The following is a 57,671-nucleotide window of genomic DNA, read 5'->3' on the forward strand; positions in this document are numbered from 1 at the left end:
CCGGCACGTCGTGCCATTGAGCCCGGAGAGCCTGGACGTCCTCGAGGCCGCCTTCGCTCTGGATCCACGCAGCCCGTACGTCTTCCCCTCCGATCGCGTGGAGGGTCAACACCTCGATCCTCACGCCATCACGCGCGCGTTCGCCCGCACCTGCGCGCGCCGGAAGATCGAGTCGGGATCCCCTCACGATGTTCGGCGCTCCGGCGCCACGACACTGACGGGGCGGTATGGCGTGACGCGATTCATCGTCGGGCTGGTGCTTGGTCATACCCCCAACGAAGGGGCGGCCGTGACCGGGGTTTACGACCGGCACACCTACATTCCGGAGAAGCGCGCCGCGCTGGAAACCTGGGCTCGCCACCTCACCGGAGCGTCGGCGGTCGCGGGATCGAAATCACCGGCGCGGGCAACGGCGGCAGTAGATGCCGACCTCGTCCAGACCAAGGCGCGCGCGCGGACGAACGCCGAACAGGGCGAACTCCAGAACGCGGTCCTGGTGATGTGCATGGGAGCGGCGCGGGCCTCGGAAGAGGGGAACGTCCATCTCGACATCCTGGCCCAAGCCGGAATGGAATTCGCCAGCCGGGGCGCCAAGGATCATGTCCTGCGATGGATCGACGGCTTCTGACTGAGGCCGTGTAAAAACTCGAAGGAGTCAGTTTTCGAAGCAACGTTTTTGCCCCTGCACGCAGATAACGAAGCCACGGCGGAAGCCCCGTCCGGTGAATGCCTCCTGATCGGTAGAATTATGCCGTCAATTTTCGCAGAGACGAGTTTTTACACGGCCTCGACTCAAAGTGGCGGTTCGGAAGGTCCTCTATCGGGCAGGCCGCTCAGCCGAGCCGGCCGACACTAGTCATATGCCGCCTCGACACCTGCCGGCACAACGCTAGCGGTGTGCAGGGCGTCCGTCGGGAGCCGGATCGCCCAACTGAAGGTCGAGGGTGAGCCGGATTCATACTGATGGACAATGGCACGTGCGTAGAGGCGCTGGTCGTAGTGAGTGCCTAGTCTCAGCGACAGGCTGGCGGGCGCCGCCAAGAAGAGATGGACCAGCTTGGCCCGCTTGCCTTTGATGGCGATCATGACGTCGATGAACTGCTGCGCAAGCGCCATCTGCTTACCCCCCGACCAGTGTGTGGTGGTGGAATGCGTTGGCATGGTCAAGGCGACGACCGGAAGGTTGCCGACCCGAGCGTGTGCGGCGGGGAGATCAACCGGGAAGGAATAGCCGATCGCAAGAATGACCGCGTCGGCCTCGTCCACCAAGGCGTCTAAGCCTGACACCACGAACCGTTCGCCGTCGTCCGGTCCGTTCAGCTCCCGCCAGATGCGGGCTGATCGATCCCAATCCATGAAGGTGACCGGGGCCTCGTCGTCGACGAGGAGGCCCGCGAGGAACAACAGGGGGACCGGCGCGATCCCGCCGACGACATATTGGATGTCCCGGCGATCCCGCCCGGATTCCCGCGAGGCCAGTTGATCTCGCATCGACAGGAGCTTGCCGACGGCGATGTCGGGGGCGACGATGACGCCATTGATCAGGCCTTGGCGGACGTCGATGACCACGCCATCGCGGCGGGCGTCGAAGCGATCCGGCACGGCGTCCTCCAGCGGAGCGCCTCCGCCGTCGTGAAGCCCTCGAAACTCCACGGCGATCACGCGTTGGCGGGCCAGACGTTTGCGATCGGCGACGATCAGACAAATGCCGGTGCCCGCTAGGACCAGCACAAGAGCCAGCAGGACCGATGTGATGATCGACGCCGGGCCCGTGTCGGTGCTGTAGCTCAGGCTCATGGGACCGGCGTCGAACGGCAAGGTGATGCTGAAGGCGAGGCCGCCGAGCAAGGGGATGGCCAGAAGCACCGCGAACCGGATCAAGGCGAGGCCGGGGTGACGCCGTCGGAAGATCCAATCGGTCGCTGAGCGGATAAAGTGGTGGACGTGATGCATCATCGTGGGGCTTCCGAGATCGCGACTGGCTGACGGTCGCGGACGAAGAGGGTGAAGGACCGCTTTAGCGCGACCCAATAATCGAGCCGGGCGATCATCAGGACAGCGAAGTCGATGCCTCGCTCCCCATTGACGAGATCGAGCATCGAGGTCGTGTCTGTGGGACTGGGCCTCACAGGAAAACTCGGATGGGAATGCCATTCGCCTAGGTAGTTGAACCGGCCGTAGTCAGCGTCTGTCCGGGCGAAGAAGGCATCCAGGGCGGCGCGGTGCTGATCGGTGCCGCGGGTGAAATGAGCCATCCCGCCCTTTTGATCGTCGACCGTGAAGTCGACGATCCGGAAATGGCCGGGCTCGAGCTGTTCGCCCATGAGGACGCCGCCGATCTCCAGCCGTCCCGCTTCGCGCAGGTTTCCCCGCAGGCGTTTCTGGATCCAGACGGGGAGTTCGACTCTCACGCCGGTTCATCCTTCGGCTTCAGTTCGGCGACGAGGCGATTGAGGTCCTCGACCAAGGCCTCTGAGAAGTTTGGTCCCCATCGACCTTCTGGCGTGAAGTCGATCGGCCAGACGTCGAATGGAGCGTCGAAGATCCAAGACTTTTTGAAGCCGATGACATAGGCCGAGTGGGAGAGGTCCGACGGCGCGCCGAGCAGGGTGTCGATCACCAGTCGCGTCATATGTGCCGCGATGACCCCGACGTCGGCGTCGTCGGCGACCAGCGGCGAGCCTGCCTCTCGGGCCCCATAGCTGCCATCGTCCTCGGCCGCCCATGGCGTGCCTCGGGCCTGATACCAAAGCGCCATTTGGGCGCGTGCGAGAAGGGGCGGAGGCTCAACATCCGGGCGTGCGCGCGCGATCACGCCACCGATCCCGCCAGCATAGACCACGCCCCAGACCAGAGGCTTGCGCGCATTAGAGCAGACGCTCGAACAGAGATTGAAGGCCTCCGGCTCGGCCGTCGCATCGACGATCAAAACGCAGGTTTCCAACAGGGTGAGCGCCTGGGCCGTCGTGCCGCTGCTTTCTTGGCCGCCGAGGCGAATGTTGCGGGTCGTGACCTTGGCCTCGGGGCGGACATCTCGGACGGCGGCGGACAGGGCGAGGGTCTTGTTGAGACCTATCGCGCGGCCGTCCAGCGCATTGCGTACCAAGTTGCCGGGATACAAAAGATCGTCGTCCAGCAGCACGAAATGGTCGACGCCGCATCGAGCCAGGGCGACGGCAACCTTGGAGCCGACAGACCCGCAGCCGACGAGGCCGACCGTCTTGCCAGCCAGCGCGGCGTAAGCGTCGGGTAGCCGGGGGCTCGCCTCGGGAAGCGGCACGGTTCGGTAAGCGAAAAGGGCCGTCTTCTCCGAAGTCTGGTAACCCCAGACCAAGGTAGCGTCCCGGCCCTTGGCGAGGACGAAGAGTCTCAAACCCTCCTTGGGAGTATCCAAATGATGACCTGCGCCGGCGGCGGTCAGGGCCTCGCGCGCCTGATCGGTGTCGGGCTTGGCGATGAACCGAGTTTCGGGCGCGAGGAGGACCAGCCGCGCCTCGTAGGTTCGCCCCTCCGATCCTAACAACGGCTCCGACCAGAGAATGGCATCGCCCTCGCCGATAGTCGTTGGTCGCGCGAGTTCGACGCCGCCGACCTTGTATTCGCCGATGACGACCGGAAGGTCCGCGCCCGGTGGTAGGGCCGCCACAAGATCCGCAAGCGCATGGGGCCAGAGGAAGCGATAGTCCTCCCCACGTATGGTCTGGCCGAGCGAGAGGGCGTGCGCCGACGGCACAGGACCGGCGGCGGGATCGCCCTCTTCGCTGAGCAGGCGGTGGGCGCTTCGGACCATGTCGGCACCGGTGATCTCGGCGCGCCAGTTGTCGGCCCTGTGTTCGAGGCACAGCTCGCCGCCACGCCCCCACTGGTGTCCGGACAAGAGCACGTCCGCTGCGGCGGGTTTGACGGAGGGCGGGGCGTCCGGAAAATAGTCCGGATAGGTCATCACCAAGGGTACACGCCGCTCTCCCAGCGCGATCGTGAACCCCACGGTAAGGGATAGGCCCTCAAGCTTCCAGGCCACCTCCGAGAGCCAATCCACCTCGCCTTCCAGATCGGCGAGGCCGGCTTTTTCCTTCAGCGCGCGACCTGGCTGGGTGAGAAGCCAGTTCAAGCGAACCCTCGAGGCGACGACGGGACGCGCGGCGTGTCGGGGAAGGCCAAGCCTGCAGCAGGTGCGGTTCCAGCTGCGCGGACGCCGCGTCCGCCGCCCCTGAACGCCTCATCGACGCGACGCACGGCCGTTTCGCCGGCTGCGGCCTTTGCGATCTCGACGATCCGTCGACGATCAGTCTCGCGCGCCAGGGCTGCGAAATCTCGACGAGCCGTGGCCAACCAAGCATGGAAAGCGGCTTCACGCTCTGGGAACTCGGCCCATTTGTCGGCGAAATTCTCGAAGGGGTCGCTTGGGTTCGAAACCCAGGCCTGTTGGCCTCGCTGCTCGATGTAGTCATCCATGGTGTCCAGGATGGTCGCCAAGGCCTTGCCGATGGTCTCCTCGGACCTGTACGCACGCGCCGCCAAGGTGGTCAGAATAATGGAGATCGGCCAGTCGCACGCATCTCCCTCGCAACGCATGTCCCGGTGGTTCTTGAGGAGGATGATTGCGCCTTGGAGCGGGGTTCTCACCCTGTATTCGGGTATCTCATCGACGCTCGCTTTGGCCTGTTCTGCTAGAACTATCATCCTTTGGCGAAGCTGGGGCTCAATGCGCTCCTTGAACCATTCCACGTAACCGAGCGGATTAGATCGAGGCCACTGATCTGTGATAATACGATAGTCCGCTCGTTCGTTATCGGTGATGACAATCCCGGTACCCGCCAAGTCCGTCTTCATCGACGCACGCTCGAGTAAGGTGCGAAGCTGGGCACCGTTCGGCAACGCGGGGACCACATCCATGTGGAACTTTGCTTCGTCGGCGTAGTGAAGGGTCCAGCATCGGCGGCTCTCGTGGAGCGGCTTTTCCATGTTGCGGCTCTTGCGATAGGCCTCCACCTCCGTCCCAAGGCGTGTTTTGAGCGTTTCTTGTGCGAGCTGGTCCATGGACAGGGCGTGGAACTCACATACCGAATCCAAATCATATTCTCCGTCTTCGCTGATCGGCCTCAAAGTCGTCCCCAAGGCAAACGATCCTTGGACATAGACCTTGGGATCAAAGACTTTGACCGAGGACTGATCGCGACAAAGCCAGTTTCCAAGCGAAGTGTAGCTGCGTTCAGCAGCCTCACGGGCGGCGTCCGTGACACTAAGACTCTCCGCCAATTCTTCGAGGTACGAATCTGCTTGATCGGTAAGCGGATAGATCGAGGTCATGGAGCTCTCGCGTTTTCTGGTTTTGTTCTTCTATCTCATGCAGCAAAGCTTCCTCAACTCCTGATTTTAGATGCCTGTGGAGTTTCGCTTTTTGAGCCTAATGATCGGCCCTAATCGCTCTCTGTCCGAGCCGCTGCGGTGGGCGGAAAAGGCCCTTGAGTTACATCAGACAGGATGTCGGCTCGTGGACCGCGCAAGCATGGCTGCTTTTGGTGGTCCGCAGATATCGCAGCAGGCGATTCGTTATCTAGGTGCGGCGCCGAGAGTCCTTCCGTAGCGGTTTGTGCGCGGCCTTTTGCAGGCTGAGCCCGGATCGCATGCGTTCCCGCATCGCGTTCTCCCGTACGCCATAACGGGTCTCAACATATCGGAACGCGGCGCCCAAGCTTTCGAAATTCTGGCCGTCGAGCACTACCGGCTTTGCCGCTGCGGCGTTCTTGTTTGGCGCCAGAACGGCTTCTTCAGGCGTCATGCCTTGCCTCACCCGAAGGCAGACCGTACTCGCCGGCAAGCGGTAAGCTTCCGCTAGAGCATAGAGGCCACGATAGACGACGCCTTCCACCACGACTTGCCTGGCCTTCCGCTTCTCCTCGCCCGCAATAGCTTTGTCTGCTTTCGCCAGGGCCACGGCCGCGCTGCGTTCGCGACGATCGACCCAAGTGAAGTTTCCCGGTCCATAGGCGAGAGTGGCGTCGCGGCGCTTCAAGTCGCACTCGGCGCGGTCTGGACCGACATCTTTCGCAAACTGTTCGAAGCTATCCCACCCGGGATCACAAGCGGCGCCCGACAGCGCCACGCGGGCCCGGAGTGAGGCCCAGCGACGGTGGAGCGGCGTGTTGCTGGCGCCATGAGTGAAGCGGCCCAGAGATTTCCTGTATTCAGACCGCGTCGCGAGACGAAAGTTCGCCGGTCCCCAAGGCTGACGGCGATCCGGCCGGAGCAGGACAAGTCCCTGTTCTACACCGTCGATGACCGCGTCGCGGAAGGTGGGATAATCGTGCCAAGGTGCCGCTACGCCGCAGCCGCTGCGACGAGCGTCATTGTGCATAGAGAGCCAGCGCTTGTAAGCAGGCGTTGCACACTCCCCGTGCCGGGTGGCCTTGCGTCCGAAGCGGCCGATAAGTGCGCTGAGCTCGGCTTGGGAGCCCCAGCGAAAGTTGGTTGGACCCCAAGGCCGAAACCAGTCCAGTGGTACGAGAACCTTGCCCCTTACAAAGCCGGAGGAGACGTCGCGCTCGAAGGCGTCGAAATCGCGCCAGTCCTCGACTATGCCACGACCGGCCTCCCGATCTGCCGACTTGAGGAGATTGCGCCACCGCTGCCAATGCACCGTTCCGACCTTGGGGTGATCAATCAAGGATCCTGGGTGGATATTGAAGTTGTCCGGCCCCCACGGCTGACGATTATCGATGCGGACAAGGCGATCGCTGGGGGCGAGGGCCGCCAGGTCGGCCGCGAACTGCTCCCAGTTCTGCCAGTGGTCGGAAAGCTCGGAGTTCACATTGTTCCGCATCGCCCGCCAGCGCGACCAGAGAAAGCTGCCGGCGACGCCCTTTCCCCGGGTCTGGAATACCTTCAGCGGCGTCTCGAGTGACATCCCTTTTCGCAAGCGTTGGTGAGCCGCTCCCGGGGTCAGCCCATGCCGCTTCGCCATGGCTTCGGACGCTTCGAGGACAGAGCGGAACCTCTCGCCATCGACTTCGAGCGTGCGCTGTCCGCCTCCACCCAGGGCGCCGCCTCGGTGATAGTTGAGACCGAGGGGAATCCGCGTTCCCAATTTCTCGATCCACGCCCTCTCGCGGTCGGCCAGCTCCTCCGTGGAAACGCCTTCCTCCAGGGTCTCGACTGTAAAGCCTTCGGCTCCGTCGTCGAGGATAGCGCGGCCCAATGGCGATGCACGTTTCGGTGCGGAACGAACGTGCTGGCTCCATCGTGAGCGGACAGACACGCACGTAAGCCCGACATAGCGCTCTCCAGTAGAAAGGCGGGTCACGAGGTAGATTGCACCGAGCCTGCCGGAGGTTTCGAGCCTGGGAAGATCAAGCGCCCTGAGAAGCGGCCAGCCCTGGTGCATACGGCCATAGACGAAACCGCTGTCGATGCCCGCTTCTCGACAGAAGGCGGCGACAGATGGAAACCATCGCCCAGCCAACCCCGGGTAGCTGCGGCCCGTGTAGGTGAAAGGTGCCCGAACAGGTGGAGCGCGCTTGGACATGGATCGATCAGGAACACGCTGGTTCAATGGGACGAAGAGGCTTCAGTGCCCGGGTCAGCACGCAGATCAAGGCTTTCTCTCTCCACGGAGCCGGTTGAGGTCATCCGGCGACATTGGTCGTTGGTGTGGCAGGCCAACGAGGTGATGCGCGAGTTCGTCTGCGATTTCGGCGACGATGCGCTGGGTCAACTCGGGATCGTCGATCGGGGACTGATCGTCCGTGATGCCGTGGCGCTCGAAGATGCGGTTCACAATATGGGCCGTAAGCTCGGACCGGCCTCGCTCCTGCCAGAGCGATAGGGCTTTGGTGAACCGGGCGGTCGTCGCCTCAAAAACGTTTGATCGGTCCGGAGCGTCGAGCCAGGCGAAGGGCACCTCGGCCCCAGGCAGGATCCGGTCGGACCATTGGCCGGGCTCTAGCGGGTTTGAGGCGAGCGCCAAATGGAGGTCGGTCGGCCCCCCCGCTTCGGCCAGAACGGCCCGCCAGGCGATCAGGTTGTAGAGAGTGAAATGCGCCACCACCCGCCCGGCGGGATCGCTTCGGACATAGATCAGGTTGAACAGGGGGCCGAACCGCTCCTCCAGCAGGTCCGAAACGGGGAGGGTGCGGGGATCAAGGCTGCCCCTCTCCCGATTGAACTCGTCGCCTCCGGAGACGACGAAGTCGCGCGCCGAAGCAAAGGCCGGCGTCCGGAGACTGTCCGTTCCGACGTCGGCGGCGATCAGGCAGAACGCAGCCTTGCAGATCGAGCGCAGGGAATCTTCGCCGCCGAGCGCAAGCTCGTGATGCACGGTGCCCGCGCGGCGGCTCCTCCAGCTTCCCGTGCCGTTCTGCGCGAGCTGATCCCATACGCTGCTTTCCGAGGCGCCCAGAGCGGCGGCGACGTTGGGTATGATGCGGGTCAGCTCCGCCTCGTCCCTCGCGTTGATCTCGATGTCGAAACCGCCCTCGGGCCGCGGCGTGAAGACAAACGGCTTCTGGACGAGGTCCGGCTTGCCGTCGGGGTGCAGGATGAGGCGTTCTCCCCGGGTGTTCTCGATTCGCATGAGCGGCGGCGGCTTTCCCGTGCCTGAGTCGAGCTTCAGGAGATTGCGGAAGGCGGCGACCTGGTCGGTGATCGCCTTGTCGATAGTCGCCCCAAATTTGTTGTTGTGGCTTGAGCAGATGGCGCGCCGCGTCGTTTTTCGACCGCCGAGCGCGTTCAGCAGGATGTGCTCGGGCTTAGTCTCAGGCGTGAGCTCGGTGTCGCAGAAGATGCATAGGTTCATGGTCTGCTACATCCAGTCGAGCCGCTCGGCGTCCTCGTCGTGACGGCGGGCGTCCCAAGCGTAGGAATCCGCGATCGCGTTGAGCGCCTTGGCGGTGTGGGGGTGGTCATAGGCGATCGCTTTCGCCCAGTCCCTGAAACGCGCTTCCTCGTTTCGTTCAAGTTCCCCGCCGTCCCCGGGCAGTCGCGTCGTGACGCCCCGCCGGTTGAGCTTTCCGACCTGGAAGCCATTGAGCATCGGCTTGCTGCGGAACAGGTCGAGGGCGTCACGGACGGCCTCGGCGGGCCAGACTCCGTCCGCTCCCGGGGGAGACGCCGACAGCATGTTCCCGATCTTGCTGTCCGCGATGTCGGCACGTTGGGCGGCCCTGGCCAGGGCGCGGGCTTCCTTGATCCAGGCCTCCAGACGCGCGGCGTCGATCACGCCGTCGGGGCCAGCGCCCGGAATGTGGTCCCAGAGATCCAGCAGGCGATAGGCCTGAAGCGCGATCACCCGGAGCTGTTCGGGATCCTTGGGCTCGGGCTCGGACTCGTCCGTGGCGTCGCCGCCTTCGGTGCCTTCGGCGGCCTTGAATGCGAAACTGAGCATCTCGACGAACAGGGACGGCTGTTCCGACATCGCTCGGAGGATGACCTTGGCCGGCCGTCGCGAGTGCTCCAGCACGCGAAGATAGTTCCATTCCAGCCGGGCGAGGGTCGCATCCTCCAGGTCGGTCCGGTCGTCGAGGATCTGGAGGATCTCGGCGACGTAGTGCTGGAACATGACGGCCGAGTTGGAATCGCCGCCTTCGTCAGAAGGCTGGGCGGCGGCCGCCTCCAGCGCCTCGACCAGCAGGGCGGACGGCAACTGGGCCTTGCCCGGACGACAGGCCAGCGGCAGGGCGTGCCGGGCTCGGCCTACAGCGATCAGCTTGCGCACGGCGAAGGCGATGTCGGCTTCGTCCTCGCTCATCCAGAACACCGGCATGCGTCGCCAGTAGACAGCATCGATGGCCTCGCCGAGACGGGCCGCCTCGTCCCAGGTCGCGCGCCCCACGGGCAGGGCGCGGAGCAGGACGATCAGGGCGGTCTCCCCCCAGGCCTGGCTTTCGGCGAGTCCGATCAGCGTCGTCCCCCAGGCCGGGTCGCGATCCCGGCTCGCGGCGGCGACGAGGCCGTGCGCGAGGTTATGGACCCGCGTGTCATCGCTGCGCGCGGCCGACTCGATCAGCGCGTCGAGATCCGTTTCCGGAAGGCCGCCGTCGTAGAGGGCCTTGCCGAGGTAGCCGGCGGTCTCGGTCAGCCGGGCGAGCGCGAGCACCGCCGCGAGGCCGCCCTCTGCGAGGACCTCGCGGGCGGCGACCTTGCGCGCCTCATCGACATCGCGCTCCTGGGCCTCCCATCCCGCCGTGGGCGGATCCGGCAGCGGGGCGGACGGTTCGAACAGCCAGGCCGTCCGCGCCAGGCGGTCGACGGGCGCGAACCGGTCATAGACCTCCGCCAGCCGTTCGAGCACTTCGGCCGGCAGGGCCCAGTCCGCATCCTCGAACTGGCGATGATGGTGCAGGACGCGCCGAAGCTTGTCCCACATCGCGTCCCGCGCGGCGAGATCGTCCATCCCGGCCTCCGCGCCGTCCAGCGCGGCCAGCGCCGGTCCGGCGTCAGGCGTCAGGTCGCCGAGGCGATCGAGAAGGGCGCCCCAGCGCTCCGGGTCTATACCGACGTCCTCGACCAGCCGGCGGCTGATCTCTGCGGCGCCCCGGCCGACCACCGCCCAGGTGACGGTCTCGACCTTGTCCGTCGTGAAGTCCCGCCACTGCGGCTGGGCGGTGGGGCTGGCGAAATCGTGCCCCTTGGGAAGGACGCTGAGCATCACCTTCCAGGCGGCGGCCGGCTCGCGCTTGCGGATCAGGTCGAGCGCGCGAAGCCGGTCGGCGAGAGGGGCGTGGGTCTGCGGATTCCACAGAAGGTAGATTTCCCGCAGGCTGTTGGCGGGGCCGTTGGTGAAACGACGCGGCCGGACGTCGATCGCGTCGAGCCGCGCGAGCAGATGGGTGACGCGCGGCAGCAGGTCGGGCGACCAGGCCAGCGATTCCAGGGCCCACATCAGGTCGGACAGGTGTTCGGCCCCGAACAGGCCGCCCTCGTCATGGCCGAACAGGGCGATGATCGGCGGTTCGTCCGCATCGAGGCTGTCGTCGACCGCGTCCAGGAAAGCCTTCGGCGAGGCCTCGGCAAGAAGGCGGAAATCATCCGACAGCGACCACCAGCGCCGCGCGTCCGCCTCGCGAAGCACGCCGGCGACGATGAGTTCGGCGCGGCGGCCGGCATCAGGAACCGTGCGCACGCGATCGCCCCAGAGGGCGAGCAGGATCAGGACCTGGCCGATCCCGTGGCGCAGCAGGCCGGAGTATCGCGGCTGGACGCCGCGCAGGCCGGCGAGCCAGCGCTCGTCGGGCTCCAGATCGAAGCGGGGGTCGGCGGCGCCGAGCACGGCGCGGGCGGCCGCCTCGAAACGATCGAGATGGATTGGCGCCAGGGCATGCGCCAGCAGAAGCCAGGCGTCCGGCGGAGAGGCGATGCGCCAGGACGGCCCGATCTTGCGCAGCGGGCTGTCGAAGGCGCCGACATAGGGGGCCAGGGCGGCGATGACGTCGTCATAGGGCTGGTCGGCCATGGCGGCGAGGCGTTCGCGGTCGCCCTCGACCGTCTCATTCCAGCCGCCGATCAGCATCGCCGCCTTCAGGGCGGGGTGGGGATTCTCCGCCCAGGACGGAACGCGGTCCGGAGCGCTCGGGATCAGACGGCGCAGGACGGCGAGGTTCCGGCCGCTGTCGCGCGCCAGGGCCCGGGCGCGGGGCTCGGCGATGCCCGAGGCCAGCAGGGCTTCGGCCAGACCCTCGCGGGACGGCCGGGCGAGAGGACGGACCTCGCCGTGAGTCACGGGCCGGTCGTCATAGGCGAGCAGGACGTAGTGGCCGCGCAGGGTGAGCGACTGGGCCAGTCCCGGGTCCGGATCGGTCAGGATCAGGATGAGCGGGGCGGGTGCGTCCGCGAGCGCCCGGGCGGCGTCCGGGGTCGTCGCCACCAGGCAGCGGTTCCGGTAGGCCTCGGCCAGGTCGCCCGGGAGCTCCGCCAGGGCGGCGTGGAAGAAGGCGACGACCTCTTCCGGCGTGGAGCCCTGCAGGGCCAGGACCGAGGGCTCGGCGCGGAGCCAGCGCAGGACCTCGGCGGCGTCTTCATCGCGATCCGCCAGGACGAGGTCCGCGGTCAGCGGCCATTGCGTCGCCAGGGACCATTCGTTCCAGATGTCCTCAAGCTCGCGGATTCCGGGCGGGCGTTTGCCGAGCCGGGCGGCGAGCCACAGGCCGACAGCTGGCGTCTGTTCGATCCAGTGAACCAGATCGTCGGCGTCATAGACGCGCACCTCGCGCCAGACGCCTTCGGCCTGACAGGCCCTGGCCCAGGCGTCCTTGTCCGGCCATCGGCGTGGGGTGACGAAGATGTAGGCGCTCTCGGCCGGGACAAGCGGGGCCGGCTTTGCGGTGCGCTTGCGGAAGTCGTCCTCGGCCTTGCGCGCGATCGCGCTGCGCTGGGCGCCGATCTCCCAGCCCGTCTCGCCGCCGGGGACCCAGACGCCGCCTGTCTCCAGCAGGGTGCGGCCGTCCCACCCGGGATGGCGCACGCTTTCGTCCGAGGGAAACCGCAGCCGGGCCGCCGGGCCATGGGTGGCGAAGATCAGCCGTGACACCAGCGTCGGCAGGCTGACCGCCCCGTCCATGCGATCGGCCCATTCGGCCAGGTCCTCGGCGGATACCCAGCGCACCGGCGCCCCCGGTCGACCCGCGACGCCCGGCATCTCGGGCAGGGCCGGCCCGATCACCGCTCCGGTCAGCAGGAAGCGGACGCCGGCGCCCTCGAGAGCGTCCCGGATGGCCTGGGCGTTGTTCGCCACCGGCTTGCGATGACCGCGCTCGAAGTCGGCGACGGTCGAGGTCGCCACGCCCGCCCGCTTGGCGAGGTCCTGCTGGGACCACGCGAGCAGGGCCCGGGCGGCGCGAACGTGTCTGGCGGTCAGAGCGTCTGGTGACGAGGTTTGATTCATGGTCATATGAAATATATGACATCAGTGAAGAAGCAGCAAATGTTATCTTTTGCACAAGAAGGAATTTAAGAGTATGCGGAAGAGAACATTTCGAGGATTTGTCCTATGAATTATCGCGAACGCGCGCTGGAGCTGACCCGGGTCCGGGGCATCGCGCGCGCGCGCGACTTCACGGCCGCTGGCATCCCTCTCGTCTATCTGAAGCGGCTGACCGACGCCGGGGACCTGGTCCGCGTGGCGCGCGGTCTCTACCAGGAACCCGCCCGGGTCGGGGAGCACGTCGCCCATGAGCTGGCGGAAGCGGCCAGACGGGTCCCGCAAGGGGTGGTGAGCCTGATCAGCGCCCTGCGCCACCACGGCCTGACCACCCAGCTGCCCACTGCGGTGTGGCTGACGATCCCGCAGACGGCGCGCACGCCCAAGGTCGACGACCTGCCGCTTGAGATCGTCCGGGCGGCCGACGAGGTGCTCACCGCCGGGGTCGAGACCGTGCTGATCGAAGGGGTGACGGTGCCCGTCTACAACGTCCCCAAGACGGTGGCCGACTGCTTCAAGCATCGCCGCCGCATCGGGGAGGATGTGGCCATCGAAGCCCTGCGCGACGCGCTGCGCCAGCGCAAGACGACGCCGGGCGATCTCCTGCGCTATGCCGCCATAGACCGGGTCGCGGCCCGCATGACGCCCTACATCCAGGCCCTGCAATGACCGCCAGACCGCCCCGGAACATCCCGGCCTCCATCCGCGCGCGACTGCTCGCCTACGCCAAGGGGCGGGGCGAGCCCTTCCAGCGGACCCTGACCCGCTACGCCATCGAACGGCTGCTGTTCCGGCTGGCGAGCACGGAAGCCGTCGAGCGCTATGTCCTCAAGGGCGCCATGCTGTTCGTCACCTGGCCGGAACAGGCCGACCGGCCGACGGGCGATCTCGATCTGCTTGGCCACGGCGATCCGGATCCAGAAGCGGTCCGGGCGCTCTTTGCGCGGATCTGCGCGGTGGACGCGCCGGAGGACGGCCTGGTCTTCGATCCGGCCACCCTGAGGGTGGAAGCCGTCCGGGAGGTCGACCGTTACCAGGGCGTCCAGCTCAGCTTGCGGGCGGAACTGGCGGGAGCGGTCATCCCGGTCCAGGTCGACATCGGCTTCGGCGATCACGTCCATCCCGCGCCCCGGCGCCAAGTCTTTCCCAGCTTGTTGCCCGATCTGCCGGCGGCGACGCTGCTGATGTACCCGCCAGAGACGGTGATCGCGGAGAAGTTCGAGGCCATGATCCGCTTCGGGGAGGCCAACGGCCGCATCAAGGACTTCTACGACATCTGGGTCACGATCCGGACCTTCGACATGGATCTGTCCCATGTGGTCGAGGCCGTCGGCGGCACCCTGCGCCGGCGCGAGACCGCGGTCCCCGACGCCTCGCCGGTCGGCCTGACCGCCGCCTTTGCCGCCATCGCCGATGCGCGCGGTCTCTGGGCGGGCTTCCTGCGCCGCAGCCCGCCGGCGCTCGAGCCGCCGTCCTTCCCGGAGGTCCAGGCCGAACTGAGGCGGTTCTTCGATCCGGTGCTGGCCGCCCTCGCCACGCCGGAAGGGGTGCGCGGACGGTGGAGCCCGACCGCCGGCTGGCGCTAGCGTTCCGCTCCTAAGCGAGGTTCGAATAGCTGACACGGCGCGGTTTCGCTTCAGCCGCGGTCCCCATTGGTGATCGTGTCCACCCGGCTTGTCATGGGCTCTGGCGCCGGAGACCGTGTTGTCGTCAGGCAGGGGGTGCCGACGAACACCCCAGCTCCTCATCTAGGCCGGAGAAGGCGCGCTCCGCCAGACGTGGGAACAGCGTCAGAATGCAGTACTTCTGGCTCCTGACCGCCGCCCCGAATGTCGCCTTTCCGGACCGGAGCCAGAGTCCGCTCCTGGCGCTTCTAGGACCTTTAGGGTCAACAGCTGTTCAGGACTCAACGCGGCGGTAGGGAGCGTCCGCTTGCGGGCGGGGTGCAGATCGCCCGCCGAACGCGCAGGTCTGACGCCGTGCAGACTTTGAAGAAGTCCGCTTCGTAGGTCGACAAGCGGGTGCCTTCTTCTCCGAGCGAGTGGCACTGTTCCCGTGATGACCGCGAACCAGTCGAATTTCACAGGGCGGCGATCACCTCTTTCAGTATCTCGGCCGCCGGGCGCTCGCGCGGCGAGGGCGGGGCGTGGGCGTCCTGGACCAGCGACAGCACCAGCGGCAGCCAGCCGTCCCGGAGATCCGCGCTCAGTAGGGCCAGCGACGGCCGGGCCTCAAGGGCCACCCTTTCGATGCCTGGCGCCAGGGCGGCGCACAGGTCTGGCGGTGAGGTGACCAGATATTCGCGGCACGACAGCGGTCGGTTGGCATGGATCGAACACGCCTCATCCTCCAGGAACGGACAGGCGACGCCGGCGGCGAAATACTCCCGTGCGATTCCCTGGCGGTCGTCGCGGTTTTGATCGAGGCGCTCCATGAGGCCCAGCGGCGCGAGGGTGTCGAGGGCCGCCTCGAAGCGGCGGCGCACATGCCTGCGCCGGGGCTCGGGCATGGCCTCGACCAGTCGGGCCAGGGCGCGGGCTTCGGCGGGCGCGACGGGCACCAGCTGGCGACAGCAGGCGCCGCAGCCGGCGCGGCAGGAAACCTCCTGCCCCTCGGCCGCGACGCGGGCGGTCGCCCGGGTCGCGAACAAACTGCTCAGGCCGTGAACGATGGGCAGCACGTCCTCGACCGTGACGAGGCCGGCGGGCACGGTCATCTCAACCGATATCCGCTCTCCCCCGACCTCCAGCACCACCCGGCCGGTCGCGGTCGCCTCGCCTTCGGATGAGGCCGCTGACAGACGCACGACCCCGTCATCGTCGGGATCGACCCGTTGCGGGCGTGTCCCGCATCGAGCGCCGGCGCGCAAGGAATGGGCCGCGCCGGTCACTAACGCCTGTTGGGTCGGACCCGGTTGTCACCCGGGTTGGCCGGCAGGGCGCACTGCTGAACGCCTTCACGCGTGACGACCTCGCCCTGCTGGGCGACGCAGGCCCGGGCGGTGTAGTGGATGTCGATCTTGGTGTAGTTCAGCGCGAGGCCCTGTTTGTGGATGTCGGCGTCTCCCGTCGCCGGCAGGCGGCACTGCTGAACGCCCTCATGTCTGACGACCTCACCGCGGCGGGCCGTGCACGCCTGGACGCTGTTCACCCGGTCGATCTTGAGGAACATGTCAACGGCTCTGGTCTGGCCGGCGGGGCTCGATGAGTCCGCCGTGGTATCCCGACACGCACTGAGCTGGGCCTCAGGAAGGTGTTTGCCGTTGGCGCAACCCCTGAGCTGGGCGTCCTGGTCGATGTGATCCCGGTTCGAAGTCGTTCCGGGCGCCGTGACGACGGTCCCTGGCGTCGGACGCAAGCTTTCCTGCGCCTGGACCGATACGACGACGACGCCGAGGTCGAATATGGCCGCGCCGGCCAGGATGATCGCTGTCTTCCGCATGGTGTCCATTTCCTTGTTTGGGTCTTTGGGACGGGCGTCCATCGGCGGTGACCGGTCCCGCCTGTTGCGTGGTCGATACCTGCATCAGGGCCGGACGGCCCCCTCTGGGCGAGACGTCGCTGGCAGGCGGCATTGCTGGACGCCCTCGTGCATCAGAACGACGCCGCGCCGCGCCGTGCAGGCCTCAGCCGTATTCAACCGGTCGATCCGCCCCCATGACCATGACTCGATGTCGATGGGTCCGCCCGATGAGTTGATGGCCGCCTCTGGCACGGCGCCTGGCGCCGGGCGCCGTGCGCCGGGCGAAGGACGGTCGGTGTTCGTTCGGGCAATGAAGTCAGCGCCTTGAGATGAACTAACTTCAGTCAGCGCACTTCCACGGCTGGTGGAGCCCGCCGCCTGACCTTGGGACGACCGTCCCGGGGTGTCGGACTGGGCGTCCTGATCGATGTGGTCCCGGTTCGGCAGCCGTCCTCCGCCGGACCCGCCGATGCCGTTGACCGGTCCGTCGCGGGATTGCGCCTGGGCGGTCTCCGGCTGTCCCTGGGCGTTGGTGACCCGGCCCGTGACGACCGCCGCCTCCTGCGAGTACCGTCCGCCACCCAATCCGCCGATGCCGTTGACGGGCGCTTCGCCGGAAACGGCCCGGTACGACCCTTCGACCTGCACAGTGTCGGTCTCGCTATTGTTGATGAGCCGAAGCCGCTCACCGCCCGTTCGCGGTTCACCGCTCGTCGAGCCCGGCGCGACCGACGGGCCGCCGCGGGGGGCCGCCCTTGTCTCGACCGCGATCGTCGCGCCCGACGAGTTGAGGGTTGCGCTTTGAGCGAGAGCCGGCCCGGCCAGCAGGACGGCGCCGAGCATGACGAGGGTTCCTGTAGAGGTCTTCATGACGCGTCTCCCTTGAGGGGCGATTACGATGATAGGTTCAGTCCGTCCTCAGCACGTCGCCGCGCATCGGCGGCTCGCCGTCGATGATGCTGGCGATCGAGAGCCTGTCGCGGACCGTCTCGACCTGCACCCGGCCGATGCGGGACATTTCCACGTCGAGAATCTCACCTGTCCGCGGATCGGTTAGTGTGCGGCCCGGCCGCCAGACGCTGAGGCTCAGACCGGGCTGGACGTTGCGATCAGCCCCGGCGTTCAGATAGACGCCGTTGGCGGCCACATCGACGACGAGGGCTGACCAGGGCACGTTGCGCATGCCCGCGGCGATCTGGTCAACCGCCCGGACGATGGCGTCCTGACCGGCCTGGCCGATGGGTGTGGCGCGGAAGATCTCGCCGCCCAGCCGGGCGCCGCCCCAGTTGTCGACCAGCCCGGCCTCCGAGGTGCGCGACGAGGCCCGCCCCTCGGCGCTGGAGGTCGAGATGACCTGGCCGGTGGTGGTGTCGACGAGGCGCAGGGCGATCTCGATCACGGCGGTCTGGTTGCGTGTGCTGGCCCGGCCGCCCAGCAGTCCGCCCAGGGGGCCGCCGCTAATGCTCATCCCGCCGCCCCCGGCGGCGGCCTCGTATTTGGTCACGGCCCCGCGCACGATGGCGCTGGCCTCCATCGCTCCACCCCCCTCGACCACCAGGAAGCGACCGTCCTCGACCAGGGCCTGGGTCAGCATGGCGGTCATGCCGTCTGCGGTGACCGAGCCCCCGACCGCCTCGGTGGCCCGGAAGATGTCGACCGCGATGGTCTTCCTCAGACCGCCATAGGCGGCGCGGCTCTGGGGGGCGGCGAGGACGGGCGTGGCGGCGGCGGCCACGGTCAGGGCGCCGCCGGTCAGGACCAGGCGTCGGTTCAGGCGCAAGTCGACCATGTTCATCTCACCAGACTGACGGTACCCGTGACCGCCACGGTTTGGGGCGCGGCGGGCCGCGCGGGCGCCGCCCGGGCAGCGGGCGGCGGGACGCGCGGATCGACCTGTTGGTCCGCGCGTCCGTCGCCGTCATAGTCACCGGGGACCGGTCCGGCGCTGGTGGTATAGGGGAAGCAAAGGTCGCGGTCGGCTGGCGAGGGGCCGCGCGCCCTGTCCTGCGCAGGCCCCCGGGTGGCGGCGGGAAGGGCCAGTTGCAGCTCGGCGGGTGGGGCCTGGACCGCCGGCAACAGCAGCCCGATCAGGACGCCAATGATATGGTCTTCACCCTCGGCGCCTCCGGAGCGGTCGATCGCCGACCTGAGGCCGGGTCCGTTCAGACAGATGTTGTTGGCGCCAGCGGGCAGGTTGAGACGGAAGCTCCCCCGGGCGTCCGTTCGGGTCGTCGCGACAGGGCGACCGTTCTGGTACGAGGAGATCAGCAGGTCTGTAAGCACATAGCCGCGGGCGCCTGGCGTCGTTTCGGCGCTGGTCGTGGACATGGACAGGAGCAGGCCAGCCAGGCTCGCCAGCGCCATCAGTCCCACTCGCGATGTCATGATGAGAGTTCCAGTATCCGCTTAAAATATCTGCGGTTTTTCAAGCTGGTCACGGTTAGGCTTGGCTGTCAATCGGGCCCGAATGATCAAGGCCCGGGGCACAGGTTCATCGGCAGTGGTCGTCTGGGGGGCGGGGCAAGACGCCAATTCAAACGGGTCGAATATCTCGTCGGAATTGATCTGAATGCACATCTGCGCGGGGGCCCGGCAGTCGGACTATCGGATGTATTGACAGCGGCGCCTCTCGGTGACCAGCGTTGTCCGACCGCAAATGGCGGCCGGCATGGCCTTGCGGGGAAACCCAAATGACATCGAGATTCAAAATTGCCCTGATCAGCCTCGCGTTGGCGGTCCCGGGAGGAGTGGTCAACGCAGGCGAACCGATCCCCGGGGTCGATGTCAACCTGGGCAAGGATCCCGGGGGCACGGCGATCGTGGTCGCGACTACGGATCGGGAAGGCCGCTTCTCGGTGCAGGTGAGGGTCGAGCGGGGTGAATACGCGGTCTCGACGGCGTGCTCTCCCCGACAGGCCTGCCCATCAAACAGGCGGTTGACGCTCAGCGTCGATGGGCGGCCGGTCAGGCCTGACGCCCGAGGCCGGTACCTGTTTCCGGTTGGCGGAAGCCTGGGCACGGTGGTGCTCAGCGGCCGGGTCGATATATTCGACCGGTGGGGACGTCAGGCCGAGCCCGCCCGCTAGCGCCACGCTCGGGGGCGTCAGCAACCGGTCGCGCCCGGTCTCTCGCACAGGGCGGCGAAGCGGACGTTCCAACGCGCCTCGAACTCGGACTGTCGTGTTTCCGGAGATGGACCAGTATCTGTTCTTGGCGCGAAGCAGAACTCGCGTTTTGAAGGAGCCATGGCGAATCGCGTCAGGGTCAAGGAACGGTCAGAAGCCGAAGGCTCGGGTCGATCGGCCGGCGCCAATGCTCATCGACGCCGGCGGCCTGCGCGAACCGGGGCCATTCGGCGACGGCGGTGCTGACCTCCTTCAGGATGGTTCGGACGCGGTTGCGATTGAGCGACGCTGTCCGGGCGCAGGCCTCGAAGTCCTCGAGCGTGAAGTCGTCGCGCTTGCCGTTCATCGACATCTGGTGGCGGGCGGTCCAGTCGCCGTCAGGATTGAAGCTCCAGGTGATGTCGAAGGCCGGCGACAGCCGCCAAGCGCCGGCCCGGTCCATCAGGAAGGCGATGTTCTTGACATGGTCGTCCTGGTTGCGGGCGATGATGTTGAAGGCCATGCGCCGGAACTGTTCTTCCAACGCCTCCATCGGGAGGCCGAGGCGGCGCATGACGAACAGGGCCTGTTCGTAGGACCAGGCGTTCTGGTCGTTGAAATCGTAGTGGGCGAGCGCGGCCAGGGACTGCATGTGCAGCTTGCCGCCGCCGGGCAGGCGGTCGAACCGCCTGGTCATGAAATGGCGCCGGCCACCTTCTTCGAGAAGACGGCATTCGGCGACGGCGACGCCCGCGGCCATCGCCATCAGGGCATAGGCGTACTCGACGGCGCCGTAGCCCTGCGGATCGGTCAGCTCCTTGTCCTTGTTGCCCTTCACGCCGTCGAACTTCAGCAGCCAATAGTCGAAGCCGTCTCCGGCCTCGACCTGGCCCGACCGGACCTCATTGGTCTGGGCGTTCCAGGCGATCACCGCCTTGGCGCGGGCGCCGCCGGCGGAGGTGCCGACCCGCAGGATGTCGCGCAGCGCCTCGGCCTTTTTCTCGTCGGCGAACGACGAGAGGAGATCATTGCGATGGGTCAGGACTTCCGACGCCAGCTCGACCAGAGCGTCGAGCTTGATCCGGGTCGCGGCCTTGCGGCGCGGGCCCTTGGCCGGGGCGAACTCAAGGGCGCCCATGCCGCGCGCGCCAGTGTAGCAAAGCCGTTCGACGGCGTTGAAGCTCTCCGGCGTCCGGCCCTGGGTCGCGAGCCAGGCGTCGATCAGAGTGTTGCCGTACTTGTCGGGCAAGGCGTCGGCCAGCATGCCCGGCAGGCCGTGGAAGCTGCGCGGGTTGAGGTCGGGGAAGGTGTAGATCTCGGAAGCCAACGGCATCATCAGCGGCGCCGGCTGAATCCCACTGGTGAGGAAGGCGGGATCATAGGCGAAGGCGGCGACATCGGCGCCGTCTTCCAGGGACACGGCGCCGATGCGTCTTCCCCACAGACGGACCTCGGCGACGGTGGTCATGGTTCGTCACCCCAGGTCCACGGGGTCGCGGGTTCCGGAGTGTCGGCCGGGCGGGCGCGCTGACGCGTCTTGCCGTGGCGTTCGAGCAGGGCGATGGGGTTGGCCGGGGTCTCGGGCAGCAACCGGTCGAGGCCCTCCAGTTTGTGCAGGGCCCGGAGGCACCGGACCAGGTTGGCGGACTGGGTCGAGGCCCCGTCCTCGAGTCGCTCGATGGTTCGCTTGGACACGCCTGCGGCTTCGGCGAACTGGGCCTGGGTCATTTGTCGCGCGAGCCGTGTTTCCGCGACCCTGCGGCCAAACTCCACGAGGGCGGCGTGGTCGGCGGTAAGGTTGGTTATCTTCATAATTCGCCACTTTCGACGAGTTATATAGAGAATAAGAGTTAAGTCGTCAATAACGGCGATTTATAACTGGGAGCGGGGCGGATCATAAGTCGCCATTTATGGCGAGATAACGCCTATTTAATCCTATAACCCGCCAGAAATGGCGACATGTGGTGATCATGCCGCTTCAAGGCACGCCTGTGTGCCTGAGAAGCAGGCGGCGCTGGCGCTATGGGCAAACCATCGCGTGCGGCCCGTTCATGCTGCCGCGCCATCCAGCCAGGCGTCGTCGGACGAGGCCAGCACGCTTGTCGACGACGCCAGGGCGAAGGCGCTGGCCCGGCGCCAGAAGGGTCAGCTCCACGAGGCGGTGCTGTCGATTTGCATGGATCTGTCGCGCCATCAAGGCAGGGCCAACTCGCATCTGGCCATCCTGGGCAAGGCCCGGCTTGAGCGCGCGGCGGCGGGCTCGCGCGATCAGGTCGCGGACTGGATCGACGGGTTTCGCTAAGCGTTCAGAGAGGTCCCGATCAGGCCCGACGTACCGTTAATGACATCGGTCATGGACACAAGCCCGACTGTCGCCAGCAGGGCGAACATGGCACCGACGATGAACGTCGCCTCTGGTCCGATCCGGGACCAAAGCAGGCCGGCGACGACGCTGGCCGCCAGCAAGGATCTGTTTCGCCGGCAAGCCATAACCCATGCAGCAGGGCGCCTAACCGGCAATGTGATCCTGGCTTCTTCAGTGTCCCTGAGGCTTCTGACGTTTCTTCTGGTGGCGATTGTGCTCGCCGTGACGGTGTTCGCGGCAACAGCTTCTTACGCGCGCAAGGAAACGGTGTCAGGCTGGCTTACGCCCCCCGCCGGACTGATCCGCCTCACGGCCCGAGATGGTGGGGTCGTAGAGCGCGTTCTAGTCTCCGAGGGCGAGTTGGTGAAGGCTGGACAGCCGATCGCGACCCTGCGCCTTTCCCGGGCGCTGGAGCAAGGCGATGCGTTTTCGGCGCTCTCCGCGAGCCTATCCGGGCAGCAAGGCGCAGCCCGGGACCGGGCCTCGGCGACACGGGAGACCCTCGGGGCCGAGCGCAGCCAGTTGATCCGGCGGCGCGGCGGCCTCAGTGGTGAACGTGCGGAGGCCCGGCGGCGCGTGCAGTTGCAGCGTCAGAGGCTTGCCCTCGCCAACGACCAGGTTCCGCGCGCTGAAGCCATCGCCGCCCAAGGCTTCATGCCGGGACGAGAACTGGAGGCCCGACGCTCGGCAGCCCTTCAGGCCGACCTGGCGTTGTCGGAGATTACCGCCCAGGTGTTGGAATACGAACGCCAGATCAGCGAGGTCGACAGCCGCCTTGCCGCCATTCCGATAGATTTGCGCGCGGCCGAGGCAGAGGTGGCGGCGGTGCGGGCGAAGCTGGTCGGGCAGGAGACGCGGACCGAAGCCGAGGCAATCTACAACGTGGTGGCCACGGTGGCCGGCCGGATCGCCGCCTTGCCGACGGCACCCGGCCAGAGTGTCGCGGCCGGCGCAACCTTGGCGATCGTGACGCCCGGCGACGGTCCGCTGGAGGCGGAACTTTACGCTCCCTCCCGGGCCGCGGGGTTCGTTCGCGAGGGCCAGGAGGTGCGTCTGATGTACCAGCCTTTCCCGCATCAGAAGTTCGGCTCGGGAGCGGGACGGATTACCTCGGTCTCGCGGACCGTTCTGGCGCCGGACGAGGTCGCTGTCCGTGGCCTGAAGATCGATGGACCGGTCTTCCGGGTTCGGGTCCGGTTGGACCGTGAGAGCGTGTCAGCCTACGGCCGGGAAATACCGATGCGGCCCGGCATGCTGTTGACGGCGGACGTGATCATCGACCGGCGCAATCTTCTGGAATGGCTTTTGGACCCCCTGTACGCGGCCGGGCGACGCGGATGAACACGACGTCTGCGCTGCTCGACTTCTCAGGTCGCCGGAGGCTGCCGGTCATTCAGGGGGCGGAGGCCGCCGAATGCGGCCTGGCCTGCATGACCATGATCGCCCGCTATTATGGCCATGATGTTGATCTCAATGGATTGCGGCAGCGCTTTTCGCTGTCCATGTCAGGGGCCACGCTGCGCAGCCTGATGCAGTTCGCGGACAAGCTGGGCCTCTCGGCCAGGGCCATCCGCACAGAGCCAGAGCCGGCGCCCGCACGATGTCGATGGACGAGCTGTCCCGGCATTTCACCGATCGGCCGTTCGCGCATAGTCTTGGGCGTCCAAAGATCCTTCTCTGACTGCCTGCCGCAGCGCGGGGAGGGAGGCCACCATGAATTGCGTGTCGTAGGTCCCGGTCTCCGTCTGGCTGTGCTGGACGGCCAACCAGAGGCCACGCGCCGCCGGCCCTGTCCAGCCTGGCCAACGCCCGGAGGCGAGCACCGCGCGCGCGCGCGGTGTTGTCCTGATCGATGTGAAGAGCGGTCCGCAGAGCGCACCCCTCGTCAAAGACCGTTCCAGCACTCGCGGATGGCGGGCAGAGCCGCGCGAGATTGGCGTCCGTCCGCACTGCTTGGTCAGCATCCCATCGCGCTGCGAATTCTCGTTGCATGCAGTCGGAATCCTCGATCCGGCAATGCAGGGCGTGAGCCGCGGACAAACTGTTAAGCGGGTCGGTCGCGACCGGCACGTCCTGCGACGGTGAAGCGGACAAGACCAACACACCGGTCAGAAAAAGAAGCATTTTCGGTCTCACACTATGGTCATCTGACCGAGCGTATTGAACTAGCCTCAGCCTACGGGAGCGACCACCTTGACCGGCCGGTACGGCGTCACCCGGTTCGTCGTCGGTCTGGTCTTGGGACGTACACCCAGCGAGGGGGCCGCCGTCACCGGCGTTTACGACCGTCACACCTATCTGCCGGAAAAGCGATCGGCCTTGGCGGCGTGGGCCGGACATCTGACTGGATCACGGGCGCCCTTCGCCGAAAACGCGGGCGGATCCCTCGACCCGCGAGCGGTTGGACCTGCATCGGAGATAGAGGCGGCCAAGGCCCGGGCTCTTCAACTGGTTGCAGCCGGCGACCTGGACCAGGCTGTCTTCTTGATCTGCATGACCATGGCCCGCCGGTCCGAGATCGCGGCGTTACACTTGGACATTCTGGCGAAAGCGGGTCTCGATCTGGCGCGGAGCGGGCAGAAGGTCGCGATCGAGCGCTGGATTAGAGGGTTCCGCTGACAATGCTTTGGCGTCTGGTTGATCGTGAATAGCCGCTCCTGACTCATTGGACATCAAGGACATCTGCTCCGCAGAACCAAAGTTTATTCAGAGCGCATGGGAAGAGGCCTGTGACACTCGGCTCGCTTGTTCGGACATGACCATCTATCCGTACGACCCGAACCGGTATCGAAGTGTCCTAGGTGTTTAGTCCCGAGGTGAGGTGGGTCGGATCGTATCTGAAGCGATCTGGCTCGTCAGCCCAGGCCTTGCAGATGGCTTCGTAGGGCGTGAGGCCCTGTAAAGTCTTGAGCCGCTTGGCGAAGTTGTAGGCGTCGAGGAAGGCGGCGAGGTGCTGCCTGAGCTGTTGGTGGCTGTTGTAGTGATAGCGGCGGACGGTGGCTTCCTTCAGCGTCCGGTTCATCCGCTCGACTTGGCCGGTGGTCCACGGATGGTTTGGCTTGGTGAAGCGGTGCTCGACGCCGTGTTCGAAGCAGACGCGATCGAACTTGTGGACGCGGTAGCGGGCGGTGGGGCCGGAGCGATGCTGTGGCATGTCGCCGAACTGGACGCCGTTGTCGGTCAGAAGCGTGTGGATCTTGTAGGGCACGGCGTCGATCACGGCTCTGAGGAAGTCGGCGGCGATCTCGGGCAGGCGGCTGATGCCGTGGCGCTTCAGACAGAGGTGCAGCGACGACCGGGTCAGGCGCGGAAGCGTCGCCTGGAGCGCGTAAAGGCAGTCGTCCAGCGGCAGCAGGGTATGCTTGCGGAAAGCGACGACGATCGCCTCTTCCTCAGGCGAGAGGACGGTCGAGCGCACCGTCTTCGGCCCCATCGGCGCGTCCTGAACGAAGGCCCGCTTGCGCCACTTCGCGACGGTCTTGTGGTTGAGCCCATGCCGCGCCGCTAGTTCTTTGAGCGGAGCCTTCGATCGCTGTATCGCAGCTCGGACGGCGTGCGTGGTCGTGGCGCTGCCGTGGAGTATCTGGCCCATAATGCCTCCCGGAATGAAGAGTCAGCTTGACTGATTCCCCCACACTCCGGGACTGAACAGGTAGGCTCCCCGTACACGTTCCTTAAATTCCGGCGCATTTCTTCTGGGGGCTGCACTTCTCGATCCGGCGTTCGACGGCCATCATGTTGGGGATCAGACAGTCGCCAGGGAGGCTGCGATCTGGCTGAGTTCCGGGAAATCCGACAGACAGACGCGTGCGCTCGCAGCCAGTCTGTCCTCGGGCGTGCCGTGGGGGGCCAGGAACAGATATCGATTTCCGCCGCGCGTGCGGGCGAAGATGAGGTGCTCACCGGTAGCCGTCGTAGACGGCCAGCATCTGGACGCCCCGGTCGATGGCGCCGCCGCACGACCAAACCGTCGCTAGGGGCCGACATCGTTCGCATCGGCGCGCCGGTCGTCTGGTCGCGGCAGGCGCAGGGCGATGCCCAGAGCCCCGGCCAGACGGGTGTCGCGCCGATAAATGTCCTCACGAAAGGCGACACGGCCCTGTCCGTCGAGGAAGGCGGTCCAGTACAGCAAGCGCACGTCGATCGGTCGCCCGGTCGCCACACGGACGGTTCGGCCGCTGTCCAGCGCCTCATCGAAGCGGGCGAGCCGATCGGGGTCGGGCGCCAGCAGCAGGCGGGCGAAGCCCACGGCGTCCTGCACCCGCACGCATCCGTGGCTGAGATGGCGGAAGCTCTGGTCGAACGCCCCGCGCGAGGGGGTATCGTGCAGGAAAATGGCGTAGCTGTCCTGGAGTTCGAACTTGACCTGACCCAGGGCGGCGTTGGGGCCGGCGCGCTGGACTACCATGCCGTTCTGGATCGTCATGTTGTGCGCCCGCAGATAGGCTGGGCCGCGCGGCAGGATTTCCCGCCGGGCGATGGAGGTGGGCACCGTCCAGGGCGGATTGGCGACGACCGAGGCGAACGGCCGCTCAAGGCTGGGCGTCGGATTATCGGCGTCGCCCGTTACGACCCGCATGGAATGCACCGGCCGCCCGTCCTTCCAGTAGACCATGATGGAGGCGGCGGTGTTGACCTCGATCCGCTCCGGCGCCACGTCCCGCTTGAGCCAGCGGCGGCGTTCCAGGTTCAACGCGATCTGGCGGGCCCGGTCCTCGGCGGAGATCGACAGGGCCCGCTGTGTCGCCGGGCCGATGCGGGCATCCGCCTCCAGGCCATGGCGGACCTGAAAGGCCCGAACAGCCTCCTGCAGCAACGACCCGTATTCGACGGCTGAAGGGTACAGCATCGAGGCCGCCGCATCGCTCAGGTCGCCCTCCACCCGCAGGCGCGGCAGGATGGCGGGGATGCGCGGGTCGGAAGCGAAGGGTTCGATCGTCGCGCCCAGGGCGAAGGCGGGCCAGCCGCCGCGATCGGCGATGCCTCGGTAGCGGAGGAAGCCGTCGCACAGGCCCTGATAGCCCCGATCCTGGGGCGCGAGGCCGGCCATGGTCTCAATCAGCGTCCCGTCTTCGACGGCCTTCGCCAGAAGCGGCGGCGTATCGATGTGGTTTCGATCCATTTCCCACAAGGTCTCGACCGTCGTCGGATCGACCCGCCCGTGCGCCAGCGCGTCGGCCAGGGTGAGGATGGCCCGGGTGAGTTCGGCTTCGTCCAGAGCCAGACCGTCCGGCGCCGGGAGGCCGTGCCGGTCGGCCAGGGCCAGAGCCCGGATCGCCTCCTGGCGCGCCGGGCCGGACCAGGCGGAGCGGCGGCCGCCGCGTGCGGCGTAGAAATCTGTCGCCAGTCCTTGGACTGATGAGCCGGCCGGCATCCCGGTCTTGGCCCATGACGGGGCGGGTGCCAGCAGCGAGGCCAGCAGGATTCTGCGGTTCAGGAGGGGGGAGCGCTGTGCGGCCATGCGACCGACACCGCGTCGCCAACCTTATGGCAGCCTTAAGGTCGGCGGGTCCGTCAGCCCCAGCGCGCAAAGATGGCTGCGCCGTCTTCGGACTTCAGGAAGTCAAGGAAGGGCTGGGCGTCCGGATCCTGGTGGCCGCCTGCGGTCACGACCGCGCCCGCGTCGCGATAGATCCGACAAGGCTCCGCAACCTCGACGCGTCGACCAGGTCTCGGCGCGGATGCGACCGTCCAAGGCGGTGACGAGATCCGTCATCATCATCATCATCATCATCTCCGAGCCGAAGAAGATCAGGTCGCCGTCTGTCTTGGCCTGGTCCAGCCATTGCGGGCCCCGCGGGCCCGTCGCCCGTCCGCGCGGCTGCCAATCGTGACGCGCGTTCACGTCCGGGCGCTGACGAGCCAGACCTTGGCCGGCATCATGACTCCGTTCGGGGTCTGGCGATCATCGTATAGGTCCATGAGGTCGCGAGAAAGCCGCGTGACCGAGTCTGGTCCGATCGTTGCTATCCGGTCCCGGAATGCCATGCCGTCAAGGGCGAAGGCGACGGCCTGATCCGGCGTGGCGCCTGGGCCGCCAAACGGCAGATCGCCACTCCAGGTCTCGAATTCGATCCCTGAGAACCCATTCGTCGCGAGGACGTCGCCCAGATATTCGGTGTCCTCGAAGGCGAAGGGGCCGGGGGTCCGCGGTTCCGGGCGTGGCAGATCGATATAGCGGCGCATGATCGCGACCATGGCGGCCATCCAGAGATTATCGCGGGGCGCGGCCCAGACGGCCAGATCCAGCCGGCCACCGGGCCGGATCATGCCGCGTAGATTGGCGAAGGCCGGATAGGGCTCCGGGAAGAACATGCTGCCAAAACGCGAGATCATCCGGTCGAAGGGGGCCGCGTCCAGCTGGACCGCCGCGGCATCGGCACATACGAAGTCTACATCGATCTCGCTGGCTCCTGCCGCCCGCTCGCGGGCCCGACGTAGCAGAACCGGCGAGATGTCCAGCCCCAGAGCGATTCCGTCCGGCGCGACCGCGCGGGCGGCCGCGAGTGTCGTGGCGCCGCCTCCGCATCCGATGTCGACGACCCGTTCGCCGGGCGCGAGGGCGGCTCGGGCGAGTAGGGCCTCGCCGATCGGGGCGATCATCCCCTCGAATGTGTCGAGATGGGTGAGCCAGCGCGCGCCCATTTCGCCCGCCCAGTCCTCACCAGGCTCGGGGGCGTGAGCGGAGCGGGTCAGGCCCGGGGCCGTATCCGACATGTTGGTCTTCCTGTGAAGAGGCCGAGGGGCGCGGTCAGACCCGGTGACGCGCCGAATGGCGGCCGCTGACCGGTCCGCCCCGCGGCGGACGGGTCAGGCGCGAACACTCCGGCCGACAGGGGCGTCAGGCCAAGGATCATCACGGGCGAGCTCCATGACCGTTCCCCTTCCCAAAACCCCAATCGCCCAAGGTCGGGCCGGAACGATGATACCGAACAGGCGGTCAGGCTGCTGGCGATGACCGACGCGAGACCCGATTGAGCGAACGACATGGCCGTGATCCTCCCCGATGGCCTGCCCTGACTCTGCCTGCGGCCGTCTGGCGTTATACCGGCTCCTTCAGCTCCCGGCGAGTTCGAGCACGCCCCAAACGCATAGGCCGCCACAGGTGTCCAGATCTCCGGCCAGTTGCTTTCATAATTCCGGACGCCGATCCTTCCGATATCCGACGCCATCGGATCATCAGACCCACCCGTCAGCGCCTTGCGGGCCCGATCAGGGCGTCTCCATCGCCACGGGGGCCGAGAAACCGGTCTGTGGACCGGAATATCCACCACCCAAGGCCCGGACAAGGACGACGGCGGCCTGCATCCGCGACGTCACGACCGAGAGGGCCGCACGCTCGCTCTCGAGCGCCGTCGTTTGCGCCGTCACGACCTCGAGAAAGTCGCTCGCGCCTTCCTCATAGAGGATGAGGGCCAGCGCCTCCGTCCGTTTCGCGGCGTCCGCGGCCCGACGTTGCTGCGTGGCTTGCTCCGCCAGATCCCGGGCCGCCGCCAAGGCGTCCTCCACCTCGCGAAACGCCTCAAGGACGGTTCCTCGATAGGCGGCCGACAGCTCCGCGTGACGGGCCCGGCTCGCCGCGACCTCCGCCTTTCGCGCGCCGCCGTCCCACAGCGGGATCGTCGCCGAAAGGGGACCCAGGCTCCAGAAACTGGCGGGCGCCGCGAGCAGCGCGCCCTGGGCCGCCTGATATCCTCCTCCCAGACCGATGTTGAGGACCGGGAAATAGGCGGCCCGCGCGACGCCGATCCGGGCATTGGCCGCCGCCATGCGACGCTCGGCGGCGGCGATGTCGGGCCGCCGTCGCAATAGCTCCGAAGGAACGCCCCCTGGAATATGGGGCGGCAAAGGCCGGCTGCTGGACGGGGGGACGGTGAACTCCGAAGCGGCGTCTCCTGTGAGCGCCGCGATCTGGTTCTCGACCTGGACGCGACGGCGGTGGACGTCGACGCGGCGCGCTCGCGCGCCGGCGAGTTGCGCTTCGGCCCGGCCCACATCCACCCCCGACGCGACCCCGACCTCGTGACGGGTCGCGGTGAGCGCATGGGCGTGGCTGTAGGCCGTCACGGTCTGGTCCAGGAGCGCTAATTCCGAGTCCAGCCCACGAAGTCGGAAATAGGCGTCGGCCAGGGTGGCCTGCAGGCTCAGCCGGACATTGACCAGATCCGCCCCGCTGGCGTCCGCCTCGGCGCGGCTGGCCTCCACGGCGTCGCGGACCCGGCCCCAGAGGTCGAGCTCATAGCCGAACGCCGCGCCGAGGAAGGATTGATCATAGGCGTCTGTCGGCGTCTGGCCGCCCGCGCGGGTCCGCGACTGCTGTTGGCGTTCGACCCTGCCGCTGACGGTCAGTCGGGGATGAAGACCGGCGGAGTCGAGACCTGCGGTCGCGCGGGCCTGATCATATCGGGCGAGCGCCGCCGCGAGTGTCGGGCTCGCGCGATCCAGCTTGAGAATGAGCGCGTCGAGCACGGGGTCCTGAAACAGGCTCCACCAGCCACCTTGAGGGACAGCGTCGCCGGGCGTCGCCGAGGCCCAGGCCGCGCCGGCGCCTTGCCCCTCCGGCCCCGTCGCCAAGGCCTTGTAGACGGAAGGGGTCGGGGTGACCGGAAGTTCAAGCGGCGGGGCGAGGGCGCATCCCGAAAGCGCGGCGAACGCGAGAGGCCAGGCCAGCCTAGTCCTGAGCATTGGCGCGGCCCCGAGGTGGTTGTTGTCGGACACTCACCCGATCGCCGTCGGCCAGGGCGTCGGGTGGCGCATTGATAAGGCGCGCTCCCGGTCGCACGCCGTCGAGGATCTCGACGGTGCGACCCTGGTCGCGACCCAGGCGCACCGGGGTGAGGGACACCCTGCCTTTGGAATCGACCGAAGCGACGGAAGGCCCGTTGCGGCCGAGGATCAAGGCGCTCGCCGGGATGATGACGCCGCCGCCGCCGGTAACGGGGAAGGTGACTTCAGCGTAGCTTCCGGGTTTCAGCCGCCGCAGCGGGTTGTCCGCCTGGAGTTCCACCAGCATCGTGCCGGAGCGCCCATCCACGGCCTGGGCGCTCCGGGTCACCACCGCCGGAAAGGTCTCGCCGGGCGCCTCGGGCAGCCGCAGCTCGGCGCGCATGCCGGGCCGGATATCGGCGGACGCCGATTGCGGCACGCGGACCTGGACGCGCATTCGACGCGTGTCGGCGATCGTGAACAGCGGCGCTGCAGCCACGCCCGCCGTCACCAGGGCCCCGACTTCCGCCGAGCGGCTGGTCACGATCCCATCGAACGGCGCGGCAAGCCGTGTGAAGCCCCGGAGCGCGGCCAGCCGCTGGACGTTGGCCTGGGCGGCGTCCGCGACCGCCGCGCTGGCGGCCAGGGCGCCGGTCTTCTCGTCCGCGGCCTGGCGCGATACGGCATCCCGCTCCAGCAACGCGCTCCAGCGGTCCGCGGTGGCCCGCGCGAGGGACAGATCGGCCAGGGCCATCTGATGCTGGGCGCGCGCCTGGGCGAGTTGAAGGTCGAGTTCCGGCGCGTCCAGCACGGCTAGGATCTGCCCACCGCGCACCGGGTCGCCGATATCGACCAGCCAGCGTTCGACATAGCCGTTGGTGCGCGCGTGGATGTCAGCGGTGTTCCACGCCTGGATCTCCGCGGCCAGGACCAGCTTGCCTTCCGTGTCCGCGGCGGTCGCCTGGATCAGGCTGACGGTCGGGATCGCCGCCTCGCGGGAGACTTCGGCGAGCGCGTCGTCGTTCGCATCGCGCGCCCACGCGCCCCAGGCGATGATCGCGACCGCGCCAAGGGCGCCGGCCGCGAGGGCGGGATTCAGCCCGACCGCGCGAACCTTACTGAACATGGGCGACATCGAGTTTTCCTGCTGCGGAGCGCTGACCGGCGCGGCGGTGAACAAAGCTGAAGATGGCTGGCACCAAGAACAGCGTAGCGGCGGTCGCCACGATCAGCCCGCCGATGACGGCGCGTCCGAGCGGCGCGTTTTGTTCTCCGCCCTCGCCGATCCCGAGCGCCATGGGCGTCATGCCGATGATCATGGCCAGGGCGGTCATGAGAACGGGCCTGAAACGGACGAGCCCGGCTTCCAGAGCGGCCTGGGTGGCGTCCCCGAGGACGGCGAGCCGCTCGCGGGCGAAGCTGACGATCAGGATCGAATTGGCCGTCGAGACGCCCAGGCACATGATCGCGCCGGTCAGGGCGGGCACCGAGAGCGTCGTGCCGGTGACGAACAGGATCCAGACGATTCCGGCCAGGGCGCCGGGCAGGGCCGAGATGATGACCAGCGGATCGGCCCAGCTCTGGAAATTGACCACCAGCACCAGATAGATCAGCAGCACCGCGCCGATCATCCCCAGCGTCAGGCCCGCGAACGCCGCGTTCATCGTGGCGTACTGGCCGCGGACCGTGACCTTGGCGCCCTTCGGCGGGCCCTGCTCGAGATCCTTGATCACGGCCTTCACGTCACCGGCCACGGCGCCGAGGTCGCGGCCATGGGCGGTGGCGAAGATATTGATCGTCGGCTGGATGTCGTAATGGCTGATCACCGAGGCGACGCCGGTTCGGCGCAAGTCGCTCAACCCGCCCAGAGTTTGCGCGGCCGAACCGCCCGCGCCGGTCACCGGAAGCGATTGCAGGTCCTCGATGGAGCCGACCCGATGCTCCGGCACCTGGGCCACGACGGGGTAGGAGACTCCGTTTTCCGGGTTGAGGAAAAACACGGGGGCCGTCTGCGAGGTGCCGGCGAGGGCATTGCCGACACTGACGGTGACGTCGCGTTCGGTCAGGCCGTATTGCGCGATGCGGGCGCGGTCGACATCGATGTTCAGCTGCGGATAACGGGCGGACTGCTGGATGCGCGCGTCAGCGAGTCCGGGAACGGCGCGCAGGCGGCGGAGCAGCGTTTCCGCATAGGCCGCGTTGGCCGCGAGATCGCGTCCGCTGATCTGGATGTCGATCGGCGCCGGAGAGCCGAAGTTCAGAATCTGGGACGTGATGTCGGCCGGCAGGAAGGCGAAGCTCAGTCCCGGAAAGCTCTTGGGGAGTTCCTCCCGGAGCCGCTCCACATGGCGTTCGGTCGGGCGATGCCCTTCTTCCAGGGCGATCAGAATGTCGCCTTCGCTCGAACCGACCGTGCCGCTGTTGTTGTAGACCGTGTTCAGCGGCGCGCTGGACAGGCCGATATTGTCGACGATGGAGCGCAACTCGCTGTCGGGGATCAACTGGCGGACGCGCTGCTGGACGCGGTCCATGACGACCGCCGTCTCTTCGATCCGGGTGCCGGCGGGGGCGCGGACGTGAAGCGAGATCTGCCCGGAATCGACGCTGGGGAAGAAGTCGCGGCCAAGCCAGGGCGTCAGGGCGAACGACGCCAGCACCACGGCCAGAAACACGGGGATGAACACGCGCCGGCCCCCGAGGGCCCGGCCCAGCAGCCGACCATAGGCGATCCGCGTCCGCTCGAATCGCGCTTCGAACGCGCGCTGGAAGCGCACCAGGGGGTTGCGGGAGCCCGGTCTGCCGGCGGCATGGAGATCCAGGCCGGGCACATGCGGCCGAAGCAGATACTTGGCCAGGGTCGGGACCAGGGTTCGCGACAGCACGAAGGAGGCGATCAGGGCGAACACCACCGCCAGCGCCATCGGCACGAAGAGGTAGCCGGCGACCCCTGGCAACAGGAGCATCGGGACGAAGACGATGCAGATGCACAGGAGGGAGACGAAGGCGGGCGTCACGATCTGGGCCGCGCCGTCCATGATGGCGTCGCGCACGCCCTTGCCCTGCTCAAGATGCCAGTTGATGTTTTCGATGGTCACCGTGGCGTCGTCGACGAGGATGCCGATGGCCAGGGCCAGTCCCCCCAGGGTCATGACGTTCAGTGTCTGTCCGCTGGCCGAGAGGGCGGCGATCGCGGCCAGGACGGCCAGGGGTATGGAGAGGGCGATGATCACCGTCGATCGCCAGGATCCGAGGAAAAGAAGGATCATGAGCGAGGTGAGCGCCGCGGCGATCACGCCTTCTACGACCACGGCTTCGAGCGCCCCTCGGACGAAGACGGACTGATCGCCAATGGTTTGAATGGTGAGGGCGTCGGGGAGCCCCGCCGCGATTTCAGGGATTTTCGCCTTGATGCCCTCGACGATCGACAGGGTCGACGCGGACCCGCCCCGCAGGACCGTCATCAGCGCCGAGCGCTGACCGTTGACGTGAACGACGTTGGTCTGGGGCGCGCTTCCGTCGCGGACATTGGCGACGTCGCGGATATAGATGGTGGCCCCGTCGACCACCTTCACCGGCAGATCGTTCAGCGCCTCGATCGATCCCGGGGCGTTGTTGAGCTTTATGTTGTACTGGAACTCGCCGATCTTGGCGAAGCCCGCCGGATTGATCTGATTCTGGGCCGCGATGGCCAGCGAGACGTCCTGGGCCGACAGGCCGCGCGCGCGCAACGCCTGGGGGTCGAGGTCGATCTGCACCTGCCGTTGTCGTCCGCCGGCGGGGAAGGGGACGGCCGCGCCGGGGACGGTGATCAGCTGCGGTCGAACCTGATTGAGACCGAGATCGTAGAGCTGCTGTTCAGTGAGCCCTTCCCCCGAAAGGGCCAGCTGCACGATCGGGACGGTCGAGGCGTCATAGTTGACGATGAAGGGCGGGCTTGTGCCAGGGGGCAGCTGGCGAAGCATGGTCTGGGAAATGGAAGTCAACTGCGCGGTCGCTGTGCGGATATCGACGCCGGGCTGAAAATAGATCTTCACGATCCCCACGCCGGGCATCGACTGGCTCTCGATATGTTCGACATCGCTGACCGTGGCCGACAGGGCCCGCTCGAACGGCGTGATGATCCGCCCGGCCATTTCCTGCGGTGGCAGGCCCGCATAGGTCCAGGCCACGGCGATGACCGGCACCCGGATGTCGGGGAAGATGTCGATGGGCGTGCGAACGGCCGCCATGGCTCCGCCCAGCGCGATGAGGATGGCCATGACGATGAAGGTGAGCGGACGCGTCAACGCGATCCGGACGATCCCCATCATGACGCTGTCCGACCCAAGGCCGTCGTATGCGACGCTGCAACGCTCATCATGGTCCCTCAAGTCGTTCGGGAAGCCGAAGACGCGGCTCAGCTTAAGTCGATCTTAAGAGGCGGCGCGCCGTGACGACCGATCCGATGCGGGGGATGCTTGAGGGAAGGACGCTTCATTGCCCTGGGTTCCGGGCTAAGCGCCGAACCGAAGACCGGTAGGGGACCCGCCTGACGCTGAGGTTTCCCGGGGCCTTCTCCGACGGGATCAGGACGGCGGGTGGCCGCGAGCTTCATCGCCCTCAAGCCGCCGGACCCGACGTCGCAGATAGTACCAGACCAACAGGACGGTCACTGGCGCCGCGAGCGCCGCCAGCGCTTCCGGCGAGACGCCGTAGCTATGCGCCAACGGCTTGAGCCCATACCCCAGGAGGCCCAGCGCATAATAGCTGACGGCCACGACCGACAGACCCTCGACCAGATGCTGGAGCTTCAATTGGCGCGCGCTGGTCCGCTCGACCGAATGCAGCAAGGCGGTGTTCTGGGCCTGGACACGCATCTCGATCCGCGTCCTGAGCAGGGCCGTCGCGCGTTCCAGCCGCGTGGCCAGGGCGTCCAGGCGTCCCGAGAACGCCTGGCATGTCCGGGTCGCGGGGGTCAGGCGGCGGTCGATGAAGTCGTCCAGGCGCTGGAAGCCCTCGATGCGGACGCAGTCCAGATCTCGCAACCGGTCAGCCACGATGCCGGAATAGGCCGCCATGGCGCCCAGTCGGAAGGCGGTGGTCGCCGTCAGGCTGGCGACCTCGGCTGACAGCCGGCTGATCTCGTCGAGCAGCGTCTGATCGTTCCGGTCCTGGGTCAGTCGGTCCGAGACGGCGACCAGCGCGGCCTCCAGTCGGTCGAGGTCGGCGGCTCGCTCCTGAACCATCGGCAAGGCCAGCAGCGCCAGGTTCCGGTAGTTGCCGAGCTCCTGGACCCGCTGCGCCAGCCGTCCCAGATCGGCCGGATGCATGCCGCCCGCGGCCAGCACCAGACGCCCCCAGCCGTCATCATGGACCTTGAAATCGGACCACAGGCGCGCCTCGTCCTTTCGACAGCTGATGAGGTCCTCTGGATCGAGGCATGCGATGGCCCGAGCGGCAAAGGCCTCATCGGCCTCGACCACGATCTGGACCGCGCGGATCACCAGGCCCGGGGCAGCTTCAAGCCAGTCCAGCAATACGGACGGATGAGGCGTCAGGGAGAAGGGCTCGCCCGCCGCCTCGGAGATGATCGTATAGGTCGAGGCCTCGCTGTGCCGTTCCCAGAGCCAGACCTGTCCGCCGGCGATCCTGCCGCGTCCATGGCGGGGGAACACCTGATCCTGATCGCCCGACCGCGCGGCCAGGGCGAGGACCGACGCATATTCAAGTTGCCGGTCCTTGCCTTCGACAAGACGCAACACCTGCAGAATCCGGCACGGCGGCGTCAGGGGCGGCATCCGGCGGAGATGCATCTCCGAGACGATGCGCTGTCGCATCGGATGGCTCGACAATTCCATGCGACGCACCCCCCTAGTCGGCGATCTTGAGGCGCAACGCATTGGCCGTGACCGCCAGGGAACTGGCGATCATGGCGACGGCGGCCCAGGCGGGACTGAGCAGACCCAGAGCCGCGGCCGGCAACGCGAAGACGTTGTAGGCAAGAGCGAGCACGATGTTTTGTCGCAACCGTCGCCTTGCCGCGACGGCGAGGTTCAAGGCGTCGCTCACGCGGCCCAGCCCGCCGCGGGTGATGACGACGGCGGCCGTCGCCGACGCCGCGGTGTGCGCCCGCGAGACCGATATCCCGCAGTCCGCAGCGGCCAGCGCCGGCCCGTCGTTCACGCCGTCGCCGACGAACAGCACCGGGCCCCGTGAGCGGCGGACGAGTTCGGCCTTGGACAGGGGGGTGCAGCCGGCGAAAACACTGGACGGTTCCAGGCCGACCGCGCGGGCGACGGCATGGGCCGGACCTTCGGCGTCGCCCGTGGCCAGCAGGACGTCGATGCCGCGTCGCCGCAGTTCCAGGATGGTTTCGCCGGCCTCGGGATCGATCGCGTCCCCGATCAGCAGGTCCCCCACCGGGGTATCGTCCAACCATACCCGCAGCCGGGTGAGGCCCTCCGCGGCGCCGCCTTGTGCGCCGCCGACCCGGATCCGGCGGCCGGCGGGGTCGAGCGCCTGGGCGTCGCGGGATCCACGCGATCCTCCAGCCCCGAGGGGCCCGCCGTTACGCGCTGTTATGGCCCGCGCCAGAGGATGGTCGAGGCCCGTCTCGGCCCGGGCCGCGAGCGCCACGACCTCCGCCTCGGTCCAGCCGGCCCGGACCTCGACAGACAGGACCCGGGGCTGACCAGCCGTCAACGTGCCGGTTTTGTCGAAAATGGCCGTGCGCGGTCCGGTCAGACGTTCGATGACGCCGGCGTCAGCCAGACGAAACCCCCCACCGGCGGCGATCACGCCGCTGCGCAGGTGGACCAGGGGCGCCGCGAGAGCCAGGGCGCAGGGGCACGCCGCCAGCATGACGACCAGGCCCCGGACCAGGCCGGTCTCGATCGAACGGGTCATGATCGTGGAGACCAGAACCACGAGCAGCGAAACGATGGGAATGGCGGTCGTCAGAGCGCCGGCCGCGCGGCTCACGCTGTCGATCGGTTCTCCCCGCGCCGCCAGCTCCAGCGCGATCCGCCCGCCCATTCGGTCGACGTCGCGGTCGCCGGAGAGACGATCGACACGCACCTCAAGGGGGCGGACGAGATTGACCGCGCCGGCGACGATGCGGTCGCCGACCCCGAGAGCGCTCGGGCCGCTTTCCCCCGTCAAGATGGCGGTATCCACGGCGCTTTGCCCGCTCACGACGACGCCATCGACCGTCGACACGCCGCCCGCGCGGACCTGGACGACATCGCCGATCTCGAGCCGGTCGCCGGCCACCAGCTCCCAGCCTCCGCCGTCATCGCGCCGCTCGGCCGTGTCGTCGAACGGCCGGCCCAGGGCGAGCGTGGCGTCTGTCGCGTTTCGGCGGACGCGCGTCTCGATCAACCGGGCCAGCACCAGCAAGGTGACCAGCATCGTCGCGGTGTCGAAATAGACCTGCGCGCCCCCTCTCGCGAGATGGACCGCCGAGGTCGCGACCGACCCGACCACGCCCAGTCCGATCAAAAGGTCCAGACCGGGCGCGCGAAGACGGATCGACCGCACCGCCATCCGCCCGATGCCGGCGCCGCTGAAACCGATCACGGGCGCGGCCAGGACGCCGCTGGCCAAGGCGATCCACCACGCCACGGAAGAGGACAATCCCGGGTCCAGATAGAGCACCGCCGCGCACGCCATGGACCACATGCCGAAAGCGACGGCCACGACAAGGCGCAGCGTGAGTGATCGGACCTCCCGGTCCAGTCGCTGGCGAATGGTCAGGGGGTCGCTGCGGTCGAGCAGGCGATAGCCCGCCTGGCGCACACAGTCATGGACGGCTTCGGCGTCGCACCGGTCCGGGTCCCACTGCACGAGGGCCGAGGCGGTGACATAGTGGACGCCGGCGCTGACCACGCCGTTGATCGCGCGCAAGCGGCTTTCCAGGCCTCGCGCGCACCCGCCGCACCACAGCCCGTCCACGGCGAACAACTGCCGGGTGACGGCGGTGGCGGGCACCGGCTCTAGCGCCCGGTCGCCGGGTTAAAGGGCTCGGCCCTGGCGCGGACGGGCTGCGCGCCGACCCCCAGCAGGCGGCCCTGATAGGTTCGACCGTAGAAGGTCTCCTCGCCGGCATGGTTGCGGGCCGCGGTTTCGGCGACGGAGCCGGTCTGACGGGGATCTTTGGGCCGTTCCTGGCTGTTGATATAGGCCGCCACGTCCCAAGCCTGCTGATCGCTAAGGCGGTTGGTCTGGCCAAGTGGCATATTGGCCTTGATGAAGCCCGCCGCGGTGTTCACGCGCGCCATTCCGGCGCCCCAGTTATAGGATCGGGGGCCCCAAAGGGGCGGAAAGACCGAGCGGCCGTTGGCGTCGGTCCGGCCTTGACCATCAGCGGAATGGCAGACCGCGCAGTTGGCGGCGAAGACCTGTGCCCCGCGCGCGGGATCATAGCCGAGGGGGGTCTTCTCCAAGTCCGGATAGCCGGAGCCCGGCATATCGACACCCGTCGGAGCTCCGGTGGCGAGGAAATGCATATAGGTCTGAAGGTCCTTATACACATCGTCGCCGGCGGGCGGCGGCCCGCCGTGGGGCGAGGCCTGGGCGTTCATCGAATAGGTGAAACAGCCCTTGATCCGGTCCTCCATGGTGTTGATTTGCTTGTTTTTGGAACGATATTTCGGATAGGCGACCCAGGCGGCCCACATCGGCGCTGAGTCCGGCCGTCGCCCGCCGTCCAGATGGCAGGCCGCGCACGACAGGGTGTTGCCCACGAAGTCCGAGGCATTGGCCGGAGTGTTCATGAAGATCGCCTCGCCGCGCCGAATGGCGTCGCCGGAGGGACCGTCCGGGATGGCCGAGGACATCGGCGGCTGGAAATAGGCAGCTTGCTGGAAGCCGGTTTCATCATCCCCGTCGCTGCCTTTGCGATCCCGTATCCAGCCGGCGTCGATGACGAGGGTGCCGATCACGAAGATGGCTAGCCCCCCGGCCAAGGCGAAAATCGCATCGCGGGCCAGACTGCCCTTGTGCGGCTTGTCGGGGCCGGTGGCGGGTGGCGGGGAGTTGGGGTCATCGGACATGGTCTAGCGCCTGTCGTCAGGAGGTGAAGCGGGATTGGGCGGCAAGGTGGCCAGATAATCCGCCACGGCGCGGCGATCGGCGTCGGACAGATTGCGTGAGACTTCGTTCATCAGATCGACCGGGGAATTGTCGCGCTGTCCCCCGACCCAGGCGGAGAGCTGGGAGGCGGTGTAGGCGGGATGCTGAGCCGCCAGAGAGGGAAACTGCGGCGCGACTCCGAAGCCCGAGGGGCCGTGGCACGAGAAGCAGGCCGGCACATTCTTGGACCAGTCGCCGTAGAGCGCGAGGCGTTCGCCCCGCGCGATGTCGCCGCCGAGGGACGGCCGGGCCGTGGAAGGGGCCCGCAGCCGGGCATAATAATCCCCCAGCGCGCGCCGCTCGTCCGGTGACAGGGCGGAGGCCACGATGGCCATCGACTCGTTCTCGCGGGCGCCGGCGATATAGTCGTTCAGCTGTTTGACGATATAGGCCGAGGGCAGGCCGGCGAGACGGGGCACGGTCTCGCTGCCCTGGCCCTGGACGCCGTGGCAGGAGGCACAGGACCAGGCGTCGCCTCGCCCCTCGTTGATCAGACGGATCACTCCGGCGTCGATCGCCGCCGGGGGTGGCGCGACGAAGACGGGTTGCGGCGCCAGGGCCGGCGCTAGGACGGACGTTATCTCTGCGCCGCCGCGCCATGCCCCCCGGTTCGGAAAGCGGCGACGCTGGGTCGCGACGAAGGCAGGGGTGACCGGAGCGTCAGAGCCGCCCCAGGTCTGGCGCACATGCGAGGCGACGCGGGCCAGTTCCTCGTCAGACAGAACGCTGGAGAAGTTCGGCATATGGCCGTTGAAGGTTCGGCCGCTGACGGCGATGGGGCCGTCGATCCCGTGGAGCAGGATCTGCACCACGACCTGGGGATCGGCCGAGACGAAGGCGGAGCCTTTCAGGGGCGGCACCGCGCTGCGCACGCCCATGGCGTTGGGCTGATGGCAGGATGAGCAGCGGGCCTCGAAGATCTGCGCCCCGGAATTGACCGCGTGACGGGGCATCTCGGCCATCTGGGCGGCGCGTTTGGTCCGGCCTGTGGCGACGGCCTGGCTGTTGTCCCACAGGGTGAATCCGCCCCAGAGAGCGAGGGCGATGGCGATCCAGAGCACCGGGAGCGGGATGCGCCGAAACTCTTCATAGGGTTCATAGGCCTCGTCCGTCTCGCGCCGCTCGATCGCTTCGGGGGTTCGCCGCGTCCAGGGAAAGCGGATCATCGCGGCTCGCCCCTCTCGCTGTAGCCATCGTCTCTCAGCCCGGCGCGCGGCGCCGGGAACGTCCGATCCAGACTCTTGAGATAGGCGACGAGATCCAGGGCCTGGGACCGGGCCACCACCACCTTGCCCGCGGGCGCATAGCCTTGAGGCATGGCCACGACGACATCACCCTTGCCCGCCTCGTCCTTGATCTCGAAAAGATAGGGATAGGCGGGCATTATGCTCCAGTCGAACACGGCCCGGGGCTGGTAGAGGTGGGTCAGGTGCCAGTCCCGGCTGGGAAGCCGCGCGCCGACGTTCTGGAGATCCGGCCCCGTTCGCATGGTGCCTAGCTGGTGGGGCTGATCGTAGAAATAGTCCGAGGCCACCGAGGCGCGTCCCCAACCTCGTTCGGCGTCGGGGGCCTGGTCAAGCGACCGGGGCTGCTGGCTGTGACAGTAGACGCAGCCTTGCGAGACATAGATGTCGCGACCTCGCAGTTCCGCCGCCGTATAAGCCTCGAGACCCGGCGTCGGGGGCTCGGTCCGGATTTGGATCCCCGGCAGGATCACCAGTAGCAAGGTGGCGAAGGCCAGTATCGCGAGGGCGAGGACGCCAAGGGGGATGACGCGGTTCATACGGCGGTCGCCGGAACGGTGTCGGGCGGGGAATCAGAGACGTCCGAGGCTGACGATGGCGCCCGACCGTGCACGATCACCGCCAGGAAATGGGCGGCGAAGAGCAAATGACCCAGGGTCATCAGGGTTCCCCCCAAGGAACGGGCCTCGAGATAGGGTTTGAGCACCGTCACGCTGTCGGCGAACGGACGGGTCGCATCCAGCATCGCCAGGCCCTGCAGGACGCCCCCTACGGTGAGGGAGACGAAATAGATGGCGAAGCCGGCGACCACGAGCCAGAAATGGGCCGCGATCATCCTGGGCCAGGGCCAGGCGCGACCGGTCAGCCGCGGCAGGGTGTGGTAGACCGCGCCGAACAGAACGAAGGACACGAAGCCATAGGCGCCGAGATGGGCGTGGCCGACCGTGTATTGTGTGAAGTGGGTCACGGTGTTCACGCTGCGCAGCGCCTCGATCGACCCCTGGAAGGAGGCCGCCGTGTACATGAGCGCGCCCAGGGAGATGAATCTGAGGGGGATGGAAGCCTTGAAGACCCAGAGGTTGCGCGCGACTGTGACGTGCTGATTGACGGCCACGGCGATCACCGGGACGAACATCATCACGCTGTGGACGATGGACAGGGTGACGACCCAGGTGGGGACCGGGCCGCCGATCAGATGGTGGATGCCGACCTGGCTGTAGAAGAGGGCCAGGGCCCAGAAGCCGAGCAGCGACAGGCTGTAGGAATAGATCGGCTTGCCGATGATCTTGGGAATGAAATAATAGGCTGCGCCGACCCCGAGGGGGGTGAGCCACAGACCCAGGACATTGTGGGCGAACCACCAGTTCACGGTGGCTTCCTGCACGCCCGAATGCAGGCCGGGCAGGTTGGCGATGAAGAACAGGATCGGAAACCAGCACAGGGCGCCAAGATAGTACCAGCCGGTCACATAGATGTGGCCGACGTTGCGATTCAGCGCTGTTCGCAGCAGGGGCAGGACGAAACAGGCCCCGGCGGCGGCCAGCAGGATGTCGATCTGCCAGGGAATCTCCAGCCATTCCTCGCCGTCGGTCCAGCCGGAAGCGATGGCCGCGGCCCCGGCGGCCAGGGCGATGTTCCAGAGCGCGGCGCCCAGGATCGGAAGGCGCGGATGACGCAGCGCGGTGTGGAAGATGCGCGGCGCGATCCATATCGCCACCCCGATGCCGGTCAGCGACAGCCAGCCGTAGGCCACCATGTTCAGATGCAGGGTCCGGACCCGCCCGAAGGTCAGGGGACCATAGGCCGAAAGCCAGTCCGGCCAGTGCAGTTTGAGCGAGGCCATGACCCCGAACACGGACCCCAGCACAAGCCAGAAGATGCCGCTCGCCAGCAGGACCAGAACGGGCCGTCGCGAGACCGCGTCGATCCCCGCCCGCGCGGTGTCATAGTGGTGCGGGCCGAGGGCCTGTGGGTCGTCGCCGGCCATGGTGGCGTCGTCGGCCTGTCCGGCCTCGCCGGGGACGAACACCGTATAGGCCTGACCCTGGTGCAGTTCCATCTGACGGTTGGTCACCGCCCAGATCAGGAAGGCCAGCGCCAGCAGGGACACGAGGAAGCTGAGAGCCAGCAAAAGGCCGATCGTCACCGACACGCGCGTTCTCCCGGATCAGAATGCGACGGTGACATCTGCATATCCATAGACGGTATCGCCGGTATCGGGCGCGCCGGGCGCGTCGGTCAGAACCCGCCCCTTGAACAGGCGGGCCGCTCCGACTTCCAGCCAGACGCCATCGGGTCGCAGCGCATATCGCGCCCGCGCTTCGATCTGCTGCCCGGCGAACCGCCCAGAGCGACCCGAAGGGTCGGCGACCAAGGTCAGGCCGAGGGCGTCGGTCGGGCTGTCCAGCCAGAGCCCCCTGTACATCACCATCGCCTCGAACCGGCGGGAGGGCCTGACCTCGACCCGGGCGCCGGGCGACCTCAGGTTCTGGCGCGAGACGGGCCCGTAGAGCCCGGCGGGGCCGAACTCGAACCGACGGGCGCCGAACAGTGGATCAAACCGCGCGTAATGGTCTCCGCCTTCGTCGCCGCTGGCGTGGTCATACTGGACCGCCAGCCGGGGCTTCCAGACGCGATCGAAGGTTCGGCCCACTTCGGCGTGCATGAACCAGGCGCCGACGTCCAGATCGCGCGTGTCGGCCACGGCGGCCGTCCGCCGTGCCGTGCCGACCTGTCCCGCGGCCTCGAGCTCGAAATCCACGCGACCGGCCCGGGGCCCCCGACGCAAGCGAAAGCCGGGCGTCAACAGCCGCCTGTCCCGGGTCTGCAGGGCCGGGTCATCCTGTTCGTTCAGCCCATAGCCGTAGATTTCCAGGGTGGTGGCCCGATCATCAAGCGCTCCCACCCATGACGCGCCAAAGAACTGCAGGTCGGTGCTTTCGCGGTCCCATTCGACGGCATGGCCTTCCACGCCGGCCCGGTCGTCGGGCAAGCGGTACTGGGGCATGACCCAAAACGCGGTGAGGTTCCCGCCCCCCAGCGGGGTCTGAAGCCGCGCGCCCGTATAGCTGTTTGTCGTGTTGCGGAAATTCTGTCGCGAGACCAGCCGCTTGGACCCGACGTCCATCGTCATTCGGCCCAGGCGGAGAACGCTGTAGCCGTCGTCGCCGAGATCGATATCGGCAAAGGCCTGCGTCAGTTCGAGTCCGTTGACCTCGCTGGTGCCCACGGAGGACAGGGGATCCTGTCCGAACGCCCGAGAATCGTACAATTCGGTCCCGAAGCGAACGCGACCGGCGTCGTAGCCCACGGCCAGGGTCGCGCGGGTGAACAGGACGTCGTCATGTTCGGCGAAACGCGGACGGAACTGGCCGGCCAGGGTTTCCGCGCGAACCCGCAGGCTGCCAGATACGGTCCAGCGCGAGGGTGTGGCGGGGGCCACCGGAGCGATCACCGGCGCCGACTGCGCCGCGGCCGGATGGGATATCGCCAAGACCGCGAGGAGCGGTGCGATCATCGGGCGACGGGTCCAATACGACGAATCCTACCCATGGCAGGGGCGGTCAGGACGCCGCGGCGAACCAGTCCCTCCTCGACGACCCGGGTGACGCTGACGTCGTGCACCTCGATGTCCTGGCCCTGGGCGAAGGCGGCATAGCGATGCAGCCCTTCCAGCATGCCGACATTGGTGGCGGCGAGGTAAAGCCGGTCGGCTTCGATCGCGCGGCCATCGATCGTGACGTCGCTGACGCGCCGTCCAGCTGGACGGTTGAGGTCGAAGGTCCAGCCGATACCGGAGGTCTGCACCAGGCCTCCGACGCGGTCGAAGACAACCTCGGGTCCGAGGTTGGTGGCGCTCTGTTCGAGGATCGACAGGACCTGGGCGCCCGTCAAACGCAGCGTCACCATCCTGGTCGGATGGGGCAGCAGGGTGACGAGGCGCTCGCGCGTGACCGGTCCCGGGGTGATGGAAACGCCGTAACCTACGCCGGGCATGAAGGCGATGTCCGCGCCCGTGCGTTCGCGCAGCAGGTCGCCGACCAGAACGTCGAAGGGGCTTTCAGATTTGTACTGGCGTCCGATCCGATCATAGGCCGTGGCCAGGACCTCATCGAGGCGGGCGCGATGGGGTCCGTCCAGATCGGACACCAGGGCGGCGATGCGGGGATCCGGGTCGATCCGGTCGTTCCAGAGGTCGGTCACCTTGCCCTCGACCGCCGACACCTCGCCGTCCGCGTCCACGGTGACGGTCAGCTCGCCAAGAGCGGCCGCATCGGACACGGCCTGGGCGATCCAGACCCCGTTCTCGCGCTCGGGGGGATCGATCCGGTCGTGCGAATGAGCGGCCACGATCAGATCGATGTCCGGAACCTGTCGCGCCATCTCGCGATCCACGGCGGTGCCCTGATGCGACAGGACCACCACCACTTCGGCGGCCTCGCGCATCTGCGGCATCCACGCGCGCGCCGCGTCGATGCCATTAGTGAAGGTCACGCCGCGGGTATTGGCCTTGGACCCTGTTTCCCCGGTGTTGTGATAGCTGAGGGCCAGCACGGCGATCCGCACGCCGCCGACCTCGAACAGCTCCCACGGCCGTCCGAATATGGGTTCGCCGTCCGCCAGGGCGTTGGCCCCCCGCATCGGAAAGTCCGCCAAGGCCTGCAATTCCCTGGTCCGGTCCAGCCCGTAGTCGAAGTCGTGGTTGCCCAGGGCCATGAAGCGATAGCCGACCGCGTTCATCAGCCGGATCATCGCCTCGCCTCGCGTGGCGTTCCCGACCAGGTCGTCGCTGAAGGTGTCGCCGCCGTCCAGAAGCAGCACCGAGTCGGGCCCGACCTTCCGGCGCACGGTTTCGATCGCGGAGGCGAGGTAGGCGAAGCCGCCGATCATGGCGGCCCGGTCGAACTGGGCCGGGTCGCGGCCGGGATCGCCCGTCTGGGCGGTGGCGTCGCCCGGCGCGACCGGGAAAGGCGTATGACGCCCGTGCATGTCGTTGGTGTGCAACAGGGTGAAGGCGCGATCCTGGGCCAGAGCCGGGCGCGGCGCGGCCGCGACCACCAGTCCAAGCGCGACCGCGATCATTCCGAGCCTCATGCGTTTTTCTCCCGACGTTTTGCCGCAGGAGCCACACTTCCTACCTTAAGGCAGTCTTAAGGCTGGATTAGGCCCACCATTTTTACGACCACCGGTCGCTCCGCGGCGAGAGCAAATCCGGCGTCAGGTCGGGGCGGACCGTGATTGGGGTCGGGGCGGGGCGTTCGACGAACGTCGATGTTGCCGACGTGCTGGGGGCAAGGTCCGTTTCAGACCTCGGCGCGCACGTCGGTTACGGGCATGATCAGGTCAACCCGCAGCCCCCCAAGCGCCGAGCGCGCATAGTCCATCCGCCAGCCTTGAGCGCGCGCGCAGGCCTGGGCGATTGACAGCCCCAAGCCGTTGCCGCCCGGACGGGCGTTGGCCGCCCGGAAGAAGCGATGGCCGAGGCTGGTCAGATCGGAGAAGCCGACGCCGGGGCCGTCGTCTTCGACGATCAGTCGGGTCAAATGTCCGTCGGTCTCCAGGCGGACCTCGACGCGGGATTCGGCATAGGTGGCGGCGTTGGACAACAGGTTGCCGAGGATGACGGAGAGCGGATGAGGTTGCGCGTGCAGGCTCAAGGGGCCGGGCGGATGGATCGCGATGCCGGGGTGGTCTCCCGCCCGCTTGATGAGATCCGGCCAGAGGTCGGCCAGCGGGATCCAGCGTCGCTCTTCCAGGGTCGATGAGAGGGCCTCGCTGCGCGACATTTCCAGCAACTGGCTGACCAGTCGCGCGGTGCGATCGACGGACTCGGTCATCTGCGCCAAGGCGCCGTCGCGCACGGTCTTGTCCTTGGCGGCGGCGGCGATCTGGGCCTGGACGCGCAGGCCGGCGAGGGGGGTGCGCAGTTCATGCGCCGCAGCGGAGATGAATTGCGACTCGCGCTGTCGCGCCGCGTCCAGACGCCCGATGAGGCCGTTCAGGGCGTCGGTGAACGGCTTGAGTTCGTCGGCGGCCTCGGGCGTCATGACCGGGGTCAGGTCATCGGCGTCGCGCGCGGCGATGGCGCGGGTGACCGACCGGATCGGGGCAAGGCCGCGACCCACCGACATCCAGATCAGGCCCGCCATCGCCAGCAGCCCCAGCCCGGCCGGGGCGATCAGGCCTGCGATCACGCTCTGAACCAGATGGTCGCGCATGCCGAGATTGTCGCCGACCAGGACGCGGACGCCGGCCTCGCGGTTCTCGACGGCATAGACACGCCAGCGCTCCCCGTCGATCACCGTCTCGGAGAACCCCGTCGCAGCGGTCGTGAGACGCGAACCCGGAGCCCCGTCCGAACGACCGATGAGCGCGCCGTCAAGCGACCAGATCTGGCAGGACAGCTGGCGGGCGTAGGAGGTTCGGCTCGTGGCGGACGCCAGCGCCGCGGCGTCCGACGGTACGCGGGCGACATCGCCGCTGGACAGCAGGGACGACACCATGCGCGAGGCCTCAATCAGGCGGGCGTCGAGGACGCGCTCGACCTCGTGCTGGGTGCGGACATAGACCCAGCCCGCCGCCAGGCTCCAGACGACCGTCGAGGCAAGGGCGAGGATGACGAACAGTCTGAGGCGAATCGAGCTCATCGCAAGGCGTATCCCAGGCCGCGCATCGTTCGGATCAGATCGGCGCCGAATTTGGCGCGCAGATGGTGGATGTGCACTTCCACGGCATTGCTGCCGATATCTTCCTGCCAGCCATAGAGCCTCTCTTCCAGTTGTCCGCGTGACAACACCTGGCCCGGACGCTCGATAAGGGCCTCCAGGATCGCGAACTCGCGGCGCGAGAGGGGGACGTCCCGGTCGCCCAGCCAGGCGAGACGGGCCTTCGGATCGAGAACGAGATCGCCGTGTTTCAAGGGCGCGGACGCCCGCCCGAGGACCCTGCGACGGACCGCTCTCAGCCGCGCCGCGAGTTCCTCCAGATCGAAAGGTTTGCCGAGGTAGTCGTCGGCGCCCGCATCCAGGCCCTCGACGCGATCGGGTGCGGAGTCCCGGGCGGTCAGGAGCAGCACCGCCACCGCCATCTCGCGGCGTCGGACGAAGCGCAGCACCTCCAGACCGTCGCCGTCGGGCAGGCCGAGATCCAGCACGACGGCGTCGAAGCTGGAACAGTCCAGAGCGGCCAGGGCGTCCTGGACGGTGCGGGCGACATCGACGGTCCAGCCATAGGTGGTCAGACCGACCTGAAGGCCGTTGGCGAGAATAGGGTCGTCTTCTACGGCAAGGATGCGCATGGCGATCGGATCGGCCTCCAGGCTTAAGGCTGACTTAAGCTGCGATGACGATCGACGCCGCATGAAAAAGCGGTTCGCCTTCATTTCCGGCCTCAGGCTGGCCCTCGCCCTGATGGTCATGGCGCTGGCCGGCGGCCTGCCCGCCGCAGCCCAGGCGCCCCTGTCTCCGCAGGACGCCTTCGCCCTCTCGGTCACCCGCACCGAGGCCGGCGATGTGACCTTCGCGTGGCGCATCGCGCCCGGACACTATCTTTACCGGGGCCATACCGTGGCCACGGCGGCGGACGGCAAGACGGCGCTCGCCCTGGACCTGGCTCCGGGCCAGCAAAAGGACGACCCCGGCTTCGGCGTCGTCGAAATCTGGCGCGACGCCGGCCAGGCGACCCTGACCCAGGCGACGCTCGAAGGCGCCGGCTCTTCCCAAACGATCAACATCACCTATCAGGGCTGCGTCGAGGACTCGATCTGCTACCCGCCCGTCACCGAGACCGTGGCCCTGCCGGTTCTGCCGGAAGGCCGCGCGGCGCCCGCGCAAACCCTGGCGACCAGCGACCCTTCGGACCCGGTCGCGGCGAGCGCCAGCGCCCTGGCGATCGCCGCCGCCGAAGCGTCGTTCGCCGAAAGCCCCGGCGGCGTCGCCGCCCCGGGTCCCGTCGCCTCCGGAACCGGCGAGGTGCAACTCCAGTCGGGCGGCGGAATGGTGGAATCCCTGTCCCTGCACGGCGGCGCCGCTTGGGTGCTTCTGGCCTTTTTCGGTTTCGGAATTCTGCTGGCGTTCACGCCCTGCGTCTTCCCCATGTACCCCATCCTCGCCGGCGTGATCGGACGGGGCGTGGACGGGCGCGACCCCCGGCGAGGTTTCATCCTGTCCGGGTCCTACGTTCTGGGCCTGGCGTCCGCCTTCGCGCTTCTGGGCATGGCGGCCGCCTGGTCGGGGCAGAATCTGCAGATGGCGCTGCAATCCGTCTGGGCGGTCGGCGCGCTGTCGCTGGTCTTCGTGGTTCTGGCCGCGTCCATGTTCGGACTGTTCGAACTCCAGCTGCCGTCCGCCTGGACGTCGCGGCTGGCGGTGGACCGCGGCACGGGCCGACGCTCGGCGCCCTCCGCGGCGGGCATGGGATTCGTATCCGCCTTGATCGTGGGGCCCTGCGTCACCGCGCCGCTCGCGGGAGCCCTGCTCTACATCGCCCAGACCGGCGATCTCGCGCTGGGGGCCGGCGCCCTGTTCGCCCTGGGTCTCGGCAAGGGCGTGCCGCTGATCATGTTCGGCACCATGGGCGCGCGCCTTCTGCCCAAAGCCGGCCCCTGGATGAACCGCGTCAAGGCCGTCTTCGGTTTCCTGTTCCTGGCGACCGCCTGGTGGCTGGGATCCCGCATCCTGCCGCCGGTCGTGACCCTGGTGACTGGCGCCGCGCTACTTCTGATGGCGGCCGGGGCGCTCGGGCTGTTCCAGCGTGATCCGGCGCACGGCCTCGGCGCGCGGATGGCGCGTGTCGCGGGGCTGGCGGCGACCGTCTGGGGCGTGATGCTGTTGGTGGGCGCGGGCGCGGGCGCGACCGATCCCCTGCAACCCCTCGAGCCCTTCGGCGGCGCCCGGGCGGCGGCGGCTCCCCCGGACTACACCGAAACCGTGGTGACCGACGAGGCCGGGCTGCGACAGGCGACCGGCATGGCGAGCCAGTCCGGACGGCCGTCGCTGGTCTATTTCACGGCGGACTGGTGCGTGAGCTGCAAGGTCATCGAACGCGAGGTCTTCGAGGATCCTGAGGTCCAGGCCCGTCTGGGGGAGGTCTCGCTAATCAAGGTCGATGTCACAAAGACCGACGTCGAGGCGCGGTCCCTGATGGAAGCCTTCGCCGTGGTTGGTCCCCCGACGATGATCTTCCTGGACGCCGAAGCGCGCGAGCCCGCCGATACGCGGATCGTCGGCGAAACCGGAGCCAAGGGCGTTCTTGACGCCCTGACCCTGGCGCAGGGAGGCTGAGATGGGCGCGATCGTCATCGGGCCTCTGGTTCTGTCGGCCGAACGGTTCGCCATCATTCTCGGCGTGGCGGCCTTCCTGATCGTGTCAGGGATTCTCGCGAGCCGGGTGAGCGGACGGTTCAACCCCTGGAGCACGGTGGTGGCGCTGGGCGGCGTGGCCGTAGCGCGCCTGGTTCATGTGATCGGTCACTGGTCCTATTTCGAAGGGGACCTGCTGCGAATTTTCGCCGTCTGGCAGGGCGGTTTCTCCTGGCCCTGGGCCCTGGTCGCGGTCGGCCTCGCCAGCCCTTTAATTCTCAAACAGCGCCGTCTGATGGCCTATGGGCTCGCTCCCGTGATCGCGGCGGTCTTCGTCTGGAACGTCGCCTACCAACTGACCGCCCAGACCGACGCCAAGCCGATGCCGGACCTTACCCTGGCTCAGATCGACGGCGCCCCGCTGAACCTCGCCGAGGGCGATGGCCGACCGACCGTGATCAATGTCTGGGCCACCTGGTGCCCGCCGTGTCGCCGGGAAATGCCGGTCCTGGCGGCCGCCGAGGCGGCCAATCCGGACGTCCGGTTCCTCTTCGTCAACCAGGGCGAAGGTCCGGAAACGATCAACCGCTTCCTCGACGGCCAGGGCCTGGAGCTGGACACTGTTCTGCTCGACGAGGCGATGGCCTTGCCAAGACACTACGGGACGCTCGGCATACCGGTGACGCTGTTCATCGACGCCGACGGCGCCCTTCGAAAATCGCATATGGGCGAGATTTCGCCTGAACAGATCGACGCCGAACTGCAGGCCATCGCCCGCTGACGGTTCCCCATCATTCGAGACATCACTGGAGAAGAGCATGCTCAATACACATCATATGGTCGCCACCGTCCTGGGCGCCCTGACGCTGGCCGCCTGCAACCCCGCAGGGGCCGAGAATTCCACGACGGAATCCGCCGGCACGGCCACGCAGGACGGCGCCCTCGTCACCAGCGTCGGCTTCGCCGACCTGCTGCGGACGCCGGCCGCGCCGTTCATCGGGGCGGAGAAGGCCGACGTCACCATCATCGGCTTCATGGACTACAACTGCCCCTACTGCCGCCAGATGAACCCGGAACTGGCGGCCCTGCTCGAAGCCGACCCCAAGGTCCGCATTCTTTACAAGGACTGGCCGATCTTCGGCGAGCCGTCCACGGCGGCGGCGCGGGCCGCGCTTGCGGCTGGCTATCAGGGCAAATACGAAGCCGTTCACAACGCCTTCATGCGCTCGGCCAATCGCATCGCCGGCGAGGACGACATTCGGACCCTGGCTGAATCCGCCGGCGTGGACATGACCCGGCTGGATCGTGACCTCCAGACCCACCGGGCCGAGATCGACGCCGTCCTGGACAGAAACAAACGCGAGGCCTCCGCGTTGGCCCTTCAGGGCACGCCGGCCTTTATCATCAACGGCAACCTGATCCCCGGGGGCATGCCCCTGGCGCAGCTGCAGGCGGTGATCGCCCGCATCCGCGCGGGCGAACCGCTGCGCTGAACGGAGCACGACCGCCATGGCCCATCTTACCCTGCTTCAGATCAACGACCTGCACGGCTATCTCGAGCCTCACCCCGAAATGGTGCGAACCGGAGGCGGCTGGCGGTTCGAGAGGCTGGGTGGGCTCGCGCGCATCGCCTCGATCTTCGCCGAGGCGCGGATCGAGGCGGGGGGCGCCGCCCTGACCCTGGACAATGGCGACACCTTCCACGGCTCCTATGTCGCCCTGGAATCGAAGGGCGAAGCCCTGGTTCCCCCGATGAACGCCTTGAAGATCGACGCCATGACGGCGCACTGGGAGTTCGCCTATGGACCGGCCGGCTTCGCCACGCTCGCCGCGCAGCTGGACTATCCGGTGCTGGCCGCCAATGTCTTTCGCAAGGCGGACGGCGCTCCGGCCTTTGACGGGCGTCGCGTGTTCGACCGCGGCGGACTCAAGGTCGGGGTCGTCGGTCTGGCCTGTCCGATCGTCGACAAGACCATGCCCCCCAGTTTCAGCGAGGGACTGCGCTTCGAGATCGGCGTCGCGGAATGCCGGGATCACGTCGAGGCGCTGCGCTCGGACGAGGGCGTCGATCTCGTCGTGGTCCTGTCGCACCTCGGCTTTCCCCAGGACGTCCAGCTCGCCAACGACGTGGCGGGCATCGACGTCATCCACAGCGGCCACACCCACAACCGCATGCATGAGCCGGTGATGGTGAACGGCGCGATCATCTTCCAGTCCGGCTGTCACGGCGCCTTCGTCGGGCGGCTCGACCTGGACGTCGAGGCGGGGCGGATCGTCAGCCATCGACACCAGCTGATCCCCGTTGATGACAGCTGGCCTGAGGATCCGGAGATCGCGGCCCTGGTCGAGAACGCCATGGCGCCGCACCGGGACAGGCTCTCCGAAGTGGTCGGCCGCACGACCCAGCCGCTGCACCGCTACGCCATGCCCAGCGCGCCGATGGACGACGTCCTTCTCGACGCGATCGCGGCGGCGGCCGAGGTCGAGATCGCCTTTTCGAACGGGTGGCGTTACGGCGCGCCCGTCGCGCCAGGCCCGGTAACCCTGAACGATCTCTACAACATCATTCCGATGAACCCGCCGGTCTCCCGGGTCGATCTGACCGGAGCGGAGATTCACGAGCTTCTGGAAGACAATCTGGAGCGCACCTTCGCCGCCGACCCCTATGCCCAGATGGGCGGTTACATAAAGCGCTGCCGCGGCCTGACGGTGTTCGTGAAACTCGAGAACCCGAAAGGCGAGCGCGTCGATCGCCTGTTTGTCGGCGATGAGCCGGTCGATCCGGAGCGCGTCTACCCTTGCGCCTTCGTCACCACCCAGGGCGTGCCCAAGCGATATGGGACCGGGCGGCGCGATCTGCCGATCGATGCGATCACGGCCCTGCGACGCTGGCTGTCAAGGAACGTCGTCGGCGACGGTCCGCGGCCCCCCAGCGTCATTGTCGTCTGACTCTGGGCGCCGTTCATCCCGCATCCTTTCCGTGATCATGGAAGTTGTTGCGCCTGACGGCATCCGTCACCCCGGAGGATCATCGATGCGATACATCAGCCATGGCGGCGCACAGGTGGCGGCGCTGCATGACGAAAAGACCGGCAGCTGGCAGTATGTGGTCAGCGATCCGGACACGGGCGTGGCGGCGATCATCGACCCGGTGTGGGATTTCGACGAAAGGGCCGCCGCCACCTCCACCCGCAATGCCGACGCGTTGGTGGACCATGTCCGCGAGGCCGGTCTGAAGGTGGAGTGGATATTGGACACCCATCCGCACGCCGACCATTTCTCGGCCGCCCCTTACCTGCGCGAGAGACTCGGGGCCCCGACCGCCATCGGCGAGAAGGTCTGCGGCGTCCAGTCGCTGTGGAAGGACATCTACCGGCCGCCCGACAGCTTCGCGACCGACGGCCGCCAGTGGGACGGGCTGTTCGCCGCCGGCGACACCTTCCCGATCGGCGGACTGGAGGGCCGGGTGATGCTGTCCCCCGGCCACACCCTGGCGTCGATCAGCTATGTCGTCGGCGGCTGCGCCTTCGTGCACGACACCCTGATGATGCCCTATGCGGGCACCTCCCGAGCCGACTTTCCGGGCGGTGACGCCCACGTTCTGTACGGCAGCATCCAGGACATCCTGGCCTTGCCGGAAGAAACCGGCGTCTTCGTCGGCCACGACTACGGGCCGGACGGTCGGGAACCTGCCTGCTTCAGCACCGTGGCCGAGCAGCGCCGCGACAACATCCACGTCGGCGGCGGGCGCTCCGAGTCCGAATTCGTCACCCTCAGGGAGGCGAGGGACGCGACCCTGCCGCTGCCCAACCTGATGCTCTACGCCCTTCAGGTGAACATCCGCGGCGGCGTCCTGCCCGAGGCGGAGGCCGACGGTCGTGTGTTCTTCCGTATTCCCGCCAACTATTTTCCGGTCAGCCTGGGTTGAACGACGGACGCCGCAAGGCGCCCCCGCCCTCGCCCCCGCCGCCATCCGGCCCAGGAGAGAACCGTCATGGACATTCGCCCGCTCGATCAAACCCTCTCGATCTCGCCGCAGCTGAGTCCGGCGGAACTGCCGTCCCTCGCCGCCCGGGGCTATCGTTCCGTCATCTCCAACCGCCCCGACGGCGAGGCGCCCAGGCAGCCCGCGGCCGCCGAGATCGCCGCCGCGGCCGAGGCCGCCGGTCTCGAGTTTCGCCACATTCCGGTGGTCGGCGCCGCCATCGGAGCGGCCGACGTGGCGGCCTTCAAAGCGGCCCTCGAGAATCTGCCCGGCCCGATCCTGGGCTCCTGCCGCTCGGGCGCGCGCACGACGATTCTTTGGGCGCTGGCCCGCAGGGGGGAGCGGCCGGCCGACGAGCTGATCGCGGCCGCCCGGAGCGCGGGCCTCGATCTGGGCGGCCTCCGGCCGCGCCTCTAGGGGCGGGGCTGATGCCGGAGCCGGCGGCGCGGACGCCCCGGTCGTGACCGTGCTCAGCCTGGTTCAATACGTCCTCGACGCTGGTGCAGGCGCGGTCGTGGGCTTCTCGCTCGGCCTGGTCGGCGGCGGAGGATCCATTCTGGCCGTGCCGCTGATCGTCTATCTGGTGGGCGTGAAGGATCCGCATCTGGCGATCGGGACCAGCGCGTTCGCGGTCGCCGCCAACGCCGCCGCCAACCTGGTCACCCATGCGCGCGGCGGCACGGTGAAATGGAAGATCGCCGGGCTGTTCGCCGTGTCCGGCGTAATCGGGGCGCTGGTCGGCTCCACTCTCGGCAAGACCATCGACGGCCAACAGCTGCTGGCCCTGTTCGCGGTGCTGATGCTCGTCGTAGGCGCTTTGATGATGCGCGGCCGATCGGCTTCGGGTGATGCGACGGTCCTGCTGACGCGGAAGAACGCACCCAAGCTGATCGGCACAGGGACGGCAACCGGCATCCTGTCCGGGTTCTTCGGGATCGGAGGCGGCTTCCTGATCGTGCCGAGCCTGATGTAATCGACCCGCATGCCGATCTGTTACGCCGTGGGCTCTTCGCTCGTCGGCGTGACGGCCTTGGCCTGACCACGGCGTTCAACTACGCCCTGTCCGGCTGGGTCGACTGGCCGCTGGCCTTCGTCTTCGTCGGCGGCGGCGTGGTGGGCGGGTTGTTCGGCTCGCGACTGGCCAAGCACCTTTCCGACAAGAAGGGCGCGCTGAACTCGGTGTTCGCGGCGCTGATCTTCGTCGTGGCTATCTGCATGCTCTACCGAAGCGTCCGGTCTCTGGGATTTATCTGAGGTGATTTGTCAAATGACCTACCCCCTTAAGACTGGCGTAAGCCGCAGACGCTCTAGGTCGCGTCCAATCGTCAAAGGGAACTTCCAGATGACTGAGTTCGACAGGGTGGACGGCGCGAGAGATTTCATGACCCGGCTGAACCGGCGACGCCTTCTGGCGGTCAGCATCGGGGCGAGCGCGGCGGCCTACTCCGGGATGGCGGTGGCGGGTCTCAGGCCCGATCAAGGGCTGGGCATAGCGACAGCTCCTAACCCTCATGTGTTTCCGCTGATCCTGGCCATGAGCCTCGATCCCTCGCTTCCAGTGAGACTGCTGCCGATCGCGGAGTCGCGGGACGCCGACGCCCTGTTCGCTTCGGGCGAGGCGGATGCGATGCTGGCCATGACCTATGTTGCGGCCCAGAAGCGTCTGTCCGGCGCCGTTCCCGACCTTCGGCTTCACACCCTGACCACCTGGCGGGGATTTTTCCAGGTCGCGGCCGCCGGGGTGCGAGGTTTTCAGGATCTGAAAGGGCGGACCACCATCGTCAGCGGCCCGGTCGGATCCGGCCGAGGCGGCGGCGGAGACCTGATCTTCCAGGCGGCCGCCCGTCGCCAGGGGGTCGATCCCGTCAACGATCTCCAGGTGGAGTATCTTCCGATCAAAGCGGGCATGCAGCGCATGATGTCGGGTCAGGCCGCCGCCATCACCGTGCCCAGTCCGGGAAGCACGGGCCTGGTCGCCCGATCAAGAACGACGCCGGCAGCCGGGCCGGCCGCGCCGTTCACCGCCCTGGACCTGCAGGCGATCTTCTCAGGGTTCGCCGCCTTCCCCGCAAATCAATTGCCGCTCGGCGGCCTGCATGTGTCGGACAAGGTCCTGTTGGCCGGGGAGAAGCGCCGGCAGCTCGAGGTCGTCGTCGAGGCCTACCGCGACGCGGCGGAGCGGCTAACGGCCGATCCGGCGCTTTACGCGCCGCTGGTCGCGGCCAACTACGGACGGCATTTCGACCCTGTCGGCGCCGGCGACTTCTCCGCCCCGCTGCTCGCTCGCTCCCTCCACGCGGGCGATCTGGTCTACCGCGCGGCGCGCCCGGATCCCGCGCTCGGGCGAGATCTGCGAGCCTGGGTGGGCGAGGTTCTGGATCGACCGGTCGGCGCGGACTTTCTCGTCGAAGGCGGATGAGCAGACCCTCCGAATCCGGCCGCGACGCGCTCGACGGATCAAGGCGACCCCGCCGGTCGTTAAGGCCCTGCGAGACGCATCTCGTCGGCCTGGCGCAATCAAGAAGGACCGCCCCATGACGTCGCATACCCTCATCGTCGGCGGGGCGCTCGCATCGCTCTTGTGGGCCACGGCCTCCCTGGCCGACCCGCTGCATGTCTACGGACCGGGCGGGCCTGCCCCGGCGATGCGCGAGGCCGCCGAAACCTACACGAGGATGCACGGACGCGAGGTGACCGTCGTCGCCGGCCCGACGCCGCAATGGTTGGCGGACGCGAAACTGAATGCGGACGTGGTTTTCAGCGGGTCGGAGACCATGATGACCGACTTCGTGACCGCCATGGAGGGGCGTATCGAGGCCGCCGACGTCGAGCCCGTCTATCTGCGCCGGGCGGCGATCCTGGTGCGGCCGGGCAATCCCGACGGAATCGAGGGGATGGTCGACCTGTTCGAACCGGGCCACCGCATCGTGGTGGTCAACGGCGCGGGCCAGGATGGACTGTGGGAAGACATGGCCGGACGCGGGGGCGACATCCGCAGCGTGCGCGCTCTGAGAAAGAACATCGCCGTATTCGCCGCCAACAGCGCCGAAGCCAGGGCGGCCTGGGTCGCGGACCCCACCCTGGACGCCTGGATCATCTGGAACATCTGGCAGGTGGCCAATCCGGACGTGGCGGATCTGGTCGAGGTCGAGGAGCCCTACCGGATCTATCGCGACGCGGGCGCGGTCGTGACCGCGCTGGGGCGCGAGGATCCGGACAGCCGGAAATTCGTGGAGTTCCTTCAATCCCCGGCCGGGGCGGAGATCTTCCGGCGGTGGGGCTGGATGACCGAGGTGGCGCAAGACGGGTCGACCGCCGACTGATCGCCGCGCGATATCTGCAATGGAGACGAAGCCATGCCCTACTATTTTTCCAGGACGTTCGAGGACGGGTTCGACGCGATGGTCGGCCGGACCCGCGAGGCGCTAAAGCAGGAAGGCTTCGGCGTCATCACCGAGATCGACGTGCAGGCGACGTTGAAG

At 67.5% G+C, this 57,671-nt stretch carries 48 protein-coding genes and 1 pseudogene (2 of these 49 only partly in view); 18 read left to right on the forward strand and 31 right to left on the reverse strand.

The features are described from left to right. Positions 1-628, forward strand: partial view of a site-specific integrase gene (locus PSV23_RS15230; protein ID WP_300470627.1) — the 3' portion only. It extends 899 nt beyond the left edge of the window; 628 of the gene's 1,527 nt are visible here — the last part of the coding sequence; its start codon lies off the left edge, out of view; its stop codon occupies positions 626-628. Positions 629-852: 224 nt separating this feature from the next. Here the strand turns inward: PSV23_RS15230 and PSV23_RS15235 are convergent, their stop codons facing one another. The 7 genes from PSV23_RS15235 to PSV23_RS15265 all read right to left on the reverse strand — a co-directional run bounded on the left by PSV23_RS15235 (position 853) and on the right by PSV23_RS15265 (position 12,883). Beyond that, complete coding sequence (locus tag PSV23_RS15235; protein WP_300470628.1) at positions 853-1,956, reverse strand: SAVED domain-containing protein; 1,104 nt, start codon at positions 1,954-1,956, stop codon at positions 853-855. After that, positions 1,953-2,411, reverse strand: coding sequence for a Mov34/MPN/PAD-1 family protein (locus tag PSV23_RS15240; protein ID WP_300470629.1), 459 nt, complete (start codon positions 2,409-2,411; stop codon positions 1,953-1,955). The genes PSV23_RS15235 and PSV23_RS15240 overlap by 4 nt, the downstream gene beginning before the upstream one ends. Next, positions 2,408-4,111 (reverse strand): ThiF family adenylyltransferase, encoded by a 1,704-nt coding sequence (locus PSV23_RS15245; protein ID WP_300470631.1) that lies wholly within the window; start codon positions 4,109-4,111, stop codon positions 2,408-2,410. The genes PSV23_RS15240 and PSV23_RS15245 overlap by 4 nt, the downstream gene beginning before the upstream one ends. Beyond that, entirely contained in the window at positions 4,108-5,310 is a 1,203-nt protein-coding gene (locus PSV23_RS15250; protein ID WP_300470634.1) for a nucleotidyltransferase, read from the reverse strand. The genes PSV23_RS15245 and PSV23_RS15250 overlap by 4 nt, the downstream gene beginning before the upstream one ends. A gap of 247 nt (positions 5,311-5,557) precedes the next feature. Beyond that, positions 5,558-7,525: a GIY-YIG nuclease family protein gene (locus PSV23_RS15255; protein ID WP_300470636.1), complete on the reverse strand. Its 1,968-nt coding sequence runs from the start codon at positions 7,523-7,525 to the stop codon at positions 5,558-5,560. A gap of 66 nt (positions 7,526-7,591) precedes the next feature. Next, positions 7,592-8,794, reverse strand: a complete 1,203-nt coding sequence (locus PSV23_RS15260) for an HNH endonuclease (RefSeq protein WP_300470638.1) — start codon at positions 8,792-8,794, stop codon at positions 7,592-7,594. A gap of 6 nt (positions 8,795-8,800) precedes the next feature. Next, positions 8,801-12,883 carry a helix-turn-helix transcriptional regulator gene (locus PSV23_RS15265; protein WP_300470640.1) on the reverse strand — a complete coding sequence of 1,361 codons (4,083 nt, stop codon included), beginning with the start codon at positions 12,881-12,883 and terminating at the stop codon, positions 8,801-8,803. Positions 12,884-12,982: 99 nt separating this feature from the next. On the opposite strand from PSV23_RS15265, the gene PSV23_RS15270 reads away from it, so the two are divergent. Continuing rightward, the gene (locus PSV23_RS15270) at positions 12,983-13,582 is read left to right on the forward strand and encodes a type IV toxin-antitoxin system AbiEi family antitoxin domain-containing protein (protein ID WP_300470642.1); all 600 of its coding nucleotides are present in this window, start codon (positions 12,983-12,985) and stop codon (positions 13,580-13,582) included. After that, positions 13,579-14,499 (forward strand): nucleotidyl transferase AbiEii/AbiGii toxin family protein, encoded by a 921-nt coding sequence (locus PSV23_RS15275; RefSeq protein WP_300470644.1) that lies wholly within the window; start codon positions 13,579-13,581, stop codon positions 14,497-14,499. Before PSV23_RS15270 ends, PSV23_RS15275 begins: the two co-directional genes overlap by 4 nt. 494 nt (positions 14,500-14,993) lie before the next feature. Here PSV23_RS15275 and PSV23_RS15280 read toward each other — a convergent pair whose 3' ends face one another. From PSV23_RS15280 to PSV23_RS15300, 5 genes are all read right to left on the reverse strand, one after another. Continuing rightward, complete coding sequence (locus PSV23_RS15280; protein ID WP_300470646.1) at positions 14,994-15,719, reverse strand: YkgJ family cysteine cluster protein; 726 nt, start codon at positions 15,717-15,719, stop codon at positions 14,994-14,996. A gap of 83 nt (positions 15,720-15,802) precedes the next feature. Beyond that, positions 15,803-16,354, reverse strand: a complete 552-nt coding sequence (locus tag PSV23_RS15285) for a hypothetical protein (protein WP_300470648.1) — start codon at positions 16,352-16,354, stop codon at positions 15,803-15,805. A gap of 84 nt (positions 16,355-16,438) precedes the next feature. Continuing rightward, complete coding sequence (locus PSV23_RS15290; protein WP_300470650.1) at positions 16,439-17,245, reverse strand: hypothetical protein; 807 nt, start codon at positions 17,243-17,245, stop codon at positions 16,439-16,441. A 37-nt stretch (positions 17,246-17,282) separates the two neighbouring features. Further along, the gene (locus PSV23_RS15295; RefSeq protein WP_300470653.1) at positions 17,283-18,164 is read right to left on the reverse strand and encodes a CsgG/HfaB family protein; all 882 of its coding nucleotides are present in this window, start codon (positions 18,162-18,164) and stop codon (positions 17,283-17,285) included. A 2-nt stretch (positions 18,165-18,166) separates the two neighbouring features. Then, positions 18,167-18,760: a hypothetical protein gene (locus PSV23_RS15300; RefSeq protein ID WP_300470656.1), complete on the reverse strand. Its 594-nt coding sequence runs from the start codon at positions 18,758-18,760 to the stop codon at positions 18,167-18,169. Between the two features lie 305 nt (positions 18,761-19,065). On the opposite strand from PSV23_RS15300, the gene PSV23_RS15305 reads away from it, so the two are divergent. After that, positions 19,066-19,461, forward strand: a complete 396-nt coding sequence (locus tag PSV23_RS15305; RefSeq protein ID WP_300470659.1) for a hypothetical protein — start codon at positions 19,066-19,068, stop codon at positions 19,459-19,461. A 178-nt stretch (positions 19,462-19,639) separates the two neighbouring features. Here PSV23_RS15305 and PSV23_RS15310 read toward each other — a convergent pair whose 3' ends face one another. Further along, positions 19,640-20,947, reverse strand: coding sequence for a type II toxin-antitoxin system HipA family toxin (locus PSV23_RS15310; protein ID WP_300470661.1), 1,308 nt, complete (start codon positions 20,945-20,947; stop codon positions 19,640-19,642). Beyond that, on the reverse strand, positions 20,944-21,291 hold the full coding sequence (locus tag PSV23_RS15315; protein ID WP_300470663.1) for a helix-turn-helix transcriptional regulator: 348 nt from the start codon (positions 21,289-21,291) through the stop codon (positions 20,944-20,946). Before PSV23_RS15315 ends, PSV23_RS15310 begins: the two co-directional genes overlap by 4 nt. Before the next feature lie 181 nt (positions 21,292-21,472). On the opposite strand from PSV23_RS15315, the gene PSV23_RS15320 reads away from it, so the two are divergent. From PSV23_RS15320 to PSV23_RS15335, 4 genes are all read left to right on the forward strand, one after another. Beyond that, on the forward strand, positions 21,473-21,781 hold the full coding sequence (locus PSV23_RS15320; RefSeq protein ID WP_300470665.1) for a hypothetical protein: 309 nt from the start codon (positions 21,473-21,475) through the stop codon (positions 21,779-21,781). Positions 21,782-21,880: 99 nt separating this feature from the next. Beyond that, complete coding sequence (locus PSV23_RS15325; protein WP_300470667.1) at positions 21,881-23,185, forward strand: HlyD family secretion protein; 1,305 nt, start codon at positions 21,881-21,883, stop codon at positions 23,183-23,185. A 95-nt stretch (positions 23,186-23,280) separates the two neighbouring features. Next, positions 23,281-23,892, forward strand: coding sequence for a cysteine peptidase family C39 domain-containing protein (locus PSV23_RS17470; RefSeq protein ID WP_370461093.1), 612 nt, complete (start codon positions 23,281-23,283; stop codon positions 23,890-23,892). Positions 23,893-24,037: 145 nt separating this feature from the next. After that, entirely contained in the window at positions 24,038-24,463 is a 426-nt protein-coding gene (locus PSV23_RS15335; RefSeq protein ID WP_300470670.1) for a hypothetical protein, read from the forward strand. 178 nt (positions 24,464-24,641) lie between these two features. Here PSV23_RS15335 and PSV23_RS15340 read toward each other — a convergent pair whose 3' ends face one another. The 17 genes from PSV23_RS15340 to PSV23_RS15415 all read right to left on the reverse strand — a co-directional run bounded on the left by PSV23_RS15340 (position 24,642) and on the right by PSV23_RS15415 (position 48,202). Then, positions 24,642-25,436, reverse strand: coding sequence for an integrase core domain-containing protein (locus tag PSV23_RS15340; protein WP_300470672.1), 795 nt, complete (start codon positions 25,434-25,436; stop codon positions 24,642-24,644). 381 nt (positions 25,437-25,817) lie between these two features. Further along, positions 25,818-27,305, reverse strand: coding sequence for a murein L,D-transpeptidase (locus PSV23_RS15345; RefSeq protein WP_300470674.1), 1,488 nt, complete (start codon positions 27,303-27,305; stop codon positions 25,818-25,820). 53 nt (positions 27,306-27,358) lie between these two features. Further along, positions 27,359-27,553 carry a substrate-binding domain-containing protein gene (locus PSV23_RS17405; protein WP_366524253.1) on the reverse strand — a complete coding sequence of 65 codons (195 nt, stop codon included), beginning with the start codon at positions 27,551-27,553 and terminating at the stop codon, positions 27,359-27,361. Between the two features lie 132 nt (positions 27,554-27,685). Then, complete coding sequence (locus tag PSV23_RS15350) at positions 27,686-28,561, reverse strand: class I SAM-dependent methyltransferase (RefSeq protein WP_300470676.1); 876 nt, start codon at positions 28,559-28,561, stop codon at positions 27,686-27,688. 495 nt (positions 28,562-29,056) lie between these two features. Further along, a complete protein-coding gene (locus tag PSV23_RS15355; protein WP_300470678.1) occupies positions 29,057-30,529 on the reverse strand; it encodes an efflux transporter outer membrane subunit in 1,473 nt (490 codons plus the stop codon). Continuing rightward, the gene (locus PSV23_RS15360; RefSeq protein WP_300470680.1) at positions 30,516-31,730 is read right to left on the reverse strand and encodes an efflux RND transporter periplasmic adaptor subunit; all 1,215 of its coding nucleotides are present in this window, start codon (positions 31,728-31,730) and stop codon (positions 30,516-30,518) included. Before PSV23_RS15360 ends, PSV23_RS15355 begins: the two co-directional genes overlap by 14 nt. Further along, positions 31,666-34,860: an efflux RND transporter permease subunit gene (locus PSV23_RS15365; protein ID WP_300470682.1), complete on the reverse strand. Its 3,195-nt coding sequence runs from the start codon at positions 34,858-34,860 to the stop codon at positions 31,666-31,668. Before PSV23_RS15365 ends, PSV23_RS15360 begins: the two co-directional genes overlap by 65 nt. Before the next feature lie 255 nt (positions 34,861-35,115). Next, positions 35,116-36,366: a DUF3422 domain-containing protein gene (locus tag PSV23_RS15370; RefSeq protein ID WP_300470684.1), complete on the reverse strand. Its 1,251-nt coding sequence runs from the start codon at positions 36,364-36,366 to the stop codon at positions 35,116-35,118. Between the two features lie 34 nt (positions 36,367-36,400). Beyond that, positions 36,401-38,518 carry an HAD-IC family P-type ATPase gene (locus tag PSV23_RS15375; protein WP_300470686.1) on the reverse strand — a complete coding sequence of 706 codons (2,118 nt, stop codon included), beginning with the start codon at positions 38,516-38,518 and terminating at the stop codon, positions 36,401-36,403. 5 nt (positions 38,519-38,523) lie between these two features. Beyond that, positions 38,524-39,582 (reverse strand): c-type cytochrome, encoded by a 1,059-nt coding sequence (locus tag PSV23_RS15380; protein ID WP_300470688.1) that lies wholly within the window; start codon positions 39,580-39,582, stop codon positions 38,524-38,526. Between the two features lie 3 nt (positions 39,583-39,585). Further along, positions 39,586-40,827, reverse strand: a complete 1,242-nt coding sequence (locus tag PSV23_RS15385) for a c-type cytochrome (protein WP_300470690.1) — start codon at positions 40,825-40,827, stop codon at positions 39,586-39,588. Continuing rightward, positions 40,824-41,444, reverse strand: a complete 621-nt coding sequence (locus tag PSV23_RS15390) for a cbb3-type cytochrome c oxidase subunit II (protein ID WP_300470692.1) — start codon at positions 41,442-41,444, stop codon at positions 40,824-40,826. Before PSV23_RS15390 ends, PSV23_RS15385 begins: the two co-directional genes overlap by 4 nt. Then, positions 41,441-43,057 carry a cbb3-type cytochrome c oxidase subunit I gene (locus PSV23_RS15395; protein WP_300470694.1) on the reverse strand — a complete coding sequence of 539 codons (1,617 nt, stop codon included), beginning with the start codon at positions 43,055-43,057 and terminating at the stop codon, positions 41,441-41,443. The genes PSV23_RS15390 and PSV23_RS15395 overlap by 4 nt, the downstream gene beginning before the upstream one ends. Positions 43,058-43,072: 15 nt before the next feature. Then, complete coding sequence (locus PSV23_RS15400; protein WP_300470697.1) at positions 43,073-44,422, reverse strand: alginate export family protein; 1,350 nt, start codon at positions 44,420-44,422, stop codon at positions 43,073-43,075. Next, on the reverse strand, positions 44,419-45,999 hold the full coding sequence (locus PSV23_RS15405) for a bifunctional UDP-sugar hydrolase/5'-nucleotidase (protein WP_300470699.1): 1,581 nt from the start codon (positions 45,997-45,999) through the stop codon (positions 44,419-44,421). The genes PSV23_RS15400 and PSV23_RS15405 overlap by 4 nt, the downstream gene beginning before the upstream one ends. Before the next feature lie 209 nt (positions 46,000-46,208). After that, positions 46,209-47,552 (reverse strand): ATP-binding protein, encoded by a 1,344-nt coding sequence (locus PSV23_RS15410; RefSeq protein ID WP_300470701.1) that lies wholly within the window; start codon positions 47,550-47,552, stop codon positions 46,209-46,211. Beyond that, positions 47,549-48,202, reverse strand: a complete 654-nt coding sequence (locus tag PSV23_RS15415; protein WP_300470704.1) for a response regulator — start codon at positions 48,200-48,202, stop codon at positions 47,549-47,551. Before PSV23_RS15415 ends, PSV23_RS15410 begins: the two co-directional genes overlap by 4 nt. 61 nt (positions 48,203-48,263) lie before the next feature. Between PSV23_RS15415 and dsbD the strand changes: the two genes are divergently transcribed. The 10 genes and pseudogenes from dsbD to PSV23_RS15465 form a co-directional block, all read left to right on the forward strand. Continuing rightward, the gene (gene dsbD, locus PSV23_RS15420) at positions 48,264-50,186 is read left to right on the forward strand and encodes a protein-disulfide reductase DsbD (RefSeq protein ID WP_300470706.1); all 1,923 of its coding nucleotides are present in this window, start codon (positions 48,264-48,266) and stop codon (positions 50,184-50,186) included. 1 nt (position 50,187) lies between these two features. Beyond that, positions 50,188-50,985, forward strand: a complete 798-nt coding sequence (locus PSV23_RS15425; RefSeq protein ID WP_300470708.1) for a TlpA disulfide reductase family protein — start codon at positions 50,188-50,190, stop codon at positions 50,983-50,985. Between the two features lie 37 nt (positions 50,986-51,022). Next, positions 51,023-51,697, forward strand: a complete 675-nt coding sequence (locus tag PSV23_RS15430; RefSeq protein ID WP_300470710.1) for a DsbA family protein — start codon at positions 51,023-51,025, stop codon at positions 51,695-51,697. Positions 51,698-51,713: 16 nt separating this feature from the next. Beyond that, the gene (locus PSV23_RS15435; RefSeq protein WP_300470712.1) at positions 51,714-53,153 is read left to right on the forward strand and encodes a bifunctional metallophosphatase/5'-nucleotidase; all 1,440 of its coding nucleotides are present in this window, start codon (positions 51,714-51,716) and stop codon (positions 53,151-53,153) included. Between the two features lie 85 nt (positions 53,154-53,238). Then, positions 53,239-54,132, forward strand: a complete 894-nt coding sequence (locus tag PSV23_RS15440) for an MBL fold metallo-hydrolase (protein WP_300470714.1) — start codon at positions 53,239-53,241, stop codon at positions 54,130-54,132. Between the two features lie 66 nt (positions 54,133-54,198). Beyond that, positions 54,199-54,606 (forward strand): TIGR01244 family sulfur transferase, encoded by a 408-nt coding sequence (locus PSV23_RS15445; protein WP_300470717.1) that lies wholly within the window; start codon positions 54,199-54,201, stop codon positions 54,604-54,606. Positions 54,607-54,655: 49 nt separating this feature from the next. Further along, positions 54,656-55,443: pseudogene (locus PSV23_RS15450) on the forward strand (sulfite exporter TauE/SafE family protein). An 88-nt stretch (positions 55,444-55,531) separates the two neighbouring features. Continuing rightward, complete coding sequence (locus PSV23_RS15455) at positions 55,532-56,608, forward strand: hypothetical protein (protein WP_300470720.1); 1,077 nt, start codon at positions 55,532-55,534, stop codon at positions 56,606-56,608. A gap of 115 nt (positions 56,609-56,723) precedes the next feature. Then, positions 56,724-57,512, forward strand: a complete 789-nt coding sequence (locus tag PSV23_RS15460; RefSeq protein ID WP_300470722.1) for a substrate-binding domain-containing protein — start codon at positions 56,724-56,726, stop codon at positions 57,510-57,512. 33 nt (positions 57,513-57,545) lie between these two features. After that, a protein-coding gene (locus PSV23_RS15465) for a DUF302 domain-containing protein (protein ID WP_300470724.1) crosses the window boundary here: on the forward strand, positions 57,546-57,671 show its start. It continues 261 nt past the right edge of the window; 126 of the gene's 387 nt are visible here — the first part of the coding sequence; the start codon lies at positions 57,546-57,548; the stop codon falls past the right edge of the window.

Source organism: Brevundimonas sp. (genome assembly GCF_029946145.1).
In the GTDB taxonomy this organism is placed as follows: Bacteria; Pseudomonadota; Alphaproteobacteria; order Caulobacterales; family Caulobacteraceae; genus Brevundimonas.

Excerpts from the sequence above, each read along its gene's own strand:
- PSV23_RS15255 (WP_300470636.1), bottom strand. The coding sequence starts at position 7,525 with ATGTCCAAGCGCGCTCCACCTGTTCGGGCACCTTTCACCTACACGGGC.
- PSV23_RS15365 (WP_300470682.1), bottom strand. The coding sequence starts at position 34,860 with ATGATGGGGATCGTCCGGATCGCGTTGACGCGTCCGCTCACCTTCATC.
- PSV23_RS15380 (WP_300470688.1), bottom strand. The coding sequence starts at position 39,582 with ATGTCCGATGACCCCAACTCCCCGCCACCCGCCACCGGCCCCGACAAG.
- PSV23_RS15350 (WP_300470676.1), bottom strand. The coding sequence starts at position 28,561 with ATGTCGGATACGGCCCCGGGCCTGACCCGCTCCGCTCACGCCCCCGAG.
- PSV23_RS15250 (WP_300470634.1), bottom strand. The coding sequence starts at position 5,310 with ATGACCTCGATCTATCCGCTTACCGATCAAGCAGATTCGTACCTCGAA.
- PSV23_RS15275 (WP_300470644.1), top strand. The coding sequence starts at position 13,579 with ATGACCGCCAGACCGCCCCGGAACATCCCGGCCTCCATCCGCGCGCGA.
- PSV23_RS15300 (WP_300470656.1), bottom strand. The coding sequence starts at position 18,760 with ATGACATCGCGAGTGGGACTGATGGCGCTGGCGAGCCTGGCTGGCCTG.
- PSV23_RS15370 (WP_300470684.1), bottom strand. The coding sequence starts at position 36,366 with ATGCGACAGCGCATCGTCTCGGAGATGCATCTCCGCCGGATGCCGCCC.
- PSV23_RS15410 (WP_300470701.1), bottom strand. The coding sequence starts at position 47,552 with ATGAGCTCGATTCGCCTCAGACTGTTCGTCATCCTCGCCCTTGCCTCG.
- PSV23_RS15445 (WP_300470717.1), top strand. The coding sequence starts at position 54,199 with ATGGACATTCGCCCGCTCGATCAAACCCTCTCGATCTCGCCGCAGCTG.
- PSV23_RS15235 (WP_300470628.1), bottom strand. The coding sequence starts at position 1,956 with ATGATGCATCACGTCCACCACTTTATCCGCTCAGCGACCGATTGGATC.
- PSV23_RS15345 (WP_300470674.1), bottom strand. The coding sequence starts at position 27,305 with ATGGCCGCACAGCGCTCCCCCCTCCTGAACCGCAGAATCCTGCTGGCC.
- PSV23_RS15290 (WP_300470650.1), bottom strand. The coding sequence starts at position 17,245 with ATGAAGACCTCTACAGGAACCCTCGTCATGCTCGGCGCCGTCCTGCTG.
- PSV23_RS15425 (WP_300470708.1), top strand. The coding sequence starts at position 50,188 with ATGGGCGCGATCGTCATCGGGCCTCTGGTTCTGTCGGCCGAACGGTTC.
- PSV23_RS15315 (WP_300470663.1), bottom strand. The coding sequence starts at position 21,291 with ATGAAGATAACCAACCTTACCGCCGACCACGCCGCCCTCGTGGAGTTT.
- PSV23_RS15460 (WP_300470722.1), top strand. The coding sequence starts at position 56,724 with ATGACGTCGCATACCCTCATCGTCGGCGGGGCGCTCGCATCGCTCTTG.
- PSV23_RS15405 (WP_300470699.1), bottom strand. The coding sequence starts at position 45,999 with ATGAGGCTCGGAATGATCGCGGTCGCGCTTGGACTGGTGGTCGCGGCC.
- PSV23_RS15415 (WP_300470704.1), bottom strand. The coding sequence starts at position 48,202 with ATGCGCATCCTTGCCGTAGAAGACGACCCTATTCTCGCCAACGGCCTT.
- dsbD (WP_300470706.1), top strand. The coding sequence starts at position 48,264 with ATGAAAAAGCGGTTCGCCTTCATTTCCGGCCTCAGGCTGGCCCTCGCC.
- PSV23_RS15355 (WP_300470678.1), bottom strand. The coding sequence starts at position 30,529 with ATGCTCAGGACTAGGCTGGCCTGGCCTCTCGCGTTCGCCGCGCTTTCG.
- PSV23_RS15265 (WP_300470640.1), bottom strand. The coding sequence starts at position 12,883 with ATGACCATGAATCAAACCTCGTCACCAGACGCTCTGACCGCCAGACAC.
- PSV23_RS17470 (WP_370461093.1), top strand. The coding sequence starts at position 23,281 with ATGATCGCCCGCTATTATGGCCATGATGTTGATCTCAATGGATTGCGG.
- PSV23_RS15435 (WP_300470712.1), top strand. The coding sequence starts at position 51,714 with ATGGCCCATCTTACCCTGCTTCAGATCAACGACCTGCACGGCTATCTC.
- PSV23_RS15325 (WP_300470667.1), top strand. The coding sequence starts at position 21,881 with ATGAACGTCGCCTCTGGTCCGATCCGGGACCAAAGCAGGCCGGCGACG.
- PSV23_RS15400 (WP_300470697.1), bottom strand. The coding sequence starts at position 44,422 with ATGATCGCACCGCTCCTCGCGGTCTTGGCGATATCCCATCCGGCCGCG.
- PSV23_RS15385 (WP_300470690.1), bottom strand. The coding sequence starts at position 40,827 with ATGATCCGCTTTCCCTGGACGCGGCGAACCCCCGAAGCGATCGAGCGG.
- PSV23_RS15270 (WP_300470642.1), top strand. The coding sequence starts at position 12,983 with ATGAATTATCGCGAACGCGCGCTGGAGCTGACCCGGGTCCGGGGCATC.
- PSV23_RS15455 (WP_300470720.1), top strand. The coding sequence starts at position 55,532 with ATGACTGAGTTCGACAGGGTGGACGGCGCGAGAGATTTCATGACCCGG.
- PSV23_RS15260 (WP_300470638.1), bottom strand. The coding sequence starts at position 8,794 with ATGAACCTATGCATCTTCTGCGACACCGAGCTCACGCCTGAGACTAAG.
- PSV23_RS15310 (WP_300470661.1), bottom strand. The coding sequence starts at position 20,947 with ATGACCACCGTCGCCGAGGTCCGTCTGTGGGGAAGACGCATCGGCGCC.
- PSV23_RS15430 (WP_300470710.1), top strand. The coding sequence starts at position 51,023 with ATGCTCAATACACATCATATGGTCGCCACCGTCCTGGGCGCCCTGACG.
- PSV23_RS15340 (WP_300470672.1), bottom strand. The coding sequence starts at position 25,436 with ATGGGCCAGATACTCCACGGCAGCGCCACGACCACGCACGCCGTCCGA.
- PSV23_RS15305 (WP_300470659.1), top strand. The coding sequence starts at position 19,066 with ATGACATCGAGATTCAAAATTGCCCTGATCAGCCTCGCGTTGGCGGTC.
- PSV23_RS15285 (WP_300470648.1), bottom strand. The coding sequence starts at position 16,354 with ATGCGGAAGACAGCGATCATCCTGGCCGGCGCGGCCATATTCGACCTC.
- PSV23_RS15295 (WP_300470653.1), bottom strand. The coding sequence starts at position 18,164 with ATGGTCGACTTGCGCCTGAACCGACGCCTGGTCCTGACCGGCGGCGCC.
- PSV23_RS15440 (WP_300470714.1), top strand. The coding sequence starts at position 53,239 with ATGCGATACATCAGCCATGGCGGCGCACAGGTGGCGGCGCTGCATGAC.
- PSV23_RS15390 (WP_300470692.1), bottom strand. The coding sequence starts at position 41,444 with ATGAACCGCGTCATCCCCCTTGGCGTCCTCGCCCTCGCGATACTGGCC.